The sequence below is a fragment of the Caballeronia sp. LjRoot29 genome (assembly GCF_964252755.1).
Lineage (GTDB): Bacteria > Pseudomonadota > Gammaproteobacteria > Burkholderiales > Burkholderiaceae > Caballeronia.
Genome location: NZ_CAXUPU020000038.1, coordinates 1 through 57671, shown reverse-complemented (window position 1 = coordinate 57671; position 57671 = coordinate 1). Strand labels below are relative to the sequence as shown.

Genomic DNA, 57671 nt, shown 5'->3' with positions numbered 1-57671 from the left:
GCCCGATAACCTTGGGGTCGTAAGGCTGGCGCATGAGCATTGCGCCGTCGCGTCCGATCAGCGAAAGCGAGCCGTGCGGGCCGAGCGCCAACCCGGCGAACAGGTCGTGAAAGTACGCAATATTCACCGCCAGAAGCACGATTCCCGCAAACGATCCGTCCGGGTTGGAAAGCCGCCTGCTCAGGCCGATACTCGGCGTGCCGTTGCGCAAGCGAGACAGGTACGGATCACTTATGTAGAGACCTGCATGGAGGTTGTCGCGTTGAATCGTGAAATATGGCCGGTCACTGAAATTACCGGCTCTTGGTATGTCGCCGCCTGAATCGATGACGACGTTGCCGGCCGCATCCATTACCAGCATTGAGCCAAGATATTTCGCGCTGGCTGCGCGGTCGAAGAGGACTTCCCGGCGCATGTGAGGCGGGAGGGCCATGACGTCGGATTGTTGAAGCCCGTCGACCACGGCTTGCAGCGACAGTTCGTAGAGTTCGAGATTGCGTTCTATGTCGCGCTGTGCAATGACGGCGATGTCGCGCAAAGTGTCGCGGGTGTGCTCCAGCGCATCCTGACGGCTTTGATACAGGACCAAGGCGCATAGGCCCACCATGACAATTGCAACAAAAATGCCGCACGAAGCGACAGCAGCGGATGTCGACAACCCGCGCTTGATGCGGCTCACCAGGCTGACGCAGCTTGCTTGCTCTGCTTTTATCATTGTGGTTGCGGTCTTTCCAACTTGATAGAGGGGACCGTATTCGTCCCTGGTCCCGCGGATCAACCTCGACGCATCCGCGGATCTCACGTTCAACTAATGTCTGACCGACATCCCGCCAGCGAACCTCCACTCCAGGGGAATCATTACCCGGTTCACATCTCGCGTCACTATTGCCACTATCAGTATTACTACTAGTTCCCGGCCGGCCGGTTCATTTGCCATGCCGTTATGCACACGCCATTATTGGCGGACGGGTTTCCAACGGAGAATGTGCAACCGGACAACTCACCGGCTGTTTCACCCCGTGTTTCCCGTGTTATGGATCATATTCCATCAACCCTGTGCCCGGTGTGTTCGTGAAAAACCAGGCTCATAAGGAGGCGTCGATGTTTCAACGGCTATATCAATTCCATGACGAGTCGCAAGACACTCAAGAAGTGGCGAGTGCCGGCAAGATTGCGGCGATTGTCGCAGCACTGACTATTCCCACCATTGCACGTTCGGAGCTTGATTACCACACCTTGCCCGTCGACCTGGAAGCAAAACTCGTTGGTTATCTCCACGGATTTTGCGTGCCGATCTGCGCGGCGTGGCAAATCGATAACGCCGACGTGCAACTCGCCGCCACCGGCCTCGTGATCAATTTGATTTTTCCCAATAGTCAGGCTTCGCTCAGCTATTGCGTCGACAGCGCGATCCTGCGCTCGGAGGCCTTCAGCAAAGGCGTGGAGGCAGGCCATAGCGATGCCGAACTTTATCGCGCCACGGGACGTAAAGGCACCGCGTTACTGCAGATCCTGGCAAGCGATTTCCGGGGGTTTTGCGACTATTCCAAAGTGGCTGCAGGCGTGCCCGCGTAAGTCGATGTAAGCCTCTGCGGTTATGTGGCTGGCACTCGGGGAATCGAAGCGAAACGACGCTTCGAGGGATGAGTGCTGCCCGTCGTTTGAAGTTGATCGCCGGCCGGGCATTTAGTACGTGCATCCTGAAGACTCGTTGCCATCGCGGTATTTGATCGTCTGCACGCCGGCCGGATTCGATGACTTCATCGCCGCTTGCGCCGACGCGCAGGCAGGTCCGGTCACGCCCGCTCCGCCGCTACCGGAGGATATTGGCCGCATGCGTGAAGCCGCGCCGCGGTTTGGGATTACGTTGTTGCCGGATGGTGGGCGGAGGTAGTACGCGCGGTTGGTGACGATTGGGGGTTCGCCGAGCAAGGCGCATAAACACCATCCGCTAACGCGTGAGATTTGGGCGCGTAAGCGCATGGCCCAGCACCGCAAACCCCGGAACTGCACGTAATCCGGCACAAACCCCGGCACGCTTATAATCGTGCGCGGCAATGGGCTGGGTACAGCGCTTCGGTAAGGCCATGGTTCGCTTGCTCTACAGCGACCGCAAACCGCTTAGTGCGTGCGATGTTGGCAAACACCTGACTTTCTGGCTCAACTTGCTGGCTCAATCACCTGCCCAAGCCTGTCAAAGCTCAAGCCGCGACTCAGCACAGATAAAAACTAACCGGCGCGGCATGGTTCGCGCAGGCAACCCCCATCGACTGAAAGAGTAATCATGACCATCTCCATGTACAGCACGTCCGTCCCGGTTTTCAAGCAGATGCTGACCGCCCTGTCCGACGTGCTCAAGAAAGCGGAAACGCACGCGACAGAGAAGAACATCGACCCAAATGCGCTCCTCCAGGCACGTTTGTTCCCGGACATGTTCCCGCTGGTTCGCCAGGTCCAGATCGCCGCTGACTTCACCAAAGGCGTGACCTCGCGTCTGGCCGGCGTGGACGTGCCGTCGTGGGCCGATACCGAAGTGACGTTTGCCGATCTGCAGGCATTGGTGGCCAAGGCGCTGGCTTACATCGGCACGTTCGAGGCCGCGCAATTCGAAGGCAGCGAAAACAAGGAAATCGTGCTGCGTCCGGGTACGCCGAAAGAGAAGAAGCTGGCCGGCAGCGCCTATCTGCAACACTACGGCCTGCCCCAGTTCTTCTTTCACGTGACGACCGCGTATGCAATCCTGCGCCACAACGGTGTGGATATCGGCAAGCGCGACTACATGGGCGCTTATTAATCCAGCCCATTCGAATCGGGCCGCAGAACGGATTTAATACAGTCCGTTGCGGCCCGCCTGACCGCCAGTCGGCGGGTCAAAGATCGTAAGCTCAACCGCTCAGAAGGTCTGCCATTCCGGATCTTTGGCCACCACCGGCGCGACTCTCGCAGCAGCGGCCGGCCGTGTCGCGGCCTTGATTGTGGCCTTGATCGCGGGCTTGATCTTGCTTGCCGGACGACTCGTTGCCGGCGTTGCTCGGAAGGTCGTGACCGCTTGTGCAACCGGATCGGAAGCACTGATCCGGAACACCGACACGAGCTCGCGCAACGTGCCCGACTGCGCTGCCATCGACTGCGCGGCGGCGGACGCTTCTTCAACCAGCGCCGCGTTCTGCTGCGTCACTTCATCCATCTGCATGACCGCCTGATTGACCTGCTCGATACCCGTGTGCTGCTCGCCCGACGCCGCGCTGATCTCACCCATCAGGTCGGTTACGCGCTTGACCGATTGAACCACTTCGCCCATCGTGCGCCCGGCTTCGTTCACCAGTTGCGAGCCGGCATTCACGCGCTGCACGGAAGCGCTGATCAAATCCTTGATCTCCTTCGCCGCCGACGCGCTGCGCTGCGCCAGCGTCCGCACTTCGCCCGCCACCACTGCAAACCCGCGGCCCTGTTCACCCGCCCGCGCCGCTTCGACGGCCGCGTTCAGCGCAAGAATGTTCGTCTGGAATGCAATGCCTTCGATCACCGTGATGATCTGGGCGACCTGTTCCGAGCTGCTGGAAATTTCGCTCATCGTCTGGACCACGCGATCGACGACCTCGCCTCCGCGCACAGCCGTCTCCGACGCGTTGGCTGCCAACGTATTGCCTTGCAGCGCGTTCTCCGCGTTCTGCTTCACGGTCGCGGTCAGTTGCTCCATGCTCGCAGCGGTTTCTTCGAGCGAAGCCGCCTGCTCTTCCGTGCGCTGGCTGAGATCCGCGTTGCCTGCCGCAATTTGCGCGGAACCGGTGGCGATGCTGTCGCTGCTGTTGCGCACGCGGCCCACTACATCGACTAGCCGCTCGTTCATGTGACGCATCGCGGCCAGCAAGAGACTGGTTTCGTCCTTCCCCGATACCTCGATATCCGCGGTCAGGTCACCCTTGGCAACGGTCTCGGCGATCACGACAGCGCGTCCGATCGGCGTGGTAATGGAGCGCGTGATCAGCCAGCCAATCGCGATACCCGCGAACACCGCGACAGCGATCAGCAAGCCCGTGCTCACAATGGCGCTGTCATAAGTCGATGCAGCGCGCGCAACCTCACCTTCCGCGCCGGTGCGGTTGAGTTCGATGTCGGTTTCGATCAGCTTGAGCATGTCCGTGAACGCGGCGCCCGCTTCGCCGCTCGAGAGCGCACGAGCGTCGCTGAATCCGGCGTCGCCTTTGTCGGCCAGGTCGAGCAACTTCGCGTCGATAGCCGCATAACGCGCCCACGCGGTTTTGATGTTATCGAAGAGTTGGCGTTCTTCAGGCGACGACACCAGCTTCTCGTATTTCGTGAACACTGCCTGAAGCTGGGCGACGGAGGCGTCGTGCGACACGCGCTGTTCCTGCTTTTCCTTTGGGTCGGCCGCGAGGATAGAACGCAATGTCGTGCGACGCACGTTGTTCGCATACGCCTGCATCTTGCCGGCAGCCTGGACGCTGGGTAGCCAGTCATTACCCAGCTCGAGCGTGCCGGAATAGATGTGCGACGCCTGCCAAAGGGTCAATCCGCCAACTGCGCATAACAACAGTAGAATGGCCGCGAAACCCGCGCCCAGCCGGGTGCCTATCTTGAAGTTACTCAAATTCATCTAATGCTCCATGTGATCAACGATGAACACGATTACGGAGCATTCGAGACTTCCTGAAACAACCTTTCAGTTTTTCATTTATAAAGTTAAAACGTATGAAGAATAACGCGCTTCTGTAAGCCGTTGAATCTAATCGGTAATGTCAGGCGTGAATCGGGGCGGCAGGCTCCCGGGATACTTGAGATTTCGGTAGAAATAACTTCTTCGGTTTCGACGAGCGGACAATATCGACGATTTCTACCCAAAAGCACCATTTCCGGAGTGCTTCCTCCTTAATCGTCCGGCCCGGGAAATAATTCTATATTTCTTACAATATCTTGCCATTTACACTACATGAGTTGCGATAACTCGCGTGAAATTGCAACGGGTTGACAATTACCAACCAATAGCACCCATGAAGATGCACGATCGTTCAGGTTTCGTCGATCTCCGGTGGCGGTTGCGCAAATAATTGCGCGCAAAGTTCGCGGCCCGCTTCGCTTAATACGGCCGTGGGCGGATTCGCGGTGTTTGCGGCAATTTCACCATCCGCGCCGGCGTTTTCGGGCGCGGCCAGCAACGCTGCGTCGGACAGTGCAGTCAGGTGACGAATGAGGCTGCTCATCGGCACACCCGATTGCTTCGATAACTTCGCGAGCGACCATGCCCGCCCCGGCGTCTCCTGCGCCGCCCGCCACAATTGCGCGAGGATCGCGATTAGCGCCGGATCGATCTCGTCGTTCATATCTTTGTCCCCTACGATTTAATTTTTGATGCCTCTGATTTTTTCGCGCGCCATGCCCGCGACCAGTTCGCCCAGCGTCTTCACCGCCGCTTCCGTCTGCGCGTTCCAGGGATAACTGTAGTTGAGCCGGATGAAATGACGGAAGGCGTCGCGCGATGAAAACATCGTGCCCGGCCCGATAGTGATCCCGAGTGCGAGCGCTGTTTCGTAGAGCTGCATCGAGTCGGCATCATCAGGCAACTGGACCCACAGCACATACCCTCCCATGGGCGTGGACGTGTGCGTGCCGGCGGGAAAGAAACGCTTGACCATCGCGATCATGAGGCGCGCCTGCTGCCGGTACACCTTGCGCACATGCCGCAGATGACGGTCGTAACCGCCCTGCCGCAGATAGTCCGCCACCGCGACCTGCGGCACCGACGGCGTGGTCAGCGTGTTCAGGAACTTGAGCTTTTCCACCTCGCGGCGATAGCGGCCGGGCATCGCCCAGCCGATCCGGTACGACGCCGTAAGGCTCTTCGAAAACGACGCGCAGTGCAGGACCAAACCCTTTTTATCGAAGTTCTTGAGCGCGGACGGCCGTGCTTCGCCGTAGTACAACTCCTGGTACACATCGTTTTCGATCACCGGGATTTCGTGCGCGGCGAGCAGGTCGACGAGCCGCTCCTTGTTGGCATCGGACATCACGAAACCCAGCGGATTCTGGAAATTCGGCATCACCATGCAAGCGGCAATCTTATGTTCGCGGATGATGACCGCGAGGGCGTCGATGTCGATGCCTTCGGCCGGATGCGTCGGCACTTCGATTGCCCGCATGCCGAGGCGCTCGATGGCGTGGAGCATCGCGTAATACGTTGGCGATTCGACCGCGACGGTATCGCCCGGTTTTGCGACGGCTTGCAGGCTCAGGTTGATCGCCTCGGTGGCGCCGACGGTGATGATGATCTCGTCGGGATCCACGGGCACGCCGTTCTCCGCATAACGACGCGCAATCTGGCGGATCAGTTCGGGGTTGCCGGGCGGCAGGTCGTCCATCAGGTTCCAGCTTGAATGCCGCCGTGCAATGGCGTTCGCCAGCTGGTTGATGCGACGCCAGGGAAACAGCGACGGGTCCGGATAAGGCGACCCGAGCGGCGTGGCGTCCTGCGAACGGATGGAGCGGAGCGTGGACAGCACGAGGCGGCTGACATCGACTTTCGATGCAACCGGCGGTGGCTGCGACGCCGCCTGACTAACGGCTTGCGGAGCAGGCAGTTCGCGCACGAAATAGCCCGACTGCGGCCGGGTTTCCAGCACGCCCCGGCTTTCCAGCAACGCGTAGGCGTGCAGGACCGTCTTGATGCTGAGCCCATGTTGTGCACTCGCCTGACGCACCGACGGCACGCGTTCGCCCACCGCGAACACTCCGCGGCGCACGGCTTCCTCGATCTCGGCAGCCAGTTTTTCGTAAAGCGTCAAGGTTGATATATGAGCAAAGGAATTGACCGGGCAGGCTTATAAGTCCGGCAGATACCCAACTGTACTCCTCGCCTATCTATTTTTCTGTATACCGCATTATTTTCGGAACACAGTAGCCTTGCCTCATTGGTGAAAACCCTCATGAATCTGCGGCAGACATTGTGAAAAAACCCGAACCTCGCATTGAACCGTACACGCACCCCGCAGCCGGCTGGGGCGCGCTCAAGTATGTGGCCCTCAATCTCCTGAAGGAGAAGGTCTCGGGCGGAAATTACCGCACGCTGTTTGGCCAGAACCAGCCGGACGGCTTCGATTGCCCCGGCTGCGCGTGGCCGGATCGCGAGCACGCGTCCACATTCGAGTTCTGCGAAAACGGCGTGAAAGCCGTGGCTGCCGAGTCCACCAGCAAGCGCGTCACGCCGGCGTTCTTTGAAGAACATACCGTCGAACAGTTGATGGCGCAGTCGGACTACGAGCTGGAACAGCATGGCCGCCTGACCGATCCGCTGGTCTACGACGCCGCGCGCGACCGCTACGTGCCCATCGCGTGGGACGACGCGTTTGCGCTGATCGCGGACCATCTGAATCGCCTCGATAACCCCGATCGCGCCGCCTTCTATACCTCGGGCCGCGCGAGCAACGAAGCCGCGTTCCTGTACCAGTTGTTCGTGCGGATGTACGGCACCAACAACTTCCCCGACTGCTCGAACATGTGCCACGAAGCCACGAGCCGGGGTCTGCCGGGAACAGTGGGCGTGGGTAAGGGAACCGTCACGCTTGAGGATTTCGAACACGCCGATACCCTGCTGCTCTTCGGCCAGAATCCGGCGACGAACCATCCGCGGATGCTCGGAGAACTGCGTGAGTGCGCGAAGCGCGGCGCCACGATTGTCTCGATCAATCCGCTGCGTGAACGCGGTCTCGAACGTTTCGCAAGCCCGCAGCATCCGGTGGAGATGCTTACCGGCGGCAGCACGAAGATCAGTTCGGTTTTCATCCGGCCGAAGATCGGCGGGGATTTTGCGTTGATCAAAGGCGTGGCGAAACGCGTGATCGAACTCGACGATGCCGCGCTTGAGCAAGGCTTGCCACGCGTGCTCGATCTTGAGTTCATCGCCGAGCACACGGTGGGTTTCGATGCCTTCGCCGAGGACCTGCGCGCCGAAAGCTGGGATGCGATCGTCGCGGAATCGGGCGTGCCGAAAGACGAAGTCCTGCAACTCGCCGATATCTACGCACGCGGCCGCGCGGTGATATCGACATGGGGCATGGGTCTGACGCAGCACAAGAACTCGGTGCCGACGGTGCAACTCCTGTCGAACCTGATGATGATGCGCGGGAACATCGGGCGGCTGGGTGCGGGACTGTGTCCGGTTCGCGGGCATTCGAATGTGCAGGGCGACCGCACGGTTGGCATCGAAGAGCAGCCGACGCAAGCGTTCCTCGACCGGCTTGGCGCCGCGTACGACTTCGAGCCGCCGCGCGAACATGGGTACGACGTGGTCGGTTCCATTGAAGCGATGCTTGCCGGCAAGCTGAAAGTATTCATCGGGCTGGGCGGCAATTTTTCGATTGCGACGCCCGATACGCCGCGTGTATGGGAAGCCATGCGTTCGTGCGATTTGACAGTGCATATCACGACCAAGCTGAATCGCAGCCACCTGATTCATGGCCGCGATGCGCTGATCCTGCCGACGATGGGCCGTACGGAAATCGATATGCAGAACGGCGTGGCGCAAGGCGTGAGCGTGGAGGATTCCATGAGCATGGTGCACATTTCGTATGGCATGAACCGCCCTGCTTCGCCGAACTTGTTGTCGGAGATTGCGATTGTCGCGCGCATGGCGCTGGCCACGCTCGGCAGCGCGAAGGTGGACTGGCTCGCGCACGCGAACGACTATGCTTTGATTCGCGATGGCATCGAAAAAGTCATCCCGGGGTTCGAGAATTACAACGAGCGGCTCAAGCATCCGGGCGGGTTTCATCTGGGCGTGGCATCGCGTGACCGCGTGTGGATTACGCCGAGCGGCAAGGCGCAATTTTTGGTGCACGGCATTGAATTCGATACCCCGATTCATCGGGCGCGCACTGTTCATGGCGAACGGTTGATGACGCTTATGACCACCCGTTCACACGATCAGTACAACACGACAATCTATGGTCTCGATGACCGTTATCGTGGGGTATATGGGCAGCGGCGCGTGTTGTTCGCGAATCAGCTGGACATCGAGATGCTGGGTTTTGAAGCAGGTCAACGGGTCGATATCACTAGCGTTTGGGACGATGGTATTACGCGGCGAGCGGATAGCTTTTTGCTGGTCGCTTATGACATTCCGCGGGGATGTCTCGGCGCTTATTATCCGGAGACGAATCCGCTTGTGCCACTGGCAAGTGTTGCCGATGGCGCGGGCACGCCTACGTCAAAGTCTATTCCGGTTTTGTTGTGTGCAGCGGCAGAGGAGCAGCTTGTGGCTGCTTGATTGGCCTGGGGTTGGCGGTCAGGGGTGGTGCCGGGTTGCACGGGTTATGCGTTAGCGGTCGGAGTCAATGCCGGGTTGCTGCTTTCCAGGTCTTTGCGCGTTCGGTGTTAGCTGATTTCTTTATCACTATTAGCCACTGCGCGTGGCGGCGCGTCATTTCTTTGTCCAAAGCGACAAAGAAACGAAGCAAAGAAAACGCTTTCACCGCTCTACCCTAAGTGTCCACAGCGTGCAGTTCCATTTCATGGGTACCCCAAAAGCACGGTGCTCGCCAGAGCACCGGATGTGTGAAACCCTCCTTCTCGCGAATCCTGACAGTAACACGCTTCGCCCCGTACGCTCTCGGGCAAGCACCCGTGTTCCACGGACCAGCACGGCCTCACGTGCTTTTGAGATTTCATTTCTTTATAGCCTGGTTGAGTAGTCCTCGCCGCCGGGCGAGGTGTGGCCGGCTTTGCGGATCAGGGCTTGAAGTGTATTTACTGCTTCAGTTTTTTGCGAACGGGCTGGTGGCTTGCAGTCATTTTGTCGGGCACGGCCTCACGTATTTTGGAGGCCTTGTTCCCTGAGCGGTTTCGCAGCATGTTTCGGCATGCGAACAATTCGGTGATTGGTTCTAGGCGGATAGCGCGGGGTGTCTCTTGGGCAGGTTCAATCACTGGTGGCGAAGCGTGGGGTATCCGTGTTCGGAGAAGGAGGGTTTCACACATCCGTGGCTCTTGCGAGCACCGTGCTTTTGGGGCACCCATGAATCAAAACTGCACGCTGTGGACACTTAGGGTAGTGCTGTTAAAAGCGCTTTCTTTGCTTCGTTTCTTTGTCGCTTTGGACAAAGAAATGACGCGCCGCCACGCGCAGTGGCTAATAGTGATAAAGAAATCAGCTAACGTATAACCCGCGAATGCTGGAAAGCAGCAACCCGGCATTGACCCTGACCGCTAACGCAGAAACCCGTTCAACTCGGCAATGAATCCGACCACTAACCTCCAAAACCCCAAGACCAAGCCCCCGTCCACCGGCGCGAGCAATCAACTCAAAAGAGTATATACTGTTTATACTTTTACCCAATTGGAGACTCCATGCCCGGACCCGCTACGAAGGCCCCTAGCAAGAAGGCTTTTCATTTCCCCAAGACCGCGGAAACGGCGTCTGCCGAGCCGACGGTAAGCAAACGCAAATCAATCGCTAAAGCAGTGGTCGAGGCAGCAAAGGAAAGTGAAGGTAAAGCGGTGCAAGCGCCCGCTAAATCGAAGGCTAAAGCAGCGCCCGTTGTGTCCGCCGCAGCCGAAGAGAAAGTGAAGCGGGCGAAAAAAGAAAAGGTCATTCGTGACAGCTTTACAATGCCCAAGTCCGATTACGACAAAATCGGCCTGCTGAAGCAAAAATGCCTCGCTAATGGCGTCCACGTCAAAAAAGGCGAGCTCTTGCGGGCGGGATTGCTCATACTTGAGCGCGCTAATATCGAACAACTCACTGCGGCTGTCGCCGCTGTCGAGACAGTCAAAACAGGAAGGCCAGGCAAGTCCTGAGCGTACCAGCCATCCTGAAGCGGCCATTTTTGTATTTCCGGCCGCGTCAGGATGCATCCAAAAACAGGTCGTGGGCATGAGACCATTAAGCGTAGCCTCTGCAAGCTTTGCAGAGTTCGATGACCTCAATGCCATCCTCGCGGCCGGCCACGCGCGCTTCGAAACGCGCACGGTGGGCGAAGTTCGCGCCGGCGCACAGTCCTTCCCAATCCTTACCGCCGCGATCGGATCGAACGATCCCGAAGCGCCCGCCATCGGCTTTTTTGGCGGCGTGCACGGCCTTGAGCGCATCGGTACGCAATTGATCCTCGACTACATGCGTGCGCTGCTACGGCGTCTCGAATGGGACGAGCTGCTGCACGAACAATTGCGTTCGGTACGGCTTGTTTTCATGCCGATCGTGAATCCAGGCGGCATGTGGGCACAAACGCGCTCGAATCCCAATGGCGTCGACCTGATGCGCAATGCCCCCCAAAGCGCTGAAGGACGCGTCCCCTTCCTTGCCGGCGGCCAGCGGATAGGTTCATGGTTGCCGTGGTATCGCGGTCCGGCCCAAGGTTCTCTGGAACTCGAGAGCGCCGCCTTGCTCAATGTCGTGAAGCAGGAGTTGATGACACGCCCGCTCAGCCTTGCACTCGACTGTCACTCAGGTTACGGCTGGGGCGACAGCATCTGGTTCCCTTACGCGCGAACCCGGCAGCAAATGCCCCATCTCCCCGAGATGTACCAGCTCAAGACCATGTTCGAGCAGGCGTATCCGCATCACGGTTACGCGTTTGAACCGCAGAGTCACCAATATTTGCTTCACGGCGACCTCTGGGACTGCGCCTACGACCAGACGCCGGCGCCCAACGTGTTCCTGCCAATGACCCTCGAACTGGGCTCATGGCGCTGGATCCGGAAAAATCCCAGCCAGATCTTTTCCCGCCTCGGCATGTTCAATCCGGTCAAGGCGCATCGCGTCGAACGGGTCTTGCGTCGTCACGCCAACTTCCTGGATTTCCTGACACGCGCGGCATTTGCATCGAATAGATGGTTGCCCAAGGGCGACGTGCGAAAACAGATCCTCGAACGCGCCGTGGAACACTGGCAGCGCAAATCCCCACAATGAGCACGTGGATCCTGTTGCGCGGACTGACACGCGAAGGCCGTCACTGGGGCTCGTTTCCGGAGCAACTGCGCCTTGAAACAGGTTTCAATGGCGATGCCGACAACATCGTGCTGCTCGACCTGCCCGGAAACGGCCGTGAGAACGCGCTGAGCGCCCCGCTCGATGTAGAAGACATGGTGAAGTTCGTCCGGGCGCGGGCGGCCGATGCGGGGTTGCTGCCGCCGTATCGGCTGGTTGCCATGTCGCTGGGCGGCATGGTCGCGACCGGCTGGGCGCAGCGTCATCCGGAAGAGATCGAACGGCTGGTGCTGATCAACACCAGCATGCGGCCGTTCAGCGCCATGACCGAACGGCTTCGGCCCGAGGTTTGGCCCGCGCTCGTGCGCGCCGCTGCTTCATGGGCTGATCCTACGAAGTGCGAAACGATCATCCACGACCTGACGTGCAACCGGATGGACACTCAGGCTGATGACATCGCCGAGTGGATTGCGATCAGGCAAAGCGCCCCCGTGAGCGCTGCGAACGGTATGCGTCAACTGTGGGCCGCGGCACATTTTCGCGCCGATAGTCACGCGCCCGCTTGCCCTGCGCTGCTGCTCTCATCGAGGGCGGATCGGCTGGTCAATCCGGTTTGCTCCAAGCGCATAGCAACTCGTTGGGGTGTTGCCCACGCGGTGCACGCTTGGGCTGGCCACGATTTGCCTCACGACGATCCGGTCTGGACGAGCAAGGCGATTGCCGACTGGTTGCGCCACTTGCAAAGTCACGAAGATGAACCGCCGCTTGTGTCCGGTGGACAAGCAATTCTCTAGTCGACCTCAGCCGCTTGAACATGGACTGATGTCTTCCCATGCTCACGCGGCTGATCGGTCCAGTGCGAACGATCTCTTATGATCGACCGCACCTATTAGTACGCATACCTATCAAGTATTCACGACTTCCACTTCCGCCTTCATCTCGCTCTTGACAGGCGGCGGCCCGGCAAACCGCGTTCTCACACCAAATCCATACCAGAACACGGCCATGACCGCGATGAGCAGCAAGCTGATGTAAAGCACCTTTTCATTAGGCGGCTGAATCCCGACATAAACAAGCACGGCCCCGCCGAGCACGGCCAGCGTCGCGATAGGCTTCGACCACATGCCCAGGTTGAACGGACCCTTGCGCACCCAGGTCTTGCCTTCGGCGTTCAACCCGGCCGCGACCGGCATGACATACGACACGTACAAGAACACCGCGCTACCCGTCGAGAGCACGGCGAACGCGTCGCCGTACAAGGTCGCTGCAATCGCAAGAAGTGCCGATACCCAGATCGCGGCGCCCGGTGTGCGATGCGTATTGTTGACCTTTTTAAGCCAGTTCGACGCAGGCAGCCCACCGTCGCGCGCGAATGCATACATCATCCGTGAACATGACGTGAGGCAAGCCAGACCGCACAAATAGTTCGACAGGAAAATGCCGATACCAAGCGATATCCGCAACCACGCCGGCAAGGTACTGAGCAGCGCATTGAAGAACCCGCCGCCTTGCTTCACGCCTTCCTTGATGTCCGGCATCACGAGCAGGAACGCACAAACCATGATGTAGCCGAACAACGCCGACCAGAGCACGGCGCGCAGCATGCCCTTCGGTACATTGCGCGCCGCATCCTGGGTTTCCTCCGAGGTGTGTGCGGAAGCATCGAAACCGGTGATGGTGTAGATGGTCAGCAAAAGGCCCGACAAGAACGCCGCCAGCATGCCTTGCTTGGGCCACGCGCCGCCATCGAAACCGGTGAAGTTGCTGAAGTCGATAAGCCGCCCGAAGTCGAACGGCGTCTTCGAAAACCCGAGCAACGCCAGTGTCAGGAGCAGCGCGATAGCGAAGATCAGGTAGCCCGAGAGATCGGTCAGGATCGTCGTGATCCGGATACCGCTATGGTTGAGCCACGCCTGAGTCAACGTCACCGCCGCGATGAACGCAGTCTGGTGCCAGAACGTGAGCGAGTCGGGATTGATGCCGAACAGCGGCGCGATCAGCGTCTTGAAGAACGGATCGTAGACGCCGAAATTCACCGATGCCACCACGAAGATCAACCCAAGCAGATTGAACCACGCAGTCGCCCATCCCCAGCCCTTGTTGCCGAGAATCGAACTCCAGTGATACAGGCCGCCAGCCGTCGGATAAGACGATGCAATCTGCGCCATTGAAGCGGCAACGACCATCGCAAAGAGCGCGCCGACCGGCCAGCCAATGCCGATGGACGCACCGCCCGTCGCGCTCAATGCCTGCGGAAACGCGGTAATGCCCCCTGCCAGGATGCAGATGATCGAGAACGATATGGCGAAGTTCGAGAAGCCGCTCATGCGGCGCGCCAGTTCCTGGGTATAACCCATGCTCTTGAGTTGCCGCGCGTCGTGGTCCAGCGCGGCGGAGGCGTCGGGCAGATTGACTGGTTCCATGTTTTTCCTCTTGCTCAGTTTGACTTCAAAGGGTTGAAGAACGTCGAAGGGACTGCTAAGGGACAAGACGCCCGACTAAAAACGGAACGGCTGGAACGCAAGAAAAACATCTTCTACAAAGGGCTTGCTGCAAATTTCCGGATCGCTGCGACGCTTTATGCAGGCGTGCTACTCAAACTTCGCCATCACGTGGCGCGCGCAGGTGTAGTCCTCAAGCGCGTAGACCGACATGTCTTTGCCATACCCTGAGCGCTTCATGCCGCCATGGGGCATTTCGCTCACAAGCATGAAATGAGTGTTGATCCAGGTGCAGCCGTAGTGCAGTTCGGCGGCCACCTTGAACGCACGGCTTACATCGCCTGTCCACACGGAACTCGCAAGCCCGAAGTCGGAGTCGTTGGCCCACGCAATGGCCTGGGCGGTATCGTCGAAACGGGTCACCGACACCACCGGCCCGAACACCTCACGCCGCACGATCTCATCGGTCTGCAGCGCGCCCGCAATCACTGTCGGTTCGTAGAAAAATCCGCGCGACGCACCCGCCTTGCCGCCTGCGGTGACTTCGATATGACGTTGACTCGCGGCCCGCTCCACGAAGCTCGCCACGCGGCTTCGCTGGCGCTCGGAGATCAGCGGACCCATCTCCACGCCATCCATATGCTGCTCACCCACGCGGATCGTGCTCACCGCGCTGGAGAGATCGGCCACCAGCTTCTCGTAGATCTTCGGCCCCGCATACACCCGGCACGCGGCCGTGCAGTCCTGCCCCGCGTTGTAGTAGCCAAAGGTGCGCAGGCCCGCGACGACCTGCTCCAGATCGGCGTCGTCGAATACGATCACCGGCGCCTTGCCGCCCAGTTCCAGATGCGTGCGCTTGACCGTGCGCGACGCCGCTTCGAGAATCTTCTGCCCCGTCGATACATCGCCGGTAATCGAAATCATGCGCACGTCCGGCTGCACAATCAGCGGTGCGCCCACCGTGTCGCCACGCCCGGTCACCACGTTGATCACCCCCGGCGGAAAGATCGCGGCCATGAGTTCAGCGAGCTTGAGCGTAGTGAGCGGCGTCTGCTCGGACGGCTTGAGGACAACCGTGTTACCCGCTGCCACCGCCGGCGCGATCTTCCACGCGGCCATCATCAACGGGTAGTTCCAAGGCGCAATCGATGCCACCACGCCGAGCGGATCGCGCCGCACCATGCTGGTAAAGCCCGGCAAATATTCGCCCGCAAGCTGCCCATGCTGCGTGCGGCAAGCGCCCGCAAAAAAACGAAACACGTCCGCCACCGCGGGGATCTCGTCATTGAGCGCGCCGAGATACGGCTTGCCGCAATTGAGCGACTCGAGCCGCGCGAACTCGGTTGCCCGCGCCTCGATCGCATCGGCGAGTTTGAGCAGCAGGTTCGCGCGATCCTTCGGCACGGTCTTCGCCCACGCGGGAAACGCGCGGCTCGCAGCCGCAACGGCCGCCTGAACCTGATCCAGCGATGCCTCGGCAATCCGTGCGATGACGTCGCCCGTCGCGGGGTTCAGGACATCCTCTACATTCCCGGCCCCGGGTACAAATTCGCCACCGATCAGAAGGCTGGTTTGCAGGGTTTGTTCCATAGGTCTGGCTCTCTCTTGTTGGAAGAAGAATGCGAGGCATCCGGCGCTGCGTTCCTGATTACGCTTGGCGCCAAGCGTCGAGGCATGCAGCGATTTTAGGGTTGCGATTTTTTTGGCCGCCAGCCAGCATCACAGATAGGAGCTATCGATAAATCCGAACGGGAGGCGTATTTACGCGGATTTACGCTGTACTGACACAGCTAAGGCGGAAACCAAATAAGCGGGCTGCAAAGGTCATAACGTGAATCCGGGCTTCCATCTCACCGCGAAAGCCGCACGTACGCTCTGTGACGCCCATATGACCGCGCAAGGGCGCCTCTTTCGGAAATCCCCTCAGCTTTCTGCAAAACAGAACGTGACAAGTGCGATATCGGAAATTCAGATAGAAATTTTCGCGTGTCCACGCGTATGTTCACGCGCGACGACCAGGAAATTCTGGGCCGTCTCCGACTGCGTGAGTCCGCGACGCCATGCAACGCCAATATCGATCTTCGGCATTTCTTCCATGATGTTGCGCACCTCGAGCCGGTCACCATCGAGCGACCACGGGCGGTAAAGCACATCGGGCAGAATCGCGAGACCCGCGCCGGTTGCAACAAGACTACGCACCGCCTCCACCGAGGCCGTGCGCATCGCCACGTTCGGCTTGAACCCGGATGCACGCCAGTAAGTATTGGTGTTGTCCTCGAGTTCATCGACCTTGAGCATGATCATTGCCTCGTCGGCAATCTCACGCAGGGAGATGCTGCCAAGCCCGCGCAATGCATGGTTTGCCGGCAGCCACAAACGCCAAGCGGCCGTGATCAGCGACTCGGTTTCAATCGCCTGCGTGTTCTCTATGTTCGATACGATCAGCACGGCCACGTCGAGTTCACCATTCACCAGCAGATGTTCGATGTAGTCGCGCTGATCCTCGATCACGTTGACCTCCACCTTCGGAAACACGCGGCGAAAATGATCGAGCAGATACGGCAGGAAGTAGCCCGTCATCATGGTCGTGACGCCAATGTTCAACCGCCCGGTCATGGTGTCGGGCCGCGACGACATCGCCTGCTGAGCATTGCGCACCGCAGCGAGGATCTGATGCGCGTGACGCAGGAACTGGTGCCCCGCGTGCGTGAGGACCATGCCGCGGGCGTGGCGTACGAAGAGCTGCGCGCCGACTTCGGTTTCAAGACCCTTGATGGCGTCGGTGATGACCGATTGCGAGATGTTGAGCGACTGGGTCGCGCCCGTCACCGATTCGGCTTCAGCGACAGCGATGAAATAGCGAACGCTTCTGAGTGACAGACTCATGGAACTCCGGCGTCGGGTCGATAGGTTGACGGGTAGTCAAGCCGCGACTATAGCTGAGCCGATAAAACCATGGTCTTTCGATGCCTGGCGTCTGCGTGTTACCGATTCGGGAACAAGAGATGCGTCTGGTTTAGCCGCCTGATGAGCCGCCTGAAACCAACGGGACAAACAATCGCCATGGCCGCTCGGAAGGCTTAGTCTGCGTAATGACGCTAAAGTCTCCCGCCCGCATGCCGATAGCATAGAGAAGACTTTCGGGGAGTACATCCGAACCGCGTTCGGCGTGCTGCAAACCGGACATTTACGCCCCTATAGCATCATCATTTCACTTTCATATGCTGCGAAAAAACAGAACGCTAACACTCGCGGCAATCGTGCTGGGCGTGTTTGCATCGGACGTCTCGCCTACTGAGCTGGCCACACTGTCGGTCAGTCTGGTCGTGCAGGAAAGCTGCATGATCCAGTCGGCGCCCGACCTCGCTGACGTTTCGAAGCCCAGCGTATCGTGCTTGCATGGTCAGCCCTTCGACATCGCGCTCACGACGCTCGATCCCTCTCTTCCCGCCTCCGCACTGCACTACACCGTTCGCAACGGCAAGCAGTCCGCAGTGTGGATGGTGGGCTTCTAAGCGCCCGTTCGAGCGACCTTCCAATCCCTAAAACGGGCTTCCGTCACGCGGTTTTAAAAGCTTGGGAATGCCACAGAAAACCGGCTTTTTCCGCAATAGCGTACGCCCCGCCATCTGTTCGCCAGGTTTAGTAGTGCTCAGCCCGAAACGGTGCGTTTAAATGACAAGTGCAATGCATGGCTAAACCAATCCCGGCGCGTAAATCAGGCTGCTCATTCAAGATGCGCCGGCAAATCATCAATCGGTGGAAGACGCACATTGCGTCATGCATACTCATGCAAACGCCGGGCTTCCGGTAGCTTGCATGCAGGGCGGTTTGCCGTACACCAGCGTCTACCCTGCCCAATTGCACAACATGGTTGCGTATCATCCGTTCGAGGGTATGACGGTCCACGCACTTATTCGAAGTGTCGATCGCATCGACGCTTCGTCAGGGGAAAAATTTGAATCAACGAGCCATCAAAATTACCGTGGTCGGCGGAGGCGCCATTGGCGGTATCGTGGCCGCACGGCTGGCGCGCACCGGCGTTGCAGTGAACCTCCTGGCGCGCGGACCGCATCTTGACGCCATACAGCGCAATGGCTTGACTGTCATCGAGGGCGACGACCAGTATGTGGTCACTGTCAACGCGACCGACCAGCCCGGCACGCTCGGCGCGCAGGACCTGTTGTTCATCTGCCTGAAGGGACCGGCGCTGATACAGGCAGCACAATCACTGGCGCCACTGGTGAACGACGGCACGCATATTGTCTCGGTCATGAACGGGGTGCCTTGGTGGTTCCTCAACGCGTTTGGCGGTCCGCTTGAAGGGCAACGGCTCGAATCGGTGGATCCGGCGGGCGTCGTGTCGGCTGCGTTGCCGCCATCGCAAGTTTCCGGTTGCGTCGTGCATCTTTCGTCTTCAATAGCCGCGCCTGGCGTGATTAAAAAGGGCAATGGCAACCAGTTGATTGTCGGACCCGCCTCGACGGGCGTCACGGGTCAAGCAGCGCACGCCATTGAACTACTGCGGCTTGCTCAATTCGACGTATCCACATCTAGCGAGATTCGCAGCGATATCTGGGCGAAGCTGTGGGGCAATATGACGATGAACCCGATCAGCGCCCTCACCCGTTCGACCGCCGACGTGATTCTCGACGACCCGTTGACGGCGCAGCTTGTCGTCTCGATCATGGAAGAGGCGCGGCGGATTGGGGAAGAGATCGGGATCGAGCTGAACATGACGACCCAGGCACGCAACGCCCAAACGCGCAAGCTGGGTGCGTTCAAGACGTCGATGCTTCAGGACGTGGAAGCGGGCCGTCAGCTGGAGATTGAAGCTATTTTGGGCGCGCCTCATGAACTGGCGGAGAAGGCTGGAATTGCAGTGCCGTTTCTTAGCGTGCTGTATGGGCTCGCCGGACAGTTGAATGCCAACCTGGCCGGCAACGGGCCGGCGCGCTAAGGGTACGCAGGCGTTGTAGGAGCGCTCAGGTCAGCGCCAGGCAAGTAATGCTTTTCGGCGGGCGCTCGCGTGGATACCGGGCGCCCGTGCCTTATCAGAAGATCTTGCCCGGATTCATGATGCCGTGCGGATCGAAGACCTTGCGAATCTCGCGCATAAGCCGGATTTCCAGCGGATCTTTATAGCGGCTGAAATACTCGCGCTTGAGTTGGCCAATACCATGTTCGGCGCTGATGCTGCCTCCGTAGCGTGCCACTTCGTCCAACACTTCCGCCGTCAATCCGTCTCCGTGAAGCTTGAAGAAATCGCGCGGCTCACCCACCGGACGTGAGAGATTGTAGTGAAGATTGCCGTCGCCGAAATGGCCGAACACGATCAGGCGTACACCCGCGTGATGTTTATCGATGCGCTCGCCCGCCGAGGCAAGAAACGCGGGTATGGATGCTATCGGTAGCGAGACGTCATGCTTCACATGCGGACCATCGGCACGCTGCGCCTCGGAGATTTCCTCACGCAGCCGCCACATGCTGTTCACTTGCGCAATTGATTCGGATACCGCAGCATCCACGCATAACTCACGTTCAAGCGCCTCGCCAATCACCGTCTCCACGAGCTCGCGCAACGCGGCTTCATCGACGGTATCGGCGAGTTCAATCAGCACGTAAGCCGGATGACGTTCGGTGAAGGGCGCACGCATGCCATCGACTTGTTCAAGCACCATGTCCAGGCATTCGGCCGTAAAAAATTCGAACGCCTGCATGCGTGGGCCACCGCGTTCGAACAGGAGTTCGAAAAGATCGAGTGCCTGTTGCGACGAGTACACGGCCGCCAGCACGACCACCCGCACGTCGTTGCGCGGATAAAGCCGCAATGCCGCCGCCGTGATAATGCCCAATGTCCCTTCCGCGCCGATCAGCAATTGCTTCAGGTCGTAACCGGTGTTGTCCTTGCGCAGGGTGCGCAGGCCGTGAAAAATCTCGCCGTTCGGCAAGACCGCTTCCATCCCGAGCACCAGTTCCCGCGTCATGCCATAGCGCACGACATTCACGCCGCCCGCATTCGTCGACAAATTGCCGCCCAACTGGCACGAATCTTCAGCGGCAAGGCTGAGCGGCAGCAGGCGGTGTTCATCGGCCGCGACTCGCCGCAGGTTGCCAAGGATGCAACCGGCTTCGGCGACCATCGTGTTGCCGATCGTATCGATACTGCGAACGGCGTGCATCCGGTCGAGGCTCAGGATCACGTTCGCGGGGCTCGCGTCGGGCGTGGCGCCGCCGCACAAGCCCGTGTTGCCCCCGCGCGGTACAACCGGCACGCGCGCCTCCGAGCAGAGCGTGAGAGCTGCTGCAACGTCTTCGGTGCTCGACGGGCGCACGACCGCTTGAGCGTGGCCGGTGTACATGCCGCGCCAGTCCGACAGCCACGGCGCGATGTCGTCGGGAGCCGTGATGACAGCGTCGGGTCCAAGCTTGTCGATCAGTCGTTGAGGGAAAGAGGTGTCGGTCATTTATTCGTTCGTCAATATGCTTAGGGATGCGACGCTATTGAGCGCGTCGCGGCCGGGAATCGCGAGGTTCAGGCGGGCGGCGGCGTTCTGCAGATGCGCGGTCGCGGCACTACGCGCAGCTACCGGATCGCCGGCACAAATCGCTTCGAATACGCGGACATGTTCACGATGCACTTCGTCAGGCAGACGTTGACGCGCCAGCGAATGGGTGCGTGCCGTCTGCACCGCCTGGCGGATCTGCAGATTGAGGTACTGGAGCAGATCGACGTAGTAGCGGTTGTGCGTGGCATCGGCGATCGCTACATGGAAAGCAATGTCCAGCTCAACCGCGTGGTCCGGCGTGTAGAGGTTATCGGCGAGCGATTTGAGAATGGCCGCCAGTGCATCGATGTCGGCTTCAGTCCGGCGCACAGCCGCCAGCGCTGCTGCAGCGCTCTCCAGATCGAGCCGCAACTCGTAGACATCCGCAAGGTCCGCCCGATCCGCGCCGACCGCGTGGGGGACGCGAAAACCGCCGGTTTCCGTGCGCGCCTTCACCGTACAACCCGCGCCCTGACGGCTGTCGATCAGGCCATTCGAACGCAGGCGCTCCGTGACCTCACGGATCACCGACTGGCTGACGCCGAAGCGCGCGGCCAAATCCTTGCCGGACGGAAGCTTGGTGCCGACCGGGTAAACCCCATTTCGAATATCCCCAGTCATTTGCTGAGCGACTTGCTGGGTAAGGGTTAGCGCTTTTGTCACGAGGGGTCCGGGCTTCAGCTGAGCATTTTCAAGTTATCGGGTTTGCATGTTATATGAAAACTTTGGACGCGTGAATAGCGTGGCCTACCGGATACCGCCACGCCAATGCCCCAATACCGGGGTGACCATCCTCCTATGAAGCGGGTTCACCAACTCAGTGAGGTGACTGGCTATCCGCTGCGCCCGTGCCGGGCTTCACGCTACCGTCGGGCTGCGGAACTTCGATCGGTTTGACTTCGACGGGGGCGGTGCCATTTTCTTTCAGACCGAGTTTATCGGCGGTCTTGGGCGATACGTCGACAATGCGGTTCTTCACGTAGGGGCCCCTATCCCTGATTTCAACCGTATCGGTTTTGCCGTTTTCCAGATTCGTGACCTGGGCTTTGGTGCCAAGCGGCAGAGTCTTGCTCGCGGCGACATTGGACTGCGGATTCATGGGCGTACCGTCAGCCATCTTTTTTGAATAGAACTTCTGGCCGTAGTACGAGGCCTTGCCCTTGCGTGTTCTGCCGGAACGGTCAAGTCCGGTACGGTGGGTTGCCTTCGCACTCGCCTGCGAGGCCTGGGCGGACTCAGGCTCTTGCGCCGGGAAAGCGATGCTCAGCCAGCACGATAAAAGCACAGACAGAAGTGTTCGAAGCTTGCGTATTCGATCGCGGCCTAAACGGGTGTAAACCGGCACCCGGTGCGTTTCCAAACACGCCCACTCCGCTTCTCGAAGAAGGCCCAATCGCTTGTTCTGTGTGGTATGAAGATTACTTTTCATTTACCACTCCTCTTCAACTGGTCAAAGCAGTGAGCCTTTGATTCAGCGAGAGTAACACTCGAATCAGGATGTCTCCAGGGTATCAGGAGCTCGTAACGCTACCTTGAAAGAGTCTGCAGTATGGAGGGATGAAAACACCGGGCGTGCCGTACTTCCATCTGAACAAATCCGTGCTCAGGTGCTCTCCCTCACAACCAATTGAAATGCTACGCGCCGCTTCTCCGAGAGCCCTCCCAATCCGTTCTTGCGCGCAGCGGCCGCGGCCAATAACATCTCGCCGGCAATCCGCCCGATCGCATGCGGATCGACCGCCACCGTCGAAATGCTCGGATAGCAATACCGCGACACTTCGAAATCCCCGAACCCGGCGACCGCCATTTTCTTGGGCACAGGAATCCCGCGCCGATGACATTCCATCAGCGCGCCGAACGCCGACATATCGCTCACGCACATCACGGCGTCGGTATCGGGCCATGCCTTGATCAAGCGCGAAAACGCCTCGCCGCCATGACTCAAGGTCACGGGTGAAGCACCATGCTGAATCACTCGCGGCTCGCCCAGTCCGAACAACTTCAAGCCCTTTCGATAACCCGTCTGCCGATCCAGGCCGCGACGGTCGAGCCGGGTCGCGCCGCCAATAAATCCGATCCGCCGATACCCGCGTTCATGAAGATGCCGCATCATTTCGCATGCGGCATCGATATTCGAAAATCCCACCGCCTGCTGGATCGGCGTGCGTGGTACGTCCCACGTTTCGACGACCGGAACCTTCGAACGCTTGAGCATCGCTCGCGTAGCGACGGTGTGAAACGACCCGGTCAGCATCACGCCTTCCGGCCGATGCGCGAGCATCACGCGCAGAAGCTGCTCTTCCTGTTTCGGGTCGTAGTCGGTATCGCCGAGCAGGAGTTGCAGACCTTGCGCCGTCACTGCCGCGTTCAGGCTATGGACGGTGTCCGCGAAATTCGAACTTGACATGGACGGCACCAGCGCCACGATGAACGGCGAACGCCCGGACGACAGCGTCCCCGCCGATGCATCCGGCACATACCCCAGTTGCTCGATCACCGCGAGCACGCGCTCGCGCATGGCGACGGATACATCGCGGTCGGCCAGCACGCGTGACACGGTCATTTTCGACACGCCGGCCTCGCGCGCGACGTCCGCCATCGTCGGCATAAACTCTGACATTGACTCGCCTGGTCTCGTTGAATAACGCTCGCATGATACAGCGCGAGCCGGCGCGGACTGCACCGCGAGAGTGGCTCGAATGCTCTAGCTGCCCTTGCCCACGGCGTCGTTGAGCAAGGTCAGATCACGCTCACGTGTCTCGGTAGAGAGGAACGTGCCAACCAGCGTCAATACACAGAGAACCGCCATGTAGACGCCCATCACCCAGAACGCGCCGCCCGACAAACCGATCAGATAGACACCAAGCAAAGGCGCAATGCCACCCGATAAAACCGCGCCCAGTTCGCGCGCAAGCGCCACGCCTGAATAGCGATAACGATTGCCGAAGAGCTCGGTGAAGTGCGCACACTGCGCGCCGAGCATGCTGTTCGCCCCGAACGCCAGACCACCTACCATCGAAACGGTGACCCAGACCGGATCGCCCGTGCTGATCATCCACCACGAAGGCACCGACCAGAGCAGCAGGAAAATCGCACCGCCGCGATAAACCGTGAGGCGTCCGATGCGGTCTGACAGCGCACCAAACATCGGCGTGGTGACAATACTCACGATGCTCGCAATCAACGCCCCGGTCGTACCGATCGCGGCCAACTGACCGCGCGGCACGCCGATTTTCGTGGCGACAAAACCGCCGAGGAACGCAATCACGATCGTGTTGTAGATGGTCGAACCGCCCTGCTCGGCAAAGCGCATCAGCGTGGCGGCAAGCAAAGGCCGGCGCGCGGTGGCAATGACGGTTTTCATCGGAGAACGAATCACTTCCCGCGAAGCTTCCAGCTTCGCGAACACCGGGCTTTCACGCAAGCGCAGACGAATCCAGATTGCAACGCCGATCAATACGACGCTACCGAGAAACGGCACACGCCATCCCCACGAAAGCATCGCTTCTTCGCCAAGCAGTTTTTGCATGGTGCTGAACGTGAACGTCGCAAGCGCCAACCCGGCAAACACGCCGACGAACGGCAACGCCGCGAAGAAGCCTCGCCGCTTGATCGGCGAAACTTCAGCCATCAGCGTGGATGCACCGGCTTGCTCGGCACCGGCGCCAAAACCTTGTGCGAGCCGCAACACGACGAGCAGCACCGCGCCCCACGACCCGGCCGGCAAGCAGCCGATCAGCGTCGTCGATGCACCCATGATCGCAATAGTCACGAGCAGCACGAACTTGCGCCCTTTCCGGTCACCGATTGATCCGAAAAACAAGCCCCCGAAAGGGCGCGCGAGAAACCCCGCGCCATAAGTAGCGAAGCTCGCCATCAAACCCGCAGTCGCGCCAAGCGATGGAAAAAAGATATGACCGAAGACGAGCGCGGACGCGAGACCGTAGATTGCAAAGTCGTAGTATTCGAGCGCACTGCCCACCGCACCGGTGAGCGTTGCGCGTTGCAACTGGCGTGCTGAGACGGGTGGCGTTGCGGTATCGGCGTGTTCGTTGCCCGACGGTACCGGATCGCCTGCGAGCGCTGACGGATGAGAATTCACTTCTGTCTCCTGATTATTGGGCTTGCGCCTTTTTATGCATCTGCGTCCAATCTGACGTCGGCGGTACTCGCTCTTCGCGTCTCTTTTATTCTGGACATACCGGTATGCGTTTGATACTGTTACCGGTAACAAATGAGAATCAATTTAGCATGAGGAGTGACCATGCGCAAGCGAACACCGCCTCAGCAATGCGACACTCGATGTATTCTCAAATGATCCAACGCCATGCTGCAAACGCACATATTCAAGGCGGTAGTAGAAACCCGTACGGCAATAGCCGACGTCGTTCGAGACAATCGAAAAGCTGCTTATCCAACTGCTTACCCAATACACGCAATCCACGCAATACCAGACACTGACACGCGCTAAGCCGCCCAGCCGTCCCCAAAAAATAACCTGAGACATTGACGCTTATGACCTCATCGAATCCCACCCATACTCAAACCACCCACACCACCGACGACACCGCAACACCGCGTCTGCGCAGCCGCCGCTGGTTCGACGATCCCTCCAATCCCGGCATGACCGCGCTCTATCTCGAGCGCTACATGAATTACGGCATCACGCGCGAAGAGCTGCAGTCAGGCAAGCCGATCATCGGCATCGCGCAAACGGGTTCGGATCTCGCGCCCTGCAACCGGCATCATCTTGAGCTTGCGACCCGCGTACGCGACGGCATCCGCGACGCCGGAGGCATTCCGCTTGAATTCCCCGTTCACCCGATCCAGGAAACCGGCAAGCGCCCTACCGCTGCGCTCGATCGCAACCTCGCGTATCTCGGTCTCGTTGAAATCCTGCACGGCTATCCGATCGACGGCGTCGTCCTCACTACCGGCTGCGACAAGACCACGCCCGCGTGCCTGATGGCAGCCGCGACGGTCAACATTCCCGCCATCGTGCTGTCGGGCGGACCCATGCTCGACGGCTGGTATCACGGCAAGCTTGCGGGCTCCGGCACGGTCATCTGGGACGCGCGCAAACGCCTCTCTGCCGGCGAGATCGACTACCCCGGTTTCATGGACATGGTGGCTTCTTCAGCGCCCTCGGTCGGGCATTGCAACACCATGGGCACAGCGCTCTCCATGAACTCGCTTGCTGAAGCGCTCGGCATGTCGCTACCCGGTTGCGCAGCGATTCCCGGGCCGCATCGCGAACGTGGGTGGATGGCGTATGCGACCGGCAAGCGTATCGTCGGCATGGTGGCGGAGAATCTGCGTCCGTCGGACATCATGACCCAAGGCGCATTCGAGAACGCCGTGGTCGCCGCGGCCGCGCTCGGTGCCTCATCGAATTGCCCGATTCACATGATCGCGATCGCGCGTCACATGGGTGTCGATCACACGCTAGAAGACTGGCAGCGTCTTGGTCCCGAAGTCCCGTTGCTGGTTGACTGCCAGCCCGCCGGACGTTTCCTTGGCGAGGCATTTCACCGGGCAGGCGGCGTGCCGGCTGTGATGAAGGAACTGCTCGGTGCGGGCCGCCTGAACGCAGACGTACGCACGGTCACGGGCCGTACGCTGGGCGAGGACTTGGCCACTGTTCCCACGCCCGATCGCGAAGTGATTCGCGCGTATGGGAATCCGTTGAAAGAGTCGGCCGGATATGTCGTGCTGTCGGGCAACCTCTTCGATAGCGCCGTCATGAAGGTCAGCGTAATCGACGAGGCGTTCCGCAAGCGCTTCCTCGCCGACCCGGACCATCCCGACGTGTTCGAGGGCAAGGTCGTCGTGTTCGAAGGCCCGGAGGACTATCACGCGCGCATTGAAGACCCGGAAACCGGCGTCGATGAGCGCTCGATTCTCGTAATCCGCAACTGTGGTCCGGTCGGGTTCCCAGGTGGCGCGGAAGTGGTGAACATGCAGCCGCCGGCTGCGTTGCTCAAACGGGGTATCGATACCCTGCCGACGCTTGGCGATGGCCGTCAGAGCGGAACGTCGGCGAGTCCGTCCATTCTCAACGTGTCACCGGAAGCGGCCGTTAGCGGCGGCCTTGCATTGCTGGTATCGGGCGACAAGATCCGTATCGACCTGAAGACGCGCAAGGTCGACCTGATGATCCCCGACGCTGAACTTGCCCAACGCCGCGCCGCATGGAAGCCGCCCGTGCTGAAGAACATGACGCCATGGGAAGAGATCTACCGGAGCATGGTCGGACAGCAAGGCAGCGGCGCATGCCTCGAACCGGCCACGCTTTACCTGAACATTGTCGAGACGCGCGGCGAATCGCGGCACAACCACTAGGGCACGCGTACGCCTGCCGTTCAGACATCTCTGGAGACACACAACATGCCTTACGCTTACCTCCCCTCCGACCTTGACGACGCGCTGCTGGTCGGCCGCGTCTGGCGGCCTGCGCCTGTCAACGGACCCTCGGTGATCGTCGTGCGGCGCGGCGAAGTCGTCGACATCACTTCGACAGTCGCCACCACCGCCGATCTTTTCGATCGCGACGATGCCGTGGAGATCGCGCGCCACGCTCCAGGGGAGTCACTTGGCTCAGTCGATGCGCTGATAAACGCGTCGCTCGATTCGTCCCCCGGCGCAGTGCATTTGCTGGCGCCGTGCGATGTGCAGGCGATCAAGGCGTGCGGCGTGACGTTCGCGGTAAGCCTGCTCGAACGTGTGATCGAGGAACACGCGGGCGGCGACGCAAGCAAGGCGCAGGAAACCCGCGCGATGATCAACGAGTTGATCGGTGCGGATCTGTCGAAGATAAAACCCGGTTCCGAAGCGGCGGCAAAATTGAAGGCTGAACTCGAGCGCCGCGGTGCGTGGTCGCAATACATGGAAGTTGGAATTGGTCCGGATGCCGAAGTATTTTCGAAATCACAACCTATGTCCTCGGTTGGATTCGGTGCGGACGTGGGTTTGTATCCGACGTCGAAGTGGAACAACCCCGAGCCGGAAATCGTGCTGGCGGTAAACAGCGCCGGCGAAATAGTGGGCGCAACGCTCGGCAACGACGTGAACCTGCGCGACATCGAAGGCCGCTCCGCTTTGCTGCTCGGCAAGGCGAAGGACAACAACGGTTCATGCTCGATCGGCCCGTTCGTGCGGCTGTTCGACGGCACGTTCACGCTCGACACCGTGCGCGAGGCGAGCGTGTCGCTGCGCATTGAAGGCGCGGACGATGGTTTTGTGCTGGACGGCGTCAGCCACATGCGCGAGATCAGCCGCGATCCGGCGGACCTGGTTGCGCAGACGCATGGCGCGCACCATCAGTATCCGGACGGTTTCATGTTGTTTCTCGGCACCATGTTTTCGCCGATCAAGGATCGCGACACACCGGGTGGCGGCTTCACGCATCATCTGGGCGACGTGGTGACTATCTCGACGCCATCGCTGGGCGCGATCGTCAACACCGTGCGGTTATCGACGGAAATTACGCCATGGACGTTCGGGGTACGTGCGCTCTATCGCAACCTGGCGGCGCGCGGCGTGCTTGGCAGCATGCGCGTTTCCTGAGCGGGTTCGACGCGGCGCATTCTTCTGATAACGACTGGAAAAAGATCAGAAGAAAATAAGCGCCGCTCGATTGCGTCCTTGTCCGCAAACCCACGCAAACCCGGCAAGGACGCGTTCGTCAATCTTACTGATTGACGAGGTCTTTGAACGCTTTGCCAGCGGTAAACTTGACCGTCTTTGCGGCTGCGATCTGGATGGTGTCGCCAGTCTTGGGATTGCGGCCCGTGCGCGCGGCGCGTGCGCCGGTGCTGAACGTGCCGAAACCGACGAACTGAACGCTGTCGCCGCTAACAACGGCTTGCGTGACGGTCGAGATGAATGCATCGATAGCTTCAGCAGCTGCTGCCTTGCTCGTACCAGTGGCGGACGCCACGGCGTCAACGAGTTCTTGCTTGTTCATTTCTGTTTTCTCAAAGATGGGTACAACGCACTGCCCATGCGAGTGCATGGTGGAAGCGTCACCTTACCGGACGCGCCCGTTAGAGGCAAATCCGTTTTCTTGCGAATAGACCGCGGGTTTGTTTCGGGTTTGCTCCCGGTTTATCCTCTTCAACGCCAGAGATACCGCTCTTCGAGACTCCATATGGAATGCAAATGCCGATTCAATAGTTTGCAAGGCACCCAAGCCATGCAACCATTCCCGCTGCCTTTATCGGCGAAACGCTGCTAAAACCGCTTCATATAAGCGGTTTTGTGGTCTTCGTTCGCTTTCCTTCTCTCGCCCCACCCTTCGCGTGCCACTCCCATGAGCAAGAAAAAGATCCTCCTGAACGCGTTCAACATGAACTGTGTTGGCCATATCAACCATGGTTTGTGGACGCATCCGCGCGACCAGTCGCAAGATTACCGAAAGCTTTCATACTGGACGGATCTCGCAAAATTGCTTGAACGCGGACTGTTCGACGGACTTTTTATTGCGGATATCGTGGGGGCGTATGACGTTTATCAGGCGTCGGTCGACCTGACGCTGAAGGAATCCATACAGTTACCCGTCAACGATCCCCTGATGCTGGTTTCCGCCATGGCAGCCGTCACGCAGCATCTTGGTTTCGGCGTCACGGTGAACCTCACTTACGAAGCCCCCTATCTTCTGGCACGACGCTTTTCCACGCTCGATCACCTGACAGAGGGACGGATCGGCTGGAACATCGTGACCGGTTATCTCGACAGCGCCGCGCGCGCGATGGGTCTCACCGAGCAGATTGCCCACGACGAACGCTACGACCGCGCCGATGAATATCTCGATGTCACGTACAAGCTTTGGGAAGGCAGTTGGGAAGACGAGGCCGTCGTGCGCGATCGCAGCACGCGCGTGTTCGCCAATCCGGAAAAGATCCATAAGGTCCAGCATCACGGCCGCTACTACGACGTAGAGGGTTATCACTTGTCCGAGCCTTCGCCGCAACGCACGCCCGTGCTGTTCCAGGCGGGTTCATCGGGACGCGGGCAGGCGTTTGCGATTCGTCATGCCGAGTGCGTGTTCGTATCGAGTCAGAGCAAGGAAAGTACGCGCAAACTCGTCGATGCATTACGCAAGCAAGCGGCCGAGGCCGGCCGCGCCCCGGCAAGTCTCAAGGTCTTCATGGGCGTCACGGTGGTGGTGGGACGCACCACGGCTGAAGCCGAGGAAAAGTTCGCCGAGTACGCAAGCTATGCAAGCGCCGAAGCGGGATTGGCGCACTTTGCGGCGGGCAGCGGTATCGATTATTCGAAGTTCGATCTGGATGACGAACTCGCGCCGCCGGGCGGTCACAAGAGCCGCGGCATAGAGTCGTCGGTGCAACGCGTGACGGACGGACAGTCCGGCTGGACCGTGCGGCGCCTGCTCGATCAATTGAAACTCGGCGGGCGGTTCACGACTATCGTCGGCGATCCGGTTCAGGTGGCTGATGCGCTGGAATCGTGGATGGACGAAGCCGGCGTCGACGGTTTTAATCTGACGCGTACCGTGACGCCCCAAAGTTACGAGGACTTTATCGACCTCGTGATTCCCGAGCTGCAGGCACGCGGTGTGTACAAGACCGCTTACGCCGATGGCACCCTGCGCGAGAAGTTGTTCAATCGCGGCGCGAAGCTGCCGGATGAACATACGGGCGCATCGTTCCGACGGACTGGCGTGGAGTAAAACTGACCATACGGTGTTGTCGGTCATTCATGCTGCCAGTGAACCGGGCTGTGTGCTCCCTGCCAATGATTAGCCATCCGATACAAGCCGGCAACGTCTTTTTGGGCCGTCACGAGCCTTGTAGCGGATCGCTTAGCCCTCGGTTTCAATCGCACCAATCCTCACATGCTTAGAGAATTTCCAGCTTTACGCGCCATCCACCGCGCTTACTGACTGAGGTATCCTCGACGCTCCAGCATCATGAGCACGCTCTTGAACACATCCGGACATACCCCGTTGAACATCGTCGTGATCGGTGGCGGCTTCACCGGCATCGCATTCATCATTCACGCCATTCGTGCCTGCCCCGCTGACGTCGATCTCGACTTCACTATTGTGGAACCGTCGGCGGAACTCGGCCGGGGCATCGCCTATGGAACGTCTGAGCCGCTGCATCGGATCAACGTACCAACAGACCGGATGAGCCTGTTCGCGGGCGACTCCACGCATGCCACGCGCTGGCTCCAGGCGCACGACGCAATCGACGCCGGCAGCAGCGACGGCCAAGGCAGCTACTACGTATCGCGCGCGCGATACGGCGAGTACGTCGCCGCGACCCTGGCCGATGTCGTGGCCGAGGCCGCCTCGCATGTGCGCGTGACGCATCGGCGAGCAACCGCCACGGGCGTGCGCAAGTCGGAATCAGGTTATACGGTCACGCTGGACGATGGCTCGCGTCTGGACGCGCATCGCGTTGCGCTGTGTTTTGGCCATACGCCCTCAAAACCGCCGGGGGTCATCGACGAGCAGGCTTCGCACGATCCCAGGCTGGTCTCCAATCCGTGGGCGCCCGACGCGTTGCGAGCGATCCCGCAGGACGCGTCCGTGCTGCTGGTCGGCACCGGCCTGACGATGGCGGACGTGGCCGTCACGCTGATCGAGCGCGGGCATTCCGGACGCATCAACGCAATTTCCCGCCGGGGTTTACGCGCCCAGCCGCATGGTCTTTTCTCCGATGCCGCCGATTTCCTCGATAACGCCGCTCCACCCGCCAGCGCCCGTGAACTCGTGCGCAAGCTCAGGCAGAGGATCGCGCGCGACGAGGCCCGCATCGGCTGGCAACCCGCCGCCGACGCCCTGCGTTTCGATCTTCCGCGGATCTGGAACGCGCTGCCCGCTCGCGAACAACGCCGCGTCGTGAAACGGCTGCTGGCGTTCTGGGACGTCCATCGCTTTCGCATCGCGCCGCAAATTCATACGGCGATTGAGCGGGCGATTGAACGCGGTCAGATGAGCGTTATTACGGCGGGTATCGTGGGAATCAGTCGTACGGCAGAGCGGTTCAGCGCCAAGCTGCGATATCCAGGCGGCACGCATCAAGAGCATTCATTCGACGCGGTTGTTTTCTGTACGGGACCCGCACGCGATATCGACCGGAATCCGCTCGTGAAGTCGCTCCTGGAGAACGGGCTCGCTCGGCTGGACGCGGTGCGGATCGGACTCGATACCGATCTTCGCAGCCAGCTCAGGAATGCAGAGGGCGACGTGTCGCCAGGCTTGCTGGCTTTCGGCCCGATGACACGCGGAAGCTTCGGCGAAATGACCGGCGCTCCTGACATCGCCCGGCATCTCGAACGGGTGCTCAAGGATGGCAGCTTGCTGGCGTATACATCGGCGCGTTGACCCGCGCTCATGCCTACATGCCTACATGCCTAGATGGATCAGCCTAACGCCGCCGAAGAAAACCAGACATGCTGGTAAGCCACCACTGCGGTCTCATCCGGTAGACGCTCGGACGTCAGCCACGCCGACCTGACGGACCATGCCGCGTGGACATCGGGCGGTGGCACGAACAAATCCGCAGTCGTTGCCCCGCCAACGCAAGCGATGAACCACGAGTTCATGAGCGGTTTCGCCTCAAAACCCCTGTCGGTCCGAGTGACCAGCAGGGTTAGTCCCACGTTATCTGACGGTCGCCAAGGGAAGATCAAACGCCCTTGCGGACGCAACGCGGCAAGCCAGGCGCTCGGCGGCGCCAGGACGCCTGCATTCACATAAATCACGTCCGACGCCGGCAAAGGCAACTTCGTCGCGTCGCCTTGCGTCACGGTCACGCACTCGAATGCGCGCAAGTTCTTGCGGGCCTTTTCGGCCAGATCCGGATCGATTTCGAACGCCTCTACCCGACCGCCAGGGAGCGCGAGCACGGAGAGGATCGCGGTGTAATAACCGGAACCCGCGCCGATATGGCACACCACGTCGCCCCGTTGCGGCGCAACCGCGCCGAGCCATGCAGCGTGAAGGAATGGCTCGCCGTTATTGATTCCCTTGGATGCATCGAGCGCGACCAGGGCATTCTGGTAGAGATGGACGGGGTCGGCGCTGGGAGTCTCGACGTACTCGTTGCTGATCATAAGCTTCCACGGACCCGGCGGCAGGAATACCTCACGAGGCACGAGTTCGAACACGCGCTCGAGCCTCGGATCATCGGACTTGCTCGCGGCTGCCATGGATCTGGCGTAATGCTCCCTTGCTTCCGTAAGACTCGTCTTTTCCTTGCGATTCACAACAACCCCTTATCCGCAGATGGTTTGGAAGCGGGGTTTTCGTGGTGCATAAGCATGACCGGCTTCGCTGACGTGAGCTATCGTGGCCGATGCCCTGGTCCGGCGTCAAGATGCCCTAACCGACCAAGCTCACGAGTCCGCAAGCCGCTTGATAACGCAGAGCAATTGCGTTTTTAGCTACGGCAAGCAGACGTAATTACACTGATATGGCCCACTGTTTCGGTAAAGTCGTCCGAGCGTGGCGCTGCGGCCGAATTCCTGCCGGATAAAATTACTTCCAGACGAACGCGCTCAATTTACCCGCAGCTGAATGAACGGGATTACGTATTCCTTAAGTGCATTTCCGCCATATCCGGCACCGCACATCCGGCCAATTGGGAGATTCCCGATGTCCAGACAAACACTGCGTAAGCAATAAATAGCGCTTCCAGCGCCCATTATTTGGGCTGGCGCCCCCCAGTTGAGCGACTGCATTTCCTAACTTGTATGCAATGCAGCTTTTCCGGTTTGGAAATCTTCAATAATTATTGGCACGGCGTACAATTGATTCGCCATAATTCCAAAAGCGCATAGCGCCGCAGCGATTTTTGTTACGGACGCGCTCATGGACTTAGAGAAGTCTTGTCACAACAATGCAATGCGACGCGGCTCGGCGCTCTGGTTTTATTCTCACTCGTTAGCTCTAAATTTTGGATACGCTCATGGCAACCGGTACGGTCAAATGGTTCAACGATGCAAAAGGCTTCGGCTTCATCACACCCGATGACGGCGGCGAAGATCTGTTCGCACACTTTTCGGAAATCAAGGCAGAAGGCTTCAAAAGCCTTCAAGAAAATCAGAAGGTAACGTTTGAGGTAAAGCAAGGGCCCAAGGGCAAGCAGGCATCGAATATCGTGCCGGCATAAGTTTGATCCGGCCGTCACGGCGGCCGGTTTTCATCCGTCACGCGGATGATGCCGGGGCGCGGTCATCCATGGCCGCGCCCCGTAGTAAGTTTGTGCGTGTCATTACACGTAACGCGTCAATGGTAATCGACGCCTGACGGCCTCGATCTCCATTCGCTCTGTCTTATCTGCCAGTCCTGGCGAATGCATCGTCCTGTACCGCCGATTTCCCTCCATGCACCGCGTTTGATTTAAAAGCGGCAGCGGCTGTATCGGCAGCGGAATGAGAAAGACTGAATCGTTCCTCGGGCGCCGTCCCATTCAAATGGTAATTGCCGACTGCTGCCTCACGCTGGATCGCCGGATTATGCGAGGCAATCACGCGTGCATTGCGCCAGTGGCGATCGAGCCGGCGCGCCTCGCTCGTCGCCGACGCTCCGCCCACTTCGAATAGCAGCGTGGCGGCTTCGAGCACTTGCTCGAGTACGATTTGCTGTGCCTGATAAGCCTGGATATCGACGGCAATGTAATCTTCCGTCGTCGCCACGCCCGCAATACGCGCCCGATGCACCCGCTCAAGCGCCGCTGCGACCGACTCGACCAGCGCTTCAGCCGAATACGCCAGACTCGCGAGGCGCCCCACTACGCGATGCACCAGCGGATTGTCGCGCGGGCTCGACTGCCCCGCTACGCCGAACGTGCGCGTACGGCCCTGAACGAACGCGACGCCATCGCGCAATACCGCGCGCGCAATGCCGGCGAGCGTCGCCAGATGCACGGTCTGATAGAACGCGGTCAGCAGGGAATTGCGGCGCGGTTCAGAGGCTTTGTAGCGCGACAAAATCTGATCGACAGGCACGCGTACGTTGTCAAAACGCGTTGTACCGCTAGCGGTCAGACGCTGGCCGAACCCGTCCCAGTCGTCGGTGCGCGCCACACCCGGCGCATCGCTTCGGACCAGCACGTGGAGATCGGTCTGCGCATCGTGCGCGGCCACGTTGATCCATTCCGAATAAAGCGTACCCGTGCTGTAATACTTCTCGCCGTTCAGCAGGACAAAGCCGGCATCGGCATCCGGCGCAAGGGTCACGCTGTTGTGCGTGGAGCCGGTGCGCTCCGACGTAGCCGCGCCAATCGTCTCGCCTTTCGCAATACGGCCCAGCCAGCGCTCACGCGTTGCGTCATCGCCAGTTTCAAGTTGCTGTTCGATAAAACCGGAATGCGCGCGAATGATTTGCGGCAGGTTCGAATCGGCTTCGCCCAGACGCGTCAGGAGACGGAAATACTGCGGCAAGGAAACGCCGCTGCCGCCATATTCGCGCGGGACTCTCAATGCAGTAAAGCCGCTGTCTTTCAAACTCTGGACAGCATCGCGAGCGAGTTCACGGCCCTGCTCACGTTCTATGGTCCCTTTACCGATGTGCTCGAATATCTCCGCGAAACGCGCGTAAAGCGCAGCGTCCGCCGGTGCTGACGTCGTCATTCACTTCTCCACAATTTGAACGGGTACGAACGATGAGGATAAGTGCCGCGTCAATCCGCCGACAACGAACGATAGGTGCTAACCATATGCACTTACCGGGTTTCTCAAGGCTCGTTCTCGATTGCTTTAGTGCTCTGACATATATCGATCAGCGGATTTATTCGTCGCTTTGCGTGGCTGCCCGGTCAAGAATCCAGAGTTAACTAATGTCAGTTATTAAGCGCTAGAGCAAGATGACCCAACCTCTCAACACTCCGCCACGACAACTTCACCTCAACGTCAACATCCTGCATTCGGGTTTCGTTCCGTCCGCGTGGCGGCTGGCCGATGCTGACCCTCAGGCGTTCATCGACGTTCGTCACTACATGCGGGTCGCGCAAATTGCAGAGGCGGCCGGTTTCGACGCTGTTTTCCTCGCGGACAACGCCTCGATCGCCGACCAGATCGACTTTCGCCCGATCACCGCGCTCGAGCCGACCATCCTGCTTGCCAGCATCGCCGCGGCGACATCGCATATCGGCGTAATCGGCACGGCCTCCACGAGTTACAACGAGCCGTACAACATCGCGCGACGTTTCGCCACGCTCGACCACGTCAGCGGCGGGCGTGCCGGCTGGAACGTGGTGACCACTGCAGACCTGGGCTCGGCGCGCAATTTCGGGCGCGATACGGTCCCCGATCATGCCGAGCGCTACGCCCGTGCCGCAGAATTCACCAGCGTCGTGAAGGCGCTCTGGGATAGCTGGGAGGACGGCGCGATCATCGGCGATAAAACGAGCGGACTATTCGTCGATACCGACCGGGTTCATCCCGTCCAGCATCGAGGCACGCATTTCTCCGTGCAAGGTCCGTTGAACGTGCCGCGTTCACCGCAAGGACATCCGGTGCTGGTGCAAGCCGGCGCGTCCGGCGATGGCCGCGAGCTCGCGGCGCGCCATGCCGAGGCGGTGTTCTCGGCCTCACAATCGTTCGACGAATCTCTAGCCTATGGGCGCGATCTGAAGGCGCGGGCGGCGGCGTATGGACGCGGTCCTGACGCCGTAAAGGTACTGGCGGGACTCACGACGATCATCGGCGCCACGGAGTCCGAAGCATTGCGTCGACGGGATGAACTCGTCGACCTGATCCCGTGGAGCTATAGCGTCACCCGGCTGGCCGGCACCCTCGGCGTCACGCCGGATCGCCTCAAACTGGACGAACAACTGCCCGACAACCTGAGCTTGCCCGGCCAGGGCAACGGCAACCATACGTTCTTTCACGCCACGCTGGCACAAGCGCGGCAGCACGGCTACACCGTGCGCCAGCTTATCCGGGCGCTTGCCGGAGGCGGGGGACATCGCGTGATCGTGGGAACGCCCGAGCAGATCGCTGACGACATCGAACGCTGGTTCAAAGCGGGTGCCGCCGATGGCTTCAACCTCATGCCCGATACCTTGCCGGGTGGCTTGCAGGACTTCGCCGACGGCGTGGTTCCAATCCTTCGCCAGCGCGGCATCTTTCGCACAAGCTACGAAGGCACGACGTTGCGCGAGCATCTTGGTTTGGCGCGTCCCGACAACCAGCGCTTATGGCGCAAAAGTGCCTGACGCTTTCCCCCTTCACGAAGCAACCTGACCCCACACACCATGGCCAAGCGAACCGGACAACTGCGCCTAGGCGCTTTTCTTTATCCCGCGGGACACCACATTGCCGCGTGGCGGCACCCTGATGCCCAGGCGGACGCCGGCGTCAATTTCCGGCACTACGTGCAGCTTGCTCAAGCGGCGCAAGCAGCGAAATTCGATCTTCTGTTTCTCGCCGATGGCGTAGGCACACGAGGCGATAACCTCGACTTCCTGAGCCGCACGGCGCATAGCTATATCGCTCAGTTCGAGCCCATTACATTGCTGTCGGCACTAGCCGCCTTGACTGAGAACATCGGTCTGGTCGGGACCGCATCGACGAGTTTCAACGAGCCGTATCACATCGCCCGCAAGTTCGCGTCGCTCGACCATATCAGCGGCGGCCGGGCGGGATGGAACCTCGTGACTTCATCGAACGAGCACGAAGCGAAGAACTTCAATCGCGACAAGCATTTTGATCATGGCGAGCGCTATGAACGGGCAACCGAGTTCGCGGAAGTTGTCGACCATCTCTGGGATAGTTGGGAGGACGATGCATTCCTGCGCGACAAAGAGCAAGGCCGTTTCTTCGATCCCGCCAAGCGTCATGTCGTCGATCACAAGGGACGATTTTTCCAGGTCAAAGGTCCGTTGAACGTTGCACGATCGCCGCAGGGTCAGCCGGTGGTCGTGCAAGCGGGTTCATCGGAAGCGGGCCGCGCACTGGCCGCCCGTACCGCCGAGGTTATCTTCACGGCGCAGCAAACGCTTCAGGACGCGATCGATTTTTACGCCGATGTCAAAAGCCGCCTCAAACAGCATGGACGTCATCCGGATGAACTGAAGATCATGCCGGGCGTCATGCCCATTGTCGGGCGCACGGAAAGCGAGGCTCGCGAGAAGTTCGAGCATCTGCAATCGCTGATTGATCCGGCGGTGGGCCTAGCGCTGGTCTCGGGTCTGACGGGCGGTTTCGACTTGTCAGGTTATCCACTCGATGGCCCGATTCCCGAGCTGCCGGAAACGAACGCGAGCAAGAGCCGTCAGCTGCTTACGCTTGAATTGGCACGGCGTGAAAACCTGACGATTCGACAGCTTTATCTGCGCGTGGCGGGCGCACGCGGACATTGGCAAGTGGCCGGCACGCCCGGGCAGATCGCGGATCAACTCGAAGAACGCTTCGTCAACTATGGCGCCGACGGCTACAACATCATGCCCGCGGTTTTGCCGGGCAGCCTGACGGATTTCATCGAACTCGTGTTGCCGGAATTGCGCCGCCGCGGACTGTTTCGCACGGAGTATGAGGGCAGCACGCTGCGCGCGAATCTGGGCCTTGCGCGGCCTGCTAACCGGTACTCGGTGGAGAAGGCCAGCGCGGTGGCCGCCTGAGCGGACGAGGTCGGCCAGCGCTGCGTAAACAGACGACCTCACACGGAACTCGCGTACCCACTAAAATCCTTGGAAAGGACATTTTTCAAGGTGGGTATCTGGCTGAGCATCAACAAGGTTTTATCCTGACCCGCCATTGGCGGGACACCGCCGATGGAACCGAGGTCGACTTCTGGCTGGCGACGGACGACGGTCCCCGTCACCTGCGGCTGCGCCCGCAGGATTCGGTCGCGTTCATTCCGGCCGAACAACGGGCGCGCGCCGAAACCGTTTTGCAGCGCGAGAAGCAGGTGGAATTGCGCCCGCTGGATCTGGTTGATTTCAGCCATCGACCGGTCTTGGGCCTGTACTGCAAGCAGTATCGACAATTGACGGGGATGGAGAGGCGCCTGAAGCAGGGCGGCGTCGACGTGTACGAAGCCGATGTTTTTCCGCCGGACCGCTACATGATGGAGCGCTTCATCACGGCGCCCGTCTTGTTCACCGGCCAGTCTCATGATGACGGGCCGCTTCTGAACAGCGAGTTGAAACCCGCATCGGGTTATCGGCCGACATTGAAACTGGTGTCGCTCGACATAGAAACCAGTGCCAAGACGGAGCTATATTCCATCGCGCTCGAAGGCTGCGGCGAGCGTCAGGTTTATATGCTGGGACCACCCAATGGCGATAGCAGCGGCATCGACTTCAAGCTTGAATACTGCGAAAGCCGCCCTCTCCTGCTGGAGAAACTCAACGAGTGGCTTGAGCGGCATGATCCCGATGCGATCATCGGCTGGAACCTGGTTCAGTTCGATCTGCGCGTATTGCAGGAACACTCGCAGCTTTACCAGATTCCGCTGCGGCTGGGTCGCGGCGGGAGCGTGATGGAATGGCGTCAGCATGGGATCACTCAAAACCATTTCTTCGCGGGTGCAGCGGGACGATTGCTGATCGATGGCATTGAAGCGCTCAGGTCGGCAACATGGAGCTTCCCTTCATTCAGCCTCGAGTATGTCGCGCAGACCGTGCTCGGCGAAGGTAAGGCCATCGATAACCCGTACCAGCGGATGGACGAAATCCAGCGTCGCTTCGATGAGGACAAGCCCGCTCTCGCGCGCTACAACCTGAAGGATTGCGAGCTGGTGACGCGGGTCTTTGCGAAGACGGAGCTGCTGCCGTTTTTGCTCGAACGCGCCACGGTCACGGGTCTGCCCGCTGATCGAAGCGGCGGATCGGTGGCCGCTTTTACGCACTTGTATATGCCGCGGATGCATCGACAAGGTTTCGTCGCACCGAATCTCGGCGATGTCGCCGGCGCGGCAAGCCCCGGCGGATTCGTGATGAATTCACGCCCCGGTCTTTATGATTCCGTGCTGGTGCTCGACTATAAAAGCCTGTATCCATCCATCATTCGTACCTTCCTGATTGATCCCGTCGGGCTGGTGGATGGATTAAAACATCCTGATGATCAGCACTCCGTACCGGGTTTTCTCGGCGCGCGATTCTCACGCACGCGCCACAGTTTGCCGGCCATCGTTGATCAGGTCTGGAAAGGACGCGAGGAAGCGAAGCGCGAGCACAACAAGCCCCTCTCGCAAGCTTTGAAGATCATCATGAACGCGTTTTATGGCGTATTGGGTTCAACGGGATGCCGCTTCTTCGACCCTCGCCTTGCGTCGTCGATCACCATGCGCGGTCATGAAATCATGCGCAAGACGCGTGCGCTGATTGAAGCTGAAGGATATGAAGTGATTTATGGCGATACGGATTCAACGTTCGTGTGGCTGAAGCACGCTCGCACCGAGGAAGAAGCGGCGCGGATTGGCGGGCTGCTCGTCGAGCATGTGAATGCGTGGTGGCGGGATCATGTGCGGGAACGCTTCGGTCTGGAGAGCGCGCTGGAGTTGCAACTCGAACGGCACTATAAGCGGTTTTTCATGCCCACCATTCGCGGCGCGGAAGAAGGCAGCAAGAAGCGTTATGCAGGTCTTAGCATGCTGCCTGATGGTAGCGAAGAAGTGGTCTACAAGGGACTTGAAACAGTTCGCAGCGACTGGACGCCGCTCGCGCAGCAGTTCCAGCGCGAACTCTATTTGCGGATATTCAAGGGTGAACCGTATCAGGATTATGTACGCGACTATGTGCGTCGTACGCTAAGCGGCGAATTTGACGAACTGCTTGTGTATAGAAAACGCCTTCGCCGGCCGCTGGATGCTTATGAGCGCAACGTGCCGCCGCATGTGCGTGCGGCTCGCATGGCCGATGAATTCAACCGCGAGCGTGGGCGGCCGTTGCAGTATCAACGTGGCGGCTGGATCAGCTATGTGATGACCAGCGCGGGACCGGAACCGCTTGAAACCTTGCGGGCTGCGATTGACTACGATCACTATTTGACGAAGCAGTTGCAGCCTATCGCCGATGCTATCTTGCCGCTTCTGCAAAGCGACTTCCAGGCGTTGATGTCTGGTCAGCATGAGTTGTTTTAGCTGAGAAGATATCCACAGAAATTGTTGGCAAGGCTGTGGACAAATCACGCCCTGCGACTAACAGCGCTGCGGCGCCGGTTTGCTGTCTCGCAGCTGGCCACGGCGCTTGCAGGGATGATTGGGCATGACACATTTCTTCAGAATTGCGCGGTCGCCTGCACCCCGACCGTTACGCGTGCGGTCGGAAACGCGCTGGGTTTGAAAATCGGTGTACCGATGAACAGGTCATAAGAGAGTCCAAAAAAGCGCGACGGCAGACCGCCCCGGATGCCGATCACGGCACCCGCCAGTTGCGTCCCTGCCAGGGACGCCGTATTCGGTCCGAACACGCGCCCGTAGTCGATCCCCGCGTATAGCGTCTGTCCTGTCTGCAAAACGGGCCACTGCAGTTCGTTGCGCCAGTAAAAGCCTCGCTCGGCGGCGAGCATGGTTTCACCGTCAAAGCCGCGCACCGTGTATCGGCTGCCGATGGTCAGATCGTCCAGATAGAACAACGTGTCGTTGGTGAACTGCGCGTGAATCGTCGTCACGTAGCGGAATGTTTGTTTAGCAACAGCGAACGGCACCGAAAGGTTCCCGTCCAGCACGAGCATCCTGTAGAGATACGTTGGATACTTTCGAGGGCTGCCGTCGCCTGTGGAGGAATACAGGTCTGGGTCGGGGTCGCCCGTTGCGCCAAAGCCGTGAATGCCCTGGCGGTAAGCAAGCGTGCCGTCGAATTGCGCCGCGCCGAAGTAATGGCGGTCCGTCAAACCCGCTTCGATGAACGTGTTGTTGCGGTCCTGGATCGGGATCGTTGTGTCGGCGATGAAGCTCTCGCCGAAACGTCTGGATAGCTGGAACTCCACGCCGAACACATCGCTTTGGCTGCGGCTCAGCACGCGCGCGAGCCTGAGCGCGGCGGTCTGCGAATTGCCGCTCGACACATACGTTTCGTTGACGCCTGCGATCTGCTGGTAGTAAGTGTTGGTGTTGCCCGAGAGCGTCGCCGTCCAGTAACCCCATGGAACGGAGTACGAACCATTGAAGCCATGCGAGCCGAGCGATTTGTTGCCGAACGATAAGTCCTGGTTCGCGCCGAGCGTGAGCACGTCGTTCAGGCCAAGCGGATCGTCGATGCCAAGGCTCACGTTACCCTGCCATTTACCGGTTGCGTCCGTTCCAGAGTTATCGACGGATGCGACGAAGCTCAACGGTTTTGAACGCTTGACGGTCACGACGACATCGCTTTCCGCCGGTGTATCGGTCGGTTCGATTTTCATGTCCACGTCTTGCGATGCGACACGCTTCATCTGCTCCAGACCCTGCTCAAGATCGCGCAAGTCCAGCAGATCGCCGGCGCGGGCGGGGAATGCGGATTTCAAGGTGCCGCGTGTGTTGGGATCGGCGAAACGGATCTGTCGCACGACGCCGGGGACGAGGGCGAATGCGAGCGTGCCTTTCGAAAGGTCCTGTTCAGGCAACAGGACGCGCGTGGTCACGTAGCCGCGCGAAAGGATCGTTTGCTGCAACGCCTTCGCGAGTATGTCGATACCTGCCTTGCCAATGCATTGACCCTGGTGGTAGTCGAGCCATTCGCGCGCGAAGGCGAATGGGTCGAGCGATAGCGCCGAAGCGCCCTTACTGCGCACGGCATCCGATAGCGTTGCGGGCACATCGAGCGCGAACGTAGCGATGCGAAAGCACGGTTCTTCCTTTGGCAAGAGCGGGAAACCTTCGAACGTTGGCAGGGTGGAGCGGACCGCCGGCGCTTGCACGGTTGCATCACGCTGCTGTGCGTCGCGTTGCTGCTGGATTTGCTGGTTCTGCTCGGTGTTGGCACGGGCTGCTGCGGCTTCGTCGGCTGGCGTTGGTGCGTGTTGTGCGTTCGATGCGAGCGATACCAGGGCTGTGAGCGGCAGCGCCGCCAGCCTCTTTCGAATTTTCATTGTGTCGTCACTCGACTTATCTGGATATCACTAACGCTCGGCGTGCCTGCGGATAGGTTTTTCTTTGACGGGTCTGCGTCGCTCGAAGCCATCATGTCCTTGAGATCTCCTTCACGTCCAGCTCGTCACCAAACACCACCGGGGGCGCCACCTCCGGCACCGGCGCCGGATCACTCACCTCCAATACCATCTCTTCCTTAGCCGCGCTTGTCGTCCTGGCAGACGCGAGCGGCACGACCACCTCAGCACTGGCAGCTAAGGAAGAGGCGGGGGCTATGTCAGCCACATTTTCCGGCGTGACCGGCTCGGCCACCGCCCCTAGCCGCGTTTGCGTTCACGTTGAAGACGGCAAGCTGATCATCACGCCGGCATGAACCAAGCTACACAAATAACGAACCCGGCCATGGCCGGGTTCGTTATTTAAGACTCAGATTTTTATTTGCACCACGGGCCAAACGTTTCTGGATCGTCGCTCAACATCCCAGCTTTACGCAAAGGCTTCGGCAACAACCGAATGTGCAAGACCACGAGAACGATGAAGAGAGGTAGACCAATCCACAGCAAAGCCAGGTTCTCCGGCAACTCGAACACCTTGCGACATATTCCAATAACTATTACCGCATAAAAGCAAGAGCTCGCCACAGACATTAGGCAAACCACGAACCAGATCTGAGCTGCCGCATACAATCTTCGCCAGTTCAATTCTTGCTCCCGGAGGTGCCGATATCATTGATGACCGTGGCCCCTTTTGAACCGACTCCATACAACAAGATTCCTTGTGTCACACCATAAGGTACTGCTTGGTTAATGAACGGAATCAACGTATTGTTGTTGAAGCGCGGCACAGTCACATCGAACATGGAGCCGGGACGGTTCAGACCATCCGCCGTCCCCATCTTCAGCGGGACGGGAGCCCTCAGTGCAAGAATTGAGAACGCAAGATTTGCACTATCGTATAGAGCATTACCCCACGCCGGAGTTACTTGATTAAATTCATATCGTAATGGATTGATTCCCGAAGCATTAATCCCGTTATAGCGGTTGTACAGCCCATCCGCACCTTCGGTCACATCACTTAATCCGAAGGCCACCATCCCCCCACCGCCTAACGCACAGCCAAGGCCGGTTGCGCAAAGACCTGCGCCAGTCCTGACAGTCAAACCACCCGTCGCGATCTTGCCCGCGTCCTTCGCCACGCCCAACGGATCACTCTGAATCGCATCGCCAATTTTCTGTACCGGCGTATAGGCGAACAATCCCGCTTCCTTCTGTTGATTCACCCACGTCAGTTCCGGCCCGAGTTGCGACGCTTCAAGCTGGCTCACGTAATTTGCGGTGTACTGATCGCTACCCGGCGCATATTCTGCCCAGCACTTCACCGCAAGGCACGCCGCTTTCGTCAGTTTGTCCTGTTCGGTTTTGTCGTTACCCGCTTTGTCCGCAATCGCCTTCTTCTCTTCAGGATGAAGTTGCCGGTTAAACCGAACACACGCCCCCGACACGCCCACCGTTATCGAAACAGGTTTTCCCCTGACGCAACAACCACTTGCAACCCGATTTCGCCTGACACACTCCTGAGCTTGCAAGATTTTTCCCCGACGCGGTTTTGTCCTTGGGGCGCAAGTTTGCCAGAAGTTCACGTTCGCCCATCCCATAAACATCGCACGCCGAAGCAACGTAATCCCGCGCGGTTTGACGGCGCACGCAGTGCGACGGCAAACCGTGCGGAACAGGGCGCTTGCAAGCCACCGCGCCACATTCGCGTGAGGGCAGCGCACTTAGCCAGCACTGAACCCGTCAAGGCCGCGTCAGCGCCCGCAGGGCTTGGCCTTGACGGCCACAAGGTTCTCGACGCTAGGCCATGCGGTGCAAGACGGGTTTTAGGCTTGCACCGCATGTAAGCCGCTTTGGTCTTTGACGGTTCGTATCGGTGGGTTTTCCGTTACGCAGTAACGGCTGGACGTGTTGCCTTTGACTTTCTCGTTGTTCACTTCCTAGCCGCAACGCGGCCCCCGTTTTGCATGCTCGCGAAGCGCGGGTAGGTGGGTGTTTCCGTACGCCAACTGGCCGCGACGCGGCCCCCGTTTGCCTCATGCGCGAAGCGCCTTGCATGACTGGGTTCTTGCGTGACACTTCGGATTGGCCGCAGCGCGGCCCTGACTTCCTCAAGCGCGTGAGCGCGTAGCTCGGCCGGGGGCGCCAGACATAACGCAAATTGGCGATGTCTGGCGGGCCAGCGCGCAGCGCCTACCCGCCAGGCAGCGCTAATTTCCAAGCGTTATGTTCAATTGGCCAACGGCCAATTTACCCCCGGCCTCGTTCCCCGGCCGCAAGGCCGCTGGACCGTTTGTTACTTGGCCTTCGGGCCGCCAGGCCCGCACACGATGCCTGTACGCCTTGAATCGTTCTTCTGGATGCGTCGTTGACTGTTCGTTGTTCTAACATCGCTTGTTGTCGTCTCTCACTTCGTCGAGCGTGTCGGCTTACATCGCGCATCGATGGCAGCTAAAGAGAAGCGAGCCACCTTCACGATTGCTTTTCCTTGCCATACACCCGTTTCAACAACCGGTTCGGCATGCTGTCCTCGATCTTCTTCACGTCCTCCCGTCGCTCCAGCCGTGCCGGATGCGTGGCCGTGTGAATCTCCTTCAACGCCCGGATCGCCACCTGCGTATACACCTGCGTGCTCGTCAATTGCGCGTGCCCGAGCATCACCTGAACGAACCTCACATCGGCCCCGTTCTCAAGCATCAGCGTGGCCATCGTGTGCCGGAACAGGTGACACGAGCCGCTTTTGTTCACCCCCGATCGTTTGATGTAATCGGCCACCATCAGCCCAAGACTGCGGGGGCTGAACGCATCGCCCGTCACCACCAGAAACAGCGTCCCCTGATCGTCGGCCAACACGATCTTGTGGCGCACCTCATTGAGGTATTTGGCGATCCACGCAAGCGCCCGATCCCCTATCGGAATCAACCGGTCACGACTGCCTTTGCCCTGGCGCACCATCAACGTCCCACGGTCCGCGTCGATATCGTGAACCTGCAAATTGATCATCTCCGTGCGCCGAATCCCCGTGCTGTAAAACGTCTCCAGAATCGCCCGGTCCCGTATTCCCAGCGCGCTCGTTACGTCCGCTACATTCAGCACGCGCTCCGCTTCCTCCTCCGACAGAATGTGCTTGGGCATGCTTCGCCCGCAGCACTGAGTTGCCCTTGATTCGCGAGTGTGCCCGCGTTGAGATTCAGCGCGCCGTTCGTGCCGATGGTGCCAGTCGTCCCATTGTTTAGCGTGCCGCGTGCGGCGATGTTCAGCCCGTCGCCATTGAGCGAGACCATACGCCCGGCTGTGTTATCCAGCGAACCGGCGTCGAGCGTCATCGCGCCTGCGGCCTGCATCGTACCGCCTTGATTTACCAAGTCACCTGCTGCCGTCGCGTCAAGCGCACCGCCTGAAATGATCTGACCACTACGGTTCGATATGCTCGCCGCTGTCACCTGAACCAACCCGCCCGACATCTTGCCGCTGTCGTTGACGAGTGTGCCCTCTGCATTCGCGATAAGCGCGCCGCCTGCGGTCGTATTCGCCCTCGACACGTTCAGGTCGCCGTTGATTGCAGCAAGCGCCAGCGTGCCGATCGCCGAGGTATTGCTACCGGCCAGATTCACCGACGCACCACGGATGGTCGTGTTACCGCCGCCTTCGTTTTGCCCGGTTGCGGTGAGCGCGCCACTGGCGATCACCGACAGGTCGCCCGCATTGGCAATCGTGCCGTCGCTGTTCACGCCCGCACCAAGCGTCCCATTCGATGCCACGGTTGCCGCATTGACCTTGGTGTTTTGCTGCGCGGCCAGCACGCCATTATTAGTTAAGACTCCGATGGTATTTGCGGAGACGTTCTGCTGCGCGTAAGTCGTGCCGCTGTTATCGATGCCGTCGCGCGCAGACACGTTAAGGTTGGCGCTCGCGTTGGTCTGTCCGGCGAGCACCAGTTTGCCCTGCGTAGTGAGCGTCAGGTCGCCTGCCTGCGCCGCAAGCACGCCCTTGTTCGACACGCCCACACCATTCTCGGTGCCCACCAGCACGATGCGGTTTGCGTACATGCCACCGAGATTGCTCACATCGATAGACACGCCCGGTGCCGCACCTGTGCCTGCAATCGACGTCGCATTGAGCGTGCCGTAATCTATGCTGTTCGCACCCGTCACGACGTTCAGGTTTTTTGCATAGATCGCCGCGTTCGCCTGCACGGCGCGCGCGAGCAGATCGACCTGATCGGTATCGCCTGCGTTCAGTCCCGCGCCCTGAATGCTGATGTTGCCGCCCGTCACGTTGAGACCTGAAAGCGAGCCATCGGCGGCAAAGTTCGGCGTGCCGGTCGTGAGGATCGCACGCGACGTGTTGATGAAACCGCCGCCGTTCACGCTGATGCCCGAGCCGTTCGCAATCACCACTTCGGCGCGTCGCCCCGCGACTTCGACACGCCCATTGATCTGGCTCGCCGCGCTGCTGTTGACCTGATTGACGATCACGCGCGCAGACTGCCCGGGCCCAAAATTCGGATTGCCGTTAATCAAACCCGCCTGCTGCGTCTGCACGATGGCCGGCGAGTTATTCAGGATGGCGCCCTTGGGCTGCACGTCGAACCTGTTGTAGGTATTCATCGAGACGCCGGCGCCCGATGGCCGGTTGATGTTCACCTGATCCAGACCGTTTTGCGTCTGAATGACGGACGGTGCGTTGGCACCTCCCGATATGATCTGCGCACTTGACCACGAAGGCAGCGCGCCAAGTAATGCGAGCGCCGAGAAAACGATCTGCCGCAGCGTAAAAATCAAACCCTGTGATTCTTTGTTGCGTACTGAAGTCTGTCCTGCTTCCTTACCTGTCGCCGTGGCGGTTTCCTCGACGGCAATCAGCATGTTTCTCAGTCGACTGAATACCAGTCGATATTTATTCTTGTTCATCTGGACTCGTTTGTAATGCTATTTTTTGACGAGCAACAAAATAGCGTCAGACGAACCAGACAGGTTAAAACCAACCATCAGCCGGATCTGAAAACAACGGTTTCGATGAAATCGGATCTTTCTTATAGGGAATTTTGGAGCACAGAGGTGGGTGAAACGGGCGAAAAAGCCCGGATGTTGGTGAGACTTGTGCGTCCCGGATCGCCTTATCCACAGCTTTTGTTGGCAAGGCTGTGGACAAGTCCTGGGGAGTTGCAGCAACGTGTTGATTTGGTTGGGACTTGTTCCCTTGCTTCGTTATGAACGGAGCAAGGCCGCCTCTCAAACCCCCAGCGCAGTTTCCACCGCACCCGCCAGCGCAAGAATCGCTTCATCCTGCCCGTGAAATCCACCGATACTGAATCCCACCGGCGCATCTCCGTCCCGATGGCAAGGCACTGACACCGCGCAACCATCGAGGAAATTCACCACGCTTGGATTGCGCAGCACCAGCGCGTTGGCTGCGGCAAACACGGCGTCATCGGCTTCGAGCGCGGCAATGGCAGGCGGCGCGATGGGCACGGTCGGCATGACGAATGCATCGAAACCGGCGAAGAACTGCCGAGCGGCCGCGATGGTCATGCGCCGGGCCGCGAGCAGATCGATGTAATCCGCCGCCGATGCCGCCTCGCCAAGTCTGATCCGAGCCAGCACGCGCCGGTCGTACGCATCCGCGTGAGTGCCCAGCCGCGAGCGATGAGCGGCAAACGCTTCGATGGGCGAGAAGCCGAACGTATTGATCGCAGGCAGCGAATCGAGCGGCGCGAAACGGACCTCGGTGAGCAAGGCGCCGGCGCGAGCAAGCTTGTCCAACGCCGCTTCATAAGTTCGTGCGATTTCCGGCTCAATACCATCCATCACATAGTTGCGCAACACGGCGAACCGCGCGCCCGCAAGCGGCCTGCTTGCATCGAAAGACACCCCAGAGAGCACGCCATCCATCATCGCGCAGCACGCGACACTCGACGCAATCGCGCCGACGACATCGAGCGTAGGCGACAGCGGTACAACGCCTTCAGTCGGCACACGTCCTGCGCTCGGTTTAAAACCCGTGAGCCCGCAAAACGCAGCGGGAATCCGCAGTGATCCGCCCGTGTCGCTGCCAAGGCCCGCTGCCGCCAAACCGTCGGTCACGGAGGCTGCCGCTCCCGACGATGATCCGCCCGCCACATGTCGTTCGTTGCGGCGCCACGGCGATGCAGGCGTGCCGTAGTGAGGGTTGAGACCCAGCCCCGAAAATGCAAACTCGCTCATGTTCGTGCGCCCGATCAGCACTGCCCCAGCGCGCCTTAGCCGGGCGACCGCGGGTGCATCGTTGCGAGCGGGCGCAGCATCGGCGAGAACGCGGGAACCGGCGCGGGTCGGCTGGCCTTGTACATTGAAGAGATCTTTTATCGATACCGGCACACCGGCCAATGGCGAAAGACGCGTGCCGGCGCGGCGCAATGCATCGAGGGCATCGGCCTGTCGGCGAGCGCCATCGACGTCAACAAAGCAGAACGCGTTGCCACCGTTGCCGCCATCGGCAGCAATGCGCTCCAGCGCGGTTTCGGTGAGTTCGCGAGAGGTCGTGGTGCCTGCGTCGAGCATGGCGGCGAGATCGGCGAGCGGTGTCTTGGGAGCGAAGCGCGTCATGATGATATCCAGTAAGAGTCAGGCAATCGTCGGCAACGATGCCACCGAGTATTGATCTTTCACAGTGCGTCCGAGCACTGGATCGTGAAGATCGAGTTCGACGACATCGCCGCGATCGCGCCGCCGTCAGTGGCCTTGAACCGATGCACGGAGCGAATCCGGGACTCGCGACGCGCTCCTGTCTTGCGGTCGTGATGCCCTCATCAACTGTTCTTTAGCGAAGGTGGATTCGTAATAGGAACAGTGTCACGAAGAACGGATACTTCGGTCCAACAAGAAAACACATTCGGTTCCAACAAGTTTCTCTATGACTTCTTTTCCGGCGGCGTGCTCTTGCGTCCTGGCTTGGGTGGATTGAACGCCGGCGACGAGGTTCGGGCCAATTTTTCGGTTGAACTATTCGATATATAAAAATAGAAACACTGAAACGAATTGCAATATTAAATCCATTATTTATTTAATATTCGATTCTTTGCCAAACGCCAATGCTTGATATAAGCTCCCACTCCATTAGACGCTCGACTTTATAAGCACGATACCGGCCAAACCGTTCCCAGGTGAACTCACCGATCGTCAAGGTCCTCTTGCGCCCCATGAAATCATGGTCGCGGATGATTTTCGCGATAAATGCGCGAGTCGCCTTCACATATGTTTATAACCGTCTGCATTGCCACCACTTTCATAAATACTTGAACTACGAACATTAAAAATTTAATTGTTTCAAATAACGGCAGATGGCTTTTTATCTACTCAAGTTATCCCGCCCGATACAACCGATCTGCGAGCGGAGTTGAACTCATGACCAAATGCATCAGACTCGTCCTGGCTAACCTGCTGTTGCTGCTTGTAACCTCCTGCTCGACTTCGCAAATACCGCCGTCCAACGCGGTCGACCCGGACCTGGAAGCAAAGGCGCGCGCAGCGCTTCAACATTTGTACGTCACCACGCCGAATGCGAAGTTGCTACAGTCCCGTGCAAAGGCGGTGCTCGTATTTCCGGAGATACTCAAGGCGGGTTTGATCGTCGGGGCCGAGGAGGGAAATGGCGTGATGTTTGGCTCGGATGGCAAAGTGATGGGCTACTACAACGCAACGTCCGTTTCGTATGGGCTGCAGGCAGGCGCGCAATCGTTTCAGGAAGCCATGTTTCTCACGACCGATTCCGCAATCAACTATTTGCAGACCAGCGGCGGATGGTCGATCGGTGCGGGTCCGAGCGTGGTTGTCGTGGATACCGGCGCGGCGGGATCATTGACATCGACCACGCTGCAATCGGACGTCTATGCGTTCATTTATGGTCAGCAAGGGCTGATGGCCGGGGTGGGAATCCAAGGCCAGAAAATTTCGAAGCTTAGTCCGTAAGGGGTGGGTTGCGCGGGTGATTTCCTGCAGATAATGCATGCGCCAGCTCATATCGGCACCACTTCACCAGCGACAACCTTAACTGTTTAAGGACTGGTTATCGAGCCGACGTTCCCTGCTCACTGCTCACTGCTCTCCGATCGCCGAGTTAATGTCCTCAATCGATGCCGGCTTCGCAAGCTTGCGGACACTTCCTTTGAGCGCGGTCACTGAGCGAATTGCGGGAACGATTTCATAGTGCCCAGTTCCTCCGTTGAAGATGAATTCGATGCGGTCCCTGCACTCAACCCGAGTTGGTCGCGTACGGCCAGAGGAATCGCACCTGCCTTTAGATGTCACTGTTGCAGATGCCATTGTTCCTCATATTCGAAATTCCTAATTTGCTTCCAGTTAGCGCGACAGCTTTTTCGTGCCAGTGCCCGTACGCATCAACAGTTCCAGAGTCGCCTCAAGACGAATTACGCGCTCGGTCAGCCCCTCGATCTTTAGCTGTTGCTCCTTCACCGTTCCGGCCAGCGACACCACCTTGTCATTCATTTTGATTACGGTCGTAAGCGCATCCCACACCTTGTCGGTCACACCCATTACCCCTTACCTCCCATCATTGCAGCGATGCGCTTGTTCGACTCCGCGACAAATGACAACGCATCATCGAGTGCGTCATTCGCTTCCTGCGAGGACGCATTCACGCGCCAGATCAGCGCGGTGATATCCTCCTCATCGTCTGACGGAGTGAAGCCCTGCGCCGCTTGGCGCATCAACTCACTCACGTTGAGCCCGAGACGCTTGGCGGTGCTCGCAATCGCACGTTTCTGAACCGGCGTCACTTGGACGACAATGCGTTCCGTTGCAGCAGCCATTCTTATTCCCTATGTACATGACCATGATATGTACATCATAGACTGATTCTGCAGTTGGTCAAGCTCTTTGCACCTTGCATCAACCGAGCTGCTCGATGCCAGTAACGTTCGAAACAAAGTCCTTCGCCATAGACACCAACGCAAACGGCCCGCTTCCGCGGGCCGCCCTCTCACTTTTACACTTTCAAACGCTAACCCTCAATCCATCACCTTAATCCGCCGCCCTCAGTTTCGCTACCTCAGCATCCGAAGGCTGGACACTCGCGCCATCGATGTACCTATAGTTCGTCATGATGCCCTTGCCGTCCTTCAACGCCGTCGTGCCGACATACGCGCCCATCGTCGACTGGTTGTCCTGCGCGCGATACATGATAGGACCAAACGGCGTCTCAACCTTCAGGCCCTTGAACGCCGCCGCAAGTTTGTCGGGATCGGTTGACTTCGCCTTCTTCAAACCATCGGCGATCGACATCAAGGCCGAATAACCCACCACCGATCCCACCCGCGGATAGTCGTGATACTTGGTCTCATAGGCCGCGACGAACTTGCGGTTAGCCGGGGTATCGATCGAGTACCACGGATACCCCGTCACGATCCAGCCGACCGGCGCTTCGGACCCGAGCGGATCGAGGTATTCAGGCTCGCCTGTCAGCAACGACACCACCGGCCGGTCCTTGAACAAGCCACGCGTATTGCCCTCACGCACAAATTTTCCAAGGTCTGCCGCGAACTCAACATTAAAGATTGCATCGGGTTTTGCGTCCGCGAGCGCTTGCGTGACCGCGCCGGCATCCAGCTTGCCAAGCGGTGCCGCCTGATCCGCAACGAACTCGACGTCAGGCTGCGCCGCCTTCAGCAAACGCTTGAACGTCGCCACGGCGGACTGACCGTATTCGTAGTTCGGATAGACGACCGCCCAGCGTTTCTTGTGCAGCTTGGCGGCTTCGGGTACGAGCATCGCGACCTGCATATAGGTCGACGGACGCAGCCGATATGTGTACTTGTTGCCGTCCTCCCAGACGATCTTGTCCGTCAGCGGTTCAGCCGCGAGGAAGAAAACCTTGCGTTGCTTCGCATAGTCGGCGAGCGCCAATCCGGTGTTCGACAGGAAGCCCCCGAACAACAACGAGACCTGTTCGCCCGTGACCAGTTCCTGAGCCACGCGAACCGTATCGCCCGGATTGCCGTTGTCGTCGCGCGAGATGACTTCGAGCTTCTTGCCGTCGATACCACCCGCCGCGTTGACCTCGTCGAGCGCCATGTTCCAGCCATTCTTATACGGTCCAAGGAACGCAGGCTGCGCTTTATAACTGTTGATCTCGCCAATCTTGATGGTCTGGGCGGCAGCGCCGGCCGACACCAAAGCGGTGGCCAAGGGCGCAACCATGAAGGCGGTTAAGCGCAGCAACGATCCGACACGCGTGGTCATAGTTTTTCTCTCCGGATAAAGCGGCTAAGTTAAATGCTAAGTGACATGGCTAAGGCTGATTGAAGAATACCCTTGGTCGATCTTTACTTTTCCTGTTCGCGCTTAGACACTTAGATACGCTCGCCGCACCGCTTCGTCGCGGGCGAGTTCATCTATCGTGCCGCTAAACCGTATCTGCCCTTTTTCAAGCACGTAGGCGCGGTCGCTGACGAGTTCAGCGAAATGCATGTTCTGCTCGGACAACAGGATGGACAACCCTTCGCGCTTTAACTCAAGAATCATGTTCGCCATCTGCTCAACGATGATCGGCGCCACGCCTTCCGACGGTTCATCGAGCAGGACCAGCGTGGGGTTCCCCATCAGCGTACGCGACACGGTCAGCATTTGCTGCTCGCCGCCGCTCATCTGGCTGCCCGGACGATTCGGCATCTCGCCAAGATTCGGGAACAGGCGGAACAGCTTTTCTGGCGTCCAGCGGGGTGCATCGTCGCGCGGCGGCTGGCGGCCGGTATCGAGATTTTCCATGACGGTCAGATCGCCGAACACGCGCCGGTCTTCTGGCACGAAGCCCATGCCGAGCCGCGCAATACGATACGGCGGCAACTTCGCTATGTCGTGCCCGCAAAAATTGATCGCTCCTTGCCGCGATGGCAACATGCCCATCAGCGCTTTCATCGTGGTCGATTTGCCCGCGCCGTTGCGGCCCATCAGCGCAACGACTTCGCCGCGGCCCACTTCGAGTTCAACGTCGTACAGGATCTGCGCGCGGCCATAGAACGCGTTCAGACCGGAGACTTTAAGCATGCTCTTGTCTTGAGTCGATGTGTTCATCAGGCGACTCCGTCTGCCGAAAGTGGCGAAAGCGATGCGCGCGGCGTGAATGATTTCCCCGTGCCGAAATACACTTCGCGCACACGCGGATCGTTGCGGACGGTTTCCGCATCGCCCTCGCCAATCAGCTTGCCGCGAGCGAGCACGATCAGTTTGTCGGCGTAGGCAAACACTACATCCATGCTGTGCTCGGTGAACAGCACGCCGAGCTTGTGATCAACCACCAGTTGCTTGGTCAGCGCCATCAAGTCGTTGCGTTCCTTCGGCGCCATGCCCGCGGTCGGTTCATCCATCAGCAACAGCTTCGGCTTATTGGCGAGCGCAATGGCCAGCTCGACGCGCTTTACATCGCCATAAGCCAGCACGCCGCACGCGCGTTTTGCATGCGCCGCCATGCCGACTTGTTCGAGCAACGCGATGGCTTCATCGGCGTGAATAGACGACGCTGGCTTCCATAAGTTGAATAGCTGGTGGTCCCGCGAAACGAGCGCCATCTGCACGTTTTCGATCACGGTCATCGAGTTGAACGTGGCGGCAATCTGGAAGGTGCGGCCAACGCCGAGTCGCCAGATATCGCGCGGACGCTTGCCCGCAATCTCGTGGCCGTCGAACAGGATGGAGCCGGAACTCGGCCTCAATTGCCCGTTGAGCATGTTGAAGCAGGTCGACTTGCCCGCGCCGTTCGGACCAATCAACGCGAGCAACTGGCCCGCGTTCAGGTCGAAGGAAACATCGTCAACCGCTTTGACGCCGCCGAACGATTTCGCAAGATGGGAGACGCGTAGAAGGGTCACAGGGCCTCCTTGGCAGATTGCGAAGCGGGCTGTGAGGCAGACTGTGAAGCGGGCGGAGAAGCCACGCCGCCATCGGAATTTTTATGCGATCCAAACTTGTCCCGTACGAACCCCACAATCCCCTGCGGGAACGCGATCACCAGCACGAGGATGGCCGCACCGAGCAGCGCCTCCCAGTAGTCCGTCTGACGCGCGACCGTATCCTGAAGCCACGTGAAAACGGCCGCGCCGACGATCGGGCCGGTGAGCGTCTGCAAGCCGCCCAGGAGCACCATCACGAGGCCGTCGACCGAGCGCCCGACGCTGATCACTTCCGGCGAGATCGATCCCTTGGAGAACGCAAACAACGATCCCGCGAGGCCGCAGAACAATGACGCGATGATGAACGCCACCCACTGCACACGCTTTACGTCGATACCAATTGCTTCGGCACGCAGCGTTGAATCACGCGAGGCGCGCATGGCATAACCGAGCGGCGAGAACAACATGCGTCTCAAGAGCCAGACGCCCAGGACCGCGAATACCAGGGTCACGTAGTAATACGCCACCGTCGAGCTAAGCCAGGTTGATGGCCACAAGTTGAGAATGCCGTTGCTGCCGCCGGTCACCGCGTCCCACTGGAACACGATCGACCAGACGATCTGCGCAAAGGCCAACGTCAACATCGCGAGATAGACGCCCGACAGACGCACGCAAAACCATCCGAACACGATCGCCCCGACACCCGCAAGCAAAGGGCCGAGCACGAGCGCCGCTTCCATGGGCAAGTTCAGGACTTTCAGGAATAACGCCGCGCCATAAGCACCCAAACCGAAATACGCGGCATGGCCGAACGAATGCATGCCGCCCGGACCCATAATGAAATGCAGGCTCGTTGCAAACAGGACCGCGATCAGGATCTCGACAAGCAACACGGGCATGTAGGGAAACACGCCCGAAAGTAGCGGCGCGAGCACAAGCACGGCGAGTACGACGCCGGCGAATATCTTCAGGCGGGTATCGGCGAGACGCAGCGGTGTTTCCGCGACCGCCATGGTTCGAACCGCCGCTTGCGCGCGACCGAGCAAGCCCCACGGCCGCACGACCAGCACAATCGCCATCACCACGAACTCGGCCACCAGCGTGAACTTGCTCAGCGAAAACACCACGCCGCCAATGGTTACATCGCCCAGGCCAATGCATAGCGCCTTGATCTCCGCGATCAACAATGCTGCGACGAACGCGCCGGGAATCGAGCCCATTCCGCCGACCACCACGACGACGAACGCGTTGCCGATCGTATCGATATCAAGCGACAGGTTCGCCGACATGCGCGGCACCTGCAGCGCGCCACCAAGACCCGCGAGAAATGCGCCGATAAAAAACACGCCCGTAAATAACCAGGCCTGATTGATACCGAGCGCGCCGAGCATTTCGCGGTCACCGGTCGCCGCACGCACGAGCGTGCCCCAGCGTGTTTTAGTCAGACCGAACCAGAGGATGGCAAGCACTACGGGACCGATCACGATCAACGCAATGTCATAGGTAGGCAGCGCGTGGCCCAGCAAATTCACTGCGCCGCCGAGCAGCGGAGCGCGCGGTCCGAACAGGTCTTCCGGGCCCCAGATATATAAGGCGGCGTCGCGAAAAATCAGCACTAGCGCAAAGGTCGCCAGCAGATGGAATAACTCGGGCGCCTGATAAATGCGCCGGAGCACAATGACCTCAACCAGTGCACCGAGCACGGCAACAATGAGCGCTGCTGCCAGCATCGAAAGCCAGAAACCCGCGACGGTCGAACCAAAGCGGCTAGCGATGCTATAGGCCACATACACGCCAAGCATATAGAACGAGCCGTGCGCGAAGTTGACGATTCGCGTCACGCCGAAGATCAACGACAAACCGGACGCGACCAGAAACATGGCGCAGGCGTCCGCTAGTCCGTTGATGAGTTGCACAGCCAGATTCGAAAGCATCGACGCCTCTATAGCTCGGGATTCATCAAGGTGTTCACGCCGGCAAGGCTGCTTTTTTCAAGCGCCATCTCTGCCTGGCGATACAAATGTACACACTCTAATTCTAGTCTTCTATGCAATCACCATGCCCACTTTATAGCTAGAGACTTGTACTAGGTACGACTGCGTTTGACCCTTGTTTTATCGGGTCTTTATAGCTGACGCCAAGCTGACAGTCGGGCAGGGACGCTCGTTGTGTTGCACCTTATAAAATCAGCGTACACGCCATAATCTCTTTTCCGGTGCGACGGTCCCGCTATTGGTGCAATGCGAAGAAGCAGCGAATAGAGTGCACCAGACGAAGCGACTAATTAATAAGCGTAGCCGTCGAATACGAATCGCGCTTAATCGGCATCGGGCGCGCTAAGCTTGCGCAGCAAATAGAGCACGGCCACGCGCTCCGCTTCGTTGAGCTCACTCATGGTTAGCTCGCTGATATGCAAGGCGGTGGGCGTGATCTGTTCGACCAGACTTTCACCCGCCCGCGTCAGTTGCACCTTCACCTTCCTGCGGTCGTCCGGATTGGTTTGCAGCTCAATGAGTTCACGTACCCTCAGACGCTCAATTATGCCGCGTACCGTGGCCGCATCTATTGCAGTGGCCTTACCCAGGTCGCTCATTGAAGACGGCCCGAGCCTTCGGCTGGCGCTCAATACCGCAAACTGCACGGCGGTCAGTTGAGGGTCGTCGATGGTCTGGCTGAAGATGGCGAGATGACGCTGATAAGCCTTGCGCAGAAGATGCCCGATCTGCTCCGACACCTCATAGCGGGACACGGCGTCCTGCGCAGCTTGCGATGAACCGGAAAGAAGCTTCGAAGGCGCCATGATAGTTCGAATATCGGTA

Annotated in this window: 45 protein-coding genes and 1 pseudogene (1 of these 46 running past the window's edge); 19 read left to right on the top strand and 27 right to left on the bottom strand. The window is 59.3% G+C overall.

The annotated features are described in order from the left end of the window. A protein-coding gene (locus tag ACSQ83_RS29960; protein ID WP_436230632.1) for a sensor domain-containing diguanylate cyclase crosses the window boundary here: on the bottom strand, positions 1-715 show its 5' portion. Its footprint begins 803 nt before the window's first position; only the first 715 of its 1518 coding nucleotides appear in the window; it begins with the start codon at positions 713-715; the stop codon falls past the left edge of the window. A gap of 386 nt (positions 716-1101) precedes the next feature. Between ACSQ83_RS29960 and ACSQ83_RS29955 the strand changes: the two genes are divergently transcribed. The 3 genes from ACSQ83_RS29955 to ACSQ83_RS29945 all read left to right on the top strand — a co-directional run bounded on the left by ACSQ83_RS29955 (position 1102) and on the right by ACSQ83_RS29945 (position 2794). After that, the gene (locus ACSQ83_RS29955; RefSeq protein WP_436230631.1) at positions 1102-1575 is read left to right on the top strand and encodes a hypothetical protein; all 474 of its coding nucleotides are present in this window, start codon (positions 1102-1104) and stop codon (positions 1573-1575) included. A gap of 118 nt (positions 1576-1693) precedes the next feature. After that, the gene (locus ACSQ83_RS29950) at positions 1694-1894 is read left to right on the top strand and encodes a hypothetical protein (protein ID WP_436230630.1); all 201 of its coding nucleotides are present in this window, start codon (positions 1694-1696) and stop codon (positions 1892-1894) included. Between the two features lie 390 nt (positions 1895-2284). Beyond that, positions 2285-2794 carry a DUF1993 domain-containing protein gene (locus ACSQ83_RS29945; RefSeq protein WP_436230629.1) on the top strand — a complete coding sequence of 170 codons (510 nt, stop codon included), beginning with the start codon at positions 2285-2287 and terminating at the stop codon, positions 2792-2794. 99 nt (positions 2795-2893) lie between these two features. Here the strand turns inward: ACSQ83_RS29945 and ACSQ83_RS29940 are convergent, their stop codons facing one another. The 3 genes from ACSQ83_RS29940 to ACSQ83_RS29930 form a co-directional block, all read right to left on the bottom strand. After that, entirely contained in the window at positions 2894-4618 is a 1725-nt protein-coding gene (locus ACSQ83_RS29940; RefSeq protein ID WP_436230628.1) for a methyl-accepting chemotaxis protein, read from the bottom strand. A 412-nt stretch (positions 4619-5030) separates the two neighbouring features. Beyond that, entirely contained in the window at positions 5031-5342 is a 312-nt protein-coding gene (locus ACSQ83_RS29935; RefSeq protein ID WP_436230627.1) for an ArsR family transcriptional regulator, read from the bottom strand. A gap of 18 nt (positions 5343-5360) precedes the next feature. Continuing rightward, positions 5361-6800, bottom strand: a complete 1440-nt coding sequence (locus ACSQ83_RS29930; RefSeq protein ID WP_436230626.1) for a PLP-dependent aminotransferase family protein — start codon at positions 6798-6800, stop codon at positions 5361-5363. Positions 6801-6961: 161 nt separating this feature from the next. Between ACSQ83_RS29930 and ACSQ83_RS29925 the strand changes: the two genes are divergently transcribed. From ACSQ83_RS29925 to ACSQ83_RS29910, 4 genes are all read left to right on the top strand, one after another. Further along, complete coding sequence (locus tag ACSQ83_RS29925) at positions 6962-9280, top strand: FdhF/YdeP family oxidoreductase (RefSeq protein WP_436230625.1); 2319 nt, start codon at positions 6962-6964, stop codon at positions 9278-9280. A 1079-nt stretch (positions 9281-10359) separates the two neighbouring features. Further along, positions 10360-10809, top strand: a complete 450-nt coding sequence (locus ACSQ83_RS29920) for a hypothetical protein (protein WP_414950401.1) — start codon at positions 10360-10362, stop codon at positions 10807-10809. A 76-nt stretch (positions 10810-10885) separates the two neighbouring features. Further along, positions 10886-11920, top strand: a complete 1035-nt coding sequence (locus tag ACSQ83_RS29915; protein ID WP_414950402.1) for a M14 family zinc carboxypeptidase — start codon at positions 10886-10888, stop codon at positions 11918-11920. Next, the gene (locus ACSQ83_RS29910; RefSeq protein WP_414950403.1) at positions 11917-12732 is read left to right on the top strand and encodes an alpha/beta fold hydrolase; all 816 of its coding nucleotides are present in this window, start codon (positions 11917-11919) and stop codon (positions 12730-12732) included. Before ACSQ83_RS29915 ends, ACSQ83_RS29910 begins: the two co-directional genes overlap by 4 nt. 111 nt (positions 12733-12843) lie before the next feature. Here the strand turns inward: ACSQ83_RS29910 and ACSQ83_RS29905 are convergent, their stop codons facing one another. The 3 genes from ACSQ83_RS29905 to ACSQ83_RS29895 all read right to left on the bottom strand — a co-directional run bounded on the left by ACSQ83_RS29905 (position 12844) and on the right by ACSQ83_RS29895 (position 17265). Beyond that, positions 12844-14361 carry an amino acid permease gene (locus ACSQ83_RS29905; RefSeq protein ID WP_436230624.1) on the bottom strand — a complete coding sequence of 506 codons (1518 nt, stop codon included), beginning with the start codon at positions 14359-14361 and terminating at the stop codon, positions 12844-12846. Between the two features lie 168 nt (positions 14362-14529). After that, entirely contained in the window at positions 14530-15969 is a 1440-nt protein-coding gene (locus tag ACSQ83_RS29900) for a gamma-aminobutyraldehyde dehydrogenase (RefSeq protein WP_436230623.1), read from the bottom strand. 378 nt (positions 15970-16347) lie between these two features. Then, a complete protein-coding gene (locus ACSQ83_RS29895; RefSeq protein WP_436230622.1) occupies positions 16348-17265 on the bottom strand; it encodes a LysR substrate-binding domain-containing protein in 918 nt (305 codons plus the stop codon). Positions 17266-17600: 335 nt separating this feature from the next. Here ACSQ83_RS29895 and ACSQ83_RS29890 point away from each other — a divergent pair, with 335 nt between their 5' ends. From ACSQ83_RS29890 to ACSQ83_RS29880, 3 genes and pseudogenes are all read left to right on the top strand, one after another. After that, positions 17601-17894, top strand: coding sequence for a hypothetical protein (locus ACSQ83_RS29890; protein ID WP_414968946.1), 294 nt, complete (start codon positions 17601-17603; stop codon positions 17892-17894). A 229-nt stretch (positions 17895-18123) separates the two neighbouring features. Continuing rightward, positions 18124-18291 (top strand): annotated as a pseudogene (locus tag ACSQ83_RS29885) (class II aldolase/adducin family protein); the annotation flags it as partial. A gap of 46 nt (positions 18292-18337) precedes the next feature. After that, positions 18338-19339 (top strand): ketopantoate reductase family protein, encoded by a 1002-nt coding sequence (locus tag ACSQ83_RS29880; protein WP_436230621.1) that lies wholly within the window; start codon positions 18338-18340, stop codon positions 19337-19339. 94 nt (positions 19340-19433) lie between these two features. On the opposite strand, the gene ACSQ83_RS29875 is transcribed toward ACSQ83_RS29880, so the two are convergent. The 5 genes from ACSQ83_RS29875 to ACSQ83_RS29855 all read right to left on the bottom strand — a co-directional run bounded on the left by ACSQ83_RS29875 (position 19434) and on the right by ACSQ83_RS29855 (position 25029). Next, positions 19434-20846 (bottom strand): FAD-binding oxidoreductase, encoded by a 1413-nt coding sequence (locus ACSQ83_RS29875; RefSeq protein ID WP_436230620.1) that lies wholly within the window; start codon positions 20844-20846, stop codon positions 19434-19436. Beyond that, positions 20847-21590: a FadR/GntR family transcriptional regulator gene (locus ACSQ83_RS29870; RefSeq protein ID WP_436230619.1), complete on the bottom strand. Its 744-nt coding sequence runs from the start codon at positions 21588-21590 to the stop codon at positions 20847-20849. A 154-nt stretch (positions 21591-21744) separates the two neighbouring features. Continuing rightward, the gene (locus ACSQ83_RS29865) at positions 21745-22356 is read right to left on the bottom strand and encodes a septal ring lytic transglycosylase RlpA family protein (RefSeq protein WP_436230618.1); all 612 of its coding nucleotides are present in this window, start codon (positions 22354-22356) and stop codon (positions 21745-21747) included. A 174-nt stretch (positions 22357-22530) separates the two neighbouring features. Continuing rightward, on the bottom strand, positions 22531-23526 hold the full coding sequence (locus tag ACSQ83_RS29860) for a LacI family DNA-binding transcriptional regulator (protein WP_436230641.1): 996 nt from the start codon (positions 23524-23526) through the stop codon (positions 22531-22533). Positions 23527-23631: 105 nt separating this feature from the next. Beyond that, on the bottom strand, positions 23632-25029 hold the full coding sequence (locus ACSQ83_RS29855) for an MFS transporter (RefSeq protein WP_436230617.1): 1398 nt from the start codon (positions 25027-25029) through the stop codon (positions 23632-23634). Between the two features lie 413 nt (positions 25030-25442). On the opposite strand from ACSQ83_RS29855, the gene ACSQ83_RS29850 reads away from it, so the two are divergent. Beyond that, positions 25443-27269 (top strand): IlvD/Edd family dehydratase, encoded by a 1827-nt coding sequence (locus ACSQ83_RS29850; protein WP_436230616.1) that lies wholly within the window; start codon positions 25443-25445, stop codon positions 27267-27269. Positions 27270-27314: 45 nt separating this feature from the next. Continuing rightward, complete coding sequence (locus tag ACSQ83_RS29845; protein WP_436230615.1) at positions 27315-28493, top strand: fumarylacetoacetate hydrolase family protein; 1179 nt, start codon at positions 27315-27317, stop codon at positions 28491-28493. A 124-nt stretch (positions 28494-28617) separates the two neighbouring features. On the opposite strand, the gene ACSQ83_RS29840 is transcribed toward ACSQ83_RS29845, so the two are convergent. Beyond that, on the bottom strand, positions 28618-28941 hold the full coding sequence (locus tag ACSQ83_RS29840) for an HU family DNA-binding protein (protein ID WP_414950416.1): 324 nt from the start codon (positions 28939-28941) through the stop codon (positions 28618-28620). Positions 28942-29238: 297 nt separating this feature from the next. Between ACSQ83_RS29840 and ACSQ83_RS29835 the strand changes: the two genes are divergently transcribed. Both ACSQ83_RS29835 and ACSQ83_RS29830 read left to right on the top strand, forming a co-directional pair. After that, the gene (locus tag ACSQ83_RS29835; RefSeq protein WP_436230614.1) at positions 29239-30618 is read left to right on the top strand and encodes an LLM class flavin-dependent oxidoreductase; all 1380 of its coding nucleotides are present in this window, start codon (positions 29239-29241) and stop codon (positions 30616-30618) included. Between the two features lie 252 nt (positions 30619-30870). Further along, positions 30871-32280, top strand: a complete 1410-nt coding sequence (locus tag ACSQ83_RS29830; RefSeq protein ID WP_436230613.1) for an FAD/NAD(P)-binding protein — start codon at positions 30871-30873, stop codon at positions 32278-32280. 38 nt (positions 32281-32318) lie between these two features. Here the strand turns inward: ACSQ83_RS29830 and ACSQ83_RS29825 are convergent, their stop codons facing one another. Further along, entirely contained in the window at positions 32319-33164 is an 846-nt protein-coding gene (locus ACSQ83_RS29825; RefSeq protein ID WP_436230612.1) for a protein-L-isoaspartate O-methyltransferase family protein, read from the bottom strand. 701 nt (positions 33165-33865) lie between these two features. On the opposite strand from ACSQ83_RS29825, the gene ACSQ83_RS29820 reads away from it, so the two are divergent. Further along, a complete protein-coding gene (locus tag ACSQ83_RS29820; protein ID WP_031356584.1) occupies positions 33866-34069 on the top strand; it encodes a cold-shock protein in 204 nt (67 codons plus the stop codon). 163 nt (positions 34070-34232) lie between these two features. On the opposite strand, the gene ACSQ83_RS29815 is transcribed toward ACSQ83_RS29820, so the two are convergent. Then, a complete protein-coding gene (locus tag ACSQ83_RS29815) occupies positions 34233-35531 on the bottom strand; it encodes an acyl-CoA dehydrogenase family protein (RefSeq protein ID WP_436230611.1) in 1299 nt (432 codons plus the stop codon). Between the two features lie 233 nt (positions 35532-35764). Here ACSQ83_RS29815 and ACSQ83_RS29810 point away from each other — a divergent pair, with 233 nt between their 5' ends. The 3 genes from ACSQ83_RS29810 (at position 35765) to ACSQ83_RS29800 (ending at position 40986) form a co-directional block, all read left to right on the top strand. Continuing rightward, positions 35765-37117, top strand: a complete 1353-nt coding sequence (locus tag ACSQ83_RS29810; RefSeq protein ID WP_436230610.1) for an LLM class flavin-dependent oxidoreductase — start codon at positions 35765-35767, stop codon at positions 37115-37117. 39 nt (positions 37118-37156) lie between these two features. Next, positions 37157-38521: an LLM class flavin-dependent oxidoreductase gene (locus ACSQ83_RS29805; RefSeq protein WP_436230609.1), complete on the top strand. Its 1365-nt coding sequence runs from the start codon at positions 37157-37159 to the stop codon at positions 38519-38521. Positions 38522-38619: 98 nt separating this feature from the next. After that, positions 38620-40986, top strand: a complete 2367-nt coding sequence (locus ACSQ83_RS29800; RefSeq protein WP_436230640.1) for a DNA polymerase II — start codon at positions 38620-38622, stop codon at positions 40984-40986. 137 nt (positions 40987-41123) lie between these two features. On the opposite strand, the gene ACSQ83_RS29795 is transcribed toward ACSQ83_RS29800, so the two are convergent. From ACSQ83_RS29795 to ACSQ83_RS29775, 5 genes are all read right to left on the bottom strand, one after another. After that, entirely contained in the window at positions 41124-42914 is a 1791-nt protein-coding gene (locus ACSQ83_RS29795; protein ID WP_436230608.1) for a ShlB/FhaC/HecB family hemolysin secretion/activation protein, read from the bottom strand. Positions 42915-43612: 698 nt separating this feature from the next. After that, positions 43613-44500 (bottom strand): hypothetical protein, encoded by an 888-nt coding sequence (locus tag ACSQ83_RS29790; protein ID WP_436230607.1) that lies wholly within the window; start codon positions 44498-44500, stop codon positions 43613-43615. A gap of 940 nt (positions 44501-45440) precedes the next feature. Next, a complete protein-coding gene (locus ACSQ83_RS29785) occupies positions 45441-46103 on the bottom strand; it encodes a tyrosine-type recombinase/integrase (protein WP_436230606.1) in 663 nt (220 codons plus the stop codon). Continuing rightward, positions 46058-47881 (bottom strand): two-partner secretion domain-containing protein, encoded by a 1824-nt coding sequence (locus tag ACSQ83_RS29780; RefSeq protein ID WP_436230605.1) that lies wholly within the window; start codon positions 47879-47881, stop codon positions 46058-46060. The genes ACSQ83_RS29785 and ACSQ83_RS29780 overlap by 46 nt, the downstream gene beginning before the upstream one ends. Positions 47882-48202: 321 nt before the next feature. Next, complete coding sequence (locus tag ACSQ83_RS29775) at positions 48203-49555, bottom strand: amidase (protein ID WP_436230604.1); 1353 nt, start codon at positions 49553-49555, stop codon at positions 48203-48205. A gap of 798 nt (positions 49556-50353) precedes the next feature. On the opposite strand from ACSQ83_RS29775, the gene ACSQ83_RS29770 reads away from it, so the two are divergent. Continuing rightward, on the top strand, positions 50354-50917 hold the full coding sequence (locus tag ACSQ83_RS29770; protein ID WP_414950430.1) for a YSC84-related protein: 564 nt from the start codon (positions 50354-50356) through the stop codon (positions 50915-50917). Positions 50918-51307: 390 nt separating this feature from the next. On the opposite strand, the gene ACSQ83_RS29765 is transcribed toward ACSQ83_RS29770, so the two are convergent. From ACSQ83_RS29765 to ACSQ83_RS29735, 7 genes are all read right to left on the bottom strand, one after another. Further along, a complete protein-coding gene (locus ACSQ83_RS29765) occupies positions 51308-51502 on the bottom strand; it encodes a hypothetical protein (protein ID WP_414950431.1) in 195 nt (64 codons plus the stop codon). Continuing rightward, positions 51502-51777, bottom strand: a complete 276-nt coding sequence (locus ACSQ83_RS29760; RefSeq protein ID WP_436230603.1) for a plasmid mobilization protein — start codon at positions 51775-51777, stop codon at positions 51502-51504. Before ACSQ83_RS29760 ends, ACSQ83_RS29765 begins: the two co-directional genes overlap by 1 nt. A 211-nt stretch (positions 51778-51988) precedes the next feature. Then, the gene (locus ACSQ83_RS29755; protein ID WP_414950433.1) at positions 51989-53206 is read right to left on the bottom strand and encodes an ABC transporter substrate-binding protein; all 1218 of its coding nucleotides are present in this window, start codon (positions 53204-53206) and stop codon (positions 51989-51991) included. Positions 53207-53308: 102 nt separating this feature from the next. Then, complete coding sequence (locus ACSQ83_RS29750) at positions 53309-54037, bottom strand: ABC transporter ATP-binding protein (RefSeq protein ID WP_414950434.1); 729 nt, start codon at positions 54035-54037, stop codon at positions 53309-53311. After that, positions 54037-54831, bottom strand: coding sequence for an ABC transporter ATP-binding protein (locus ACSQ83_RS29745; RefSeq protein WP_414950435.1), 795 nt, complete (start codon positions 54829-54831; stop codon positions 54037-54039). Before ACSQ83_RS29745 ends, ACSQ83_RS29750 begins: the two co-directional genes overlap by 1 nt. Next, positions 54828-56786 (bottom strand): ABC transporter permease, encoded by a 1959-nt coding sequence (locus ACSQ83_RS29740; protein WP_414950436.1) that lies wholly within the window; start codon positions 56784-56786, stop codon positions 54828-54830. Before ACSQ83_RS29740 ends, ACSQ83_RS29745 begins: the two co-directional genes overlap by 4 nt. A 383-nt stretch (positions 56787-57169) precedes the next feature. Next, entirely contained in the window at positions 57170-57652 is a 483-nt protein-coding gene (locus tag ACSQ83_RS29735; protein WP_414950437.1) for a MarR family winged helix-turn-helix transcriptional regulator, read from the bottom strand. Between the last annotated feature and the right edge of the window lie 19 nt (positions 57653-57671).

What these genes read in the sequence shown, in the direction of transcription:
- ACSQ83_RS29765 (WP_414950431.1), bottom strand. Translation starts at nt 51,502, where the DNA reads ATGGGTGTGACCGACAAGGTGTGGGATGCGCTTACGACCGTAATCAAA.
- ACSQ83_RS29905 (WP_436230624.1), bottom strand. Translation starts at nt 14,361, where the DNA reads ATGGAACCAGTCAATCTGCCCGACGCCTCCGCCGCGCTGGACCACGAC.
- ACSQ83_RS29940 (WP_436230628.1), bottom strand. Translation starts at nt 4,618, where the DNA reads ATGAATTTGAGTAACTTCAAGATAGGCACCCGGCTGGGCGCGGGTTTC.
- ACSQ83_RS29935 (WP_436230627.1), bottom strand. Translation starts at nt 5,342, where the DNA reads ATGAACGACGAGATCGATCCGGCGCTAATCGCGATCCTCGCGCAATTG.
- ACSQ83_RS29945 (WP_436230629.1), top strand. Translation starts at nt 2,285, where the DNA reads ATGACCATCTCCATGTACAGCACGTCCGTCCCGGTTTTCAAGCAGATG.
- ACSQ83_RS29780 (WP_436230605.1), bottom strand. Translation starts at nt 47,881, where the DNA reads ATGAACAAGAATAAATATCGACTGGTATTCAGTCGACTGAGAAACATG.
- ACSQ83_RS29900 (WP_436230623.1), bottom strand. Translation starts at nt 15,969, where the DNA reads ATGGAACAAACCCTGCAAACCAGCCTTCTGATCGGTGGCGAATTTGTA.
- ACSQ83_RS29775 (WP_436230604.1), bottom strand. Translation starts at nt 49,555, where the DNA reads ATGACGCGCTTCGCTCCCAAGACACCGCTCGCCGATCTCGCCGCCATG.
- ACSQ83_RS29955 (WP_436230631.1), top strand. Translation starts at nt 1,102, where the DNA reads ATGTTTCAACGGCTATATCAATTCCATGACGAGTCGCAAGACACTCAA.
- ACSQ83_RS29815 (WP_436230611.1), bottom strand. Translation starts at nt 35,531, where the DNA reads ATGACGACGTCAGCACCGGCGGACGCTGCGCTTTACGCGCGTTTCGCG.
- ACSQ83_RS29805 (WP_436230609.1), top strand. Translation starts at nt 37,157, where the DNA reads ATGGCCAAGCGAACCGGACAACTGCGCCTAGGCGCTTTTCTTTATCCC.
- ACSQ83_RS29810 (WP_436230610.1), top strand. Translation starts at nt 35,765, where the DNA reads ATGACCCAACCTCTCAACACTCCGCCACGACAACTTCACCTCAACGTC.
- ACSQ83_RS29760 (WP_436230603.1), bottom strand. Translation starts at nt 51,777, where the DNA reads ATGGCTGCTGCAACGGAACGCATTGTCGTCCAAGTGACGCCGGTTCAG.
- ACSQ83_RS29860 (WP_436230641.1), bottom strand. Translation starts at nt 23,526, where the DNA reads ATGGCGGACGTCGCGCGCGAGGCCGGCGTGTCGAAAATGACCGTGTCA.
- ACSQ83_RS29785 (WP_436230606.1), bottom strand. Translation starts at nt 46,103, where the DNA reads ATGCCCAAGCACATTCTGTCGGAGGAGGAAGCGGAGCGCGTGCTGAAT.
- ACSQ83_RS29770 (WP_414950430.1), top strand. Translation starts at nt 50,354, where the DNA reads ATGACCAAATGCATCAGACTCGTCCTGGCTAACCTGCTGTTGCTGCTT.
- ACSQ83_RS29875 (WP_436230620.1), bottom strand. Translation starts at nt 20,846, where the DNA reads ATGACCGACACCTCTTTCCCTCAACGACTGATCGACAAGCTTGGACCC.
- ACSQ83_RS29750 (WP_414950434.1), bottom strand. Translation starts at nt 54,037, where the DNA reads ATGAACACATCGACTCAAGACAAGAGCATGCTTAAAGTCTCCGGTCTG.
- ACSQ83_RS29845 (WP_436230615.1), top strand. Translation starts at nt 27,315, where the DNA reads ATGCCTTACGCTTACCTCCCCTCCGACCTTGACGACGCGCTGCTGGTC.
- ACSQ83_RS29890 (WP_414968946.1), top strand. Translation starts at nt 17,601, where the DNA reads ATGCTGCGAAAAAACAGAACGCTAACACTCGCGGCAATCGTGCTGGGC.
- ACSQ83_RS29755 (WP_414950433.1), bottom strand. Translation starts at nt 53,206, where the DNA reads ATGACCACGCGTGTCGGATCGTTGCTGCGCTTAACCGCCTTCATGGTT.
- ACSQ83_RS29835 (WP_436230614.1), top strand. Translation starts at nt 29,239, where the DNA reads ATGAGCAAGAAAAAGATCCTCCTGAACGCGTTCAACATGAACTGTGTT.
- ACSQ83_RS29840 (WP_414950416.1), bottom strand. Translation starts at nt 28,941, where the DNA reads ATGCACTCGCATGGGCAGTGCGTTGTACCCATCTTTGAGAAAACAGAA.
- ACSQ83_RS29740 (WP_414950436.1), bottom strand. Translation starts at nt 56,786, where the DNA reads ATGCTTTCGAATCTGGCTGTGCAACTCATCAACGGACTAGCGGACGCC.
- ACSQ83_RS29820 (WP_031356584.1), top strand. Translation starts at nt 33,866, where the DNA reads ATGGCAACCGGTACGGTCAAATGGTTCAACGATGCAAAAGGCTTCGGC.
- ACSQ83_RS29915 (WP_414950402.1), top strand. Translation starts at nt 10,886, where the DNA reads ATGAGACCATTAAGCGTAGCCTCTGCAAGCTTTGCAGAGTTCGATGAC.
- ACSQ83_RS29920 (WP_414950401.1), top strand. Translation starts at nt 10,360, where the DNA reads ATGCCCGGACCCGCTACGAAGGCCCCTAGCAAGAAGGCTTTTCATTTC.
- ACSQ83_RS29850 (WP_436230616.1), top strand. Translation starts at nt 25,443, where the DNA reads ATGACCTCATCGAATCCCACCCATACTCAAACCACCCACACCACCGAC.
- ACSQ83_RS29910 (WP_414950403.1), top strand. Translation starts at nt 11,917, where the DNA reads ATGAGCACGTGGATCCTGTTGCGCGGACTGACACGCGAAGGCCGTCAC.
- ACSQ83_RS29795 (WP_436230608.1), bottom strand. Translation starts at nt 42,914, where the DNA reads ATGAAAATTCGAAAGAGGCTGGCGGCGCTGCCGCTCACAGCCCTGGTA.
- ACSQ83_RS29865 (WP_436230618.1), bottom strand. Translation starts at nt 22,356, where the DNA reads ATGAAAAGTAATCTTCATACCACACAGAACAAGCGATTGGGCCTTCTT.
- ACSQ83_RS29895 (WP_436230622.1), bottom strand. Translation starts at nt 17,265, where the DNA reads ATGAGTCTGTCACTCAGAAGCGTTCGCTATTTCATCGCTGTCGCTGAA.
- ACSQ83_RS29735 (WP_414950437.1), bottom strand. Translation starts at nt 57,652, where the DNA reads ATGGCGCCTTCGAAGCTTCTTTCCGGTTCATCGCAAGCTGCGCAGGAC.